Origin of the sequence: uncultured Intestinimonas sp., assembly GCF_944387725.1 — a bacterium.
In the GTDB taxonomy this organism is placed as follows: domain Bacteria; phylum Bacillota; class Clostridia; order Oscillospirales; family Oscillospiraceae; genus Intestinimonas.
The window spans coordinates 1-57,671 of record NZ_CALXGA010000003.1 but is presented as its reverse complement, the minus strand read 5'-3'; the positions used below and the strand labels follow the sequence as shown (position 1 = coordinate 57,671).

Here is a 57,671-nt window from a genome sequence, read left to right as displayed (position 1 = left end):
TCCACCCTCCGCCACCGCAGCACGGGGCTACTCCGACGCCAGGGTGGCAATGTAGTAGAGGGGGTTCACCAGAATGCCGTCCACCCGAATCTCAAAGTGGAGGTGGGCGCCGGTGACCTCGCCGGTGTCCCCCACCAGGGCAATGGCTTCCCCCGCCGCCACCTGCTGTCCCGGCTGGGCCAGGAGCGCACTGCAATGGGCATAAAAGGAGGTGACGCCGCCGCCGTGGTCCACCTGGATATAGAGGCCGTAGGCGGGGCTCTCGCCGATATAGTCCACCACCCCGCCGGCAAAGGAGCCGATCGGGTCCCCGTAGGGGGCGGCCAGGTCCACACCGTTGTGGAATTTCTCCTCCCCTGCAATGGGATGCTCCCGCCAGCCGAAGGGCGAGGAGACCACCGCCATCACCGGGGCGGTGGTCTCCTCCAGGTCTATGGGCAGGTCCTCCAGGGTGGCGTTGTCCGGCGCCGGAAGGCCGGACTCCACAGGCTCCTCCGCCGTGGTCTCCTCCTGAGCCGGTGTCTGGGGCTCCTCCGCCGCCCCTGATTCCGGGACGGGCTCCTGCTGTTCCGCCCGGGCGGACCGCCGCTCCACCGTCTGGAGCAGACTGGGCCCGGAGGCCAGGAAGGCCCGTTCCGACTGATAGAGGGGGGTGCCTTCCTCCGGGAGGACATAGGCCGTCCCCTCCTCCGCCGGGGCGAAGACGTCGGCCCAGAGGTTCGACAGGGCCTCCCCTGCCGGCACCCCTGCCTCTACCGCCTGGCCCAGGTGGGAAAAGGCGGTCTCAAAATCCGTGTCGGAGCGGATGACCGCCAGCAGCTCCCCCCGCACCGCCTCCATCTGATCCGGGAAGACCCCCCGGCCCACGAAGACCGTCAGAAACAGCGCCATACAGACCCCGAGCTGGAGGAGCCGCCGCCGCTCCCGGGGGGCCAGGGTCACCCCCCTTCCCCGGCTCCGGCCGGCGTGGGCGCTCCTGGCCCGCCGCCGGATGTGTCCTCTTGCCGATACGCGCTCCATGCCGCCGCCTCCCGTCCGCTGTCTTCATGGCAGTATATTCGGACGGGCCGTGGGATATGCAGGGCCCTATTTTTTCTTCCGGGGTTTGGCCTGGTCCATGGCATGTTGGAGGGACCTTGCCCGGTCCCGGCGGTTGTTCCGGGCCAGGATTCCGGAAATTTCCCCCTCCACCTGCTCCACCTCAGCCCGGAAAGCTGTGGCTGAGAGCCGCAGGGCCCCATGACCCAGGATAATAAGCTGTTCAGCGCCGTCGGAGGTGGCCACCTTCACCCGGTGCTTTTTCCCGATTTCAAAGGTAGCCTTCTCGATATAGGCGTCGGCTGTCTCGGCCTCTCTGGTGTAGACCACATAGATGTTGTGGTAACGGGCGACCTCCTCCCGCCCCCTGGGGACCTTGTAGGCGTCGAAGACCAGGATGACCACGCACTTTTTAAAGCCCTGGTAGTTACACAAAATGTCCATCAAAAGCTGCCGGGCGGCGTCCAGGTTGTCCCGGGCCACGGCCTGGAGCTCCTCCCAGGCGAAGATGATATTGTAGCCGTCTACCAGCAGATACTCCGGCCCCTCCTGCCGGGGCGGGATGGTCCGCCGCGCCTCCGGCTCCGAAGAGCGGGAACGCTCCGGCTTGGGGGCGGGCCGGAAGAGGTCCCGGCGCTTGACCGGGCCATAGGTCCGCTCGTAAATGGCCTGGAGCTCCTGGTCCAGGGCCTGGGCCCCGGAGTAGGTGGCGGGGGCTGGGGCGCTGGGGGAAGGACGCGCCTCCTCTTCCGGCTGATTCAGCCGGAGGCCGCTGTCCACATGCATGTGGGCCTTGACCTGGTCCCACTTCACCGTGTAGCCCGCGCCGTGGGCGCAGAAGACCGAGTCAGCCGGCTGCTCCAGGTCCCGCTCCGGGTCGTAGCCTATGGCGGCCACCACCGCCTCCTGGTCGTGGCAGGGGGCGTAGCCTCCCAGGGTGCAGAAAAGCCGCCCCCGGCCCCGGGTGTAGGCCGCCACCTCCCGGCCGTAGTCCCGGAGGCAGGCCACCGGCCCACGGCCGGTGAGCACCGCCTCCTCCCCCGCCAGCTCCGGCGCTTCTATCTCCCCGTCCATACGCTGGAGGTCGGAGAGGGCCCGGCCCACACTCTCGGCGGGGATCTCCAGCCGGAAGTCGTACCAGGGCTCCAGGAGGATGCTCTCGGCCTCCATAAGGCCCTGGCGCACCGCCCGGTAGGTAGCCTGGCGGAAGTCGCCCCCCTCAGTGTGCTTTAAGTGGGCCCGGCCAGCCACCAGGGTGATTCTCATGTCCGTGATGGGAGATCCGGTAAGCACCCCCAGGTGCTCCCGCTCCTCCAGGTGCGTGAGCACCAGCCGCTGCCAGTGGCCGTCCAGCATATCCTCGGGACAGGCCGCAGCAAATTGGAGGCCGCTCCCCCGCTCACCGGGCTCCAGCAGCAGATGGACCTCGGCGTAGTGGCGCAGGGGCTCGTAGTGCCCCACCCCCTCCACCGGGGCGGCGATGGTCTCCCGGTAGAGGATACCCCCGGCGTCAAAGGACACCTCCAGGCCGAAGCGCTCCACCAGCAGGCTCTTGAGAATGTCCAGCTGGACCTCTCCCATAAGCTGGACGTGGATTTCCCGGAGCCGCTCCCGCCAGACCACATGGAGCTGGGGGTCCTCCTCCTCCAGCAGGCGGAGCTTGGCCAGGGCGGCGTGGGGATCGGCTCCCTCCGGCAGCAGCACCCGGTAGGTGAGCACCGGCTCCAGGCTGGGCTGCGCCCCCAGCGGCTCAAACCCCAGACCCTGGCCGGGGAACGTCCGGCTCAGGCCGGTGACGGCGCACACCGTGCCCGCCGGGGCCTCCTCCACCGTCTGGTACTTGCGGCCGGAGTAGACGCGGATCTGGTCCGCCTTCTCCTCCCAGATCTGCTCCGGCTCCAGGCCCTCCCGGCGGTTGGTCAGGAGCTGCTTGACCCGCAGGCTGCCGCCGGTGATCTTCAGATAGGTCAGCCGGGTCCCCTGGCCGTCCCGGGCGATCTTATACACCCTAGCCCCGAAAGCTTCCGGCCACTGGGGGCGGGGGGCGTAGCGCTCCAGGCCGTCCAAAAGGGCGTCCACGCCCTCCAGCTTCAGGGCAGAACCAAACCAACAGGGGAAGAGCTTCCGCTGGGCCACCATTCCGGCCAGCTCCTCCTCCGGTACGCTGCCCTCCGCCAGGTAGTGCTCCAGGGCGGCTTCATCGCACATGGCGGCGTTCTCATAAAAGGCATCCAGGTCCTGGTCCGGAGAGAAGTCCACACAGCCGTCGTCCAGGCCCCTTCGAAGCTGATCCAGGAGGGCGGCCCGGTCCGCGCCGGGCAGGTCCATCTTGTTGACAAAGAGAAAAGTAGGCACATGGTAGCGCTCCAGCAGACGCCAGAGGGTCCGGGTATGGGCCTGGACCCCGTCGGTACCGCTGATGACCAGCACCGCGCAGTCCAGGACCTGAAGGGTCCGCTCCATCTCGCTGGAGAAGTCGGCGTGGCCCGGGGTGTCCAGCAGCATGACCTCTCGGTCCCCCAGGGCAAAGACGGCCTGCTTGGAGAAAATGGTGATGCCCCGCTCCCGCTCCAGGGGCTCTGTGTCCAGGAACGCATCCCGGTGGTCCACCCGCCCCAGCCGCCGCAGGCGGCCGCTTCGGTAGAGGATGGCCTCAGAGAGGGTGGTCTTTCCCGCGTCCACATGGGCCAACAGACCAGCACAAATCGGTTCCCTGGGCCTCTTTTCCATGGCCTGTCCGCCCATAAAAAATGCCTCCTCTTGTAAAGACATACTGTTGTTTAGTATATCACAAGAGGAGGACCTCGTCGAGACGCTGATTTGAAATAGAATGGCAGCCGAATCAATGGTAAATCTTAGCCGCTCAGGATATCACGCTGATCCGAATGGACACCTGATATAAATTCAGCCGTCCGGTCCCTTGACCTCCTCCCAGTAGCGCCGGGCGGCCTGTTCGGTCTTGTTGTCACCGTACTGATAGTAGCGCCGACCCATAAGCTCGGTGGGAAGGTACTGCTGCCGGACCCAGTGGCGGGGGAAGTCGTGAGGATAGAGATAGCCCTGTTCCCGCTCCATGCCCGCCGAATCGGCGTGGACGTTCTGGAGCTCCCGGGGGATGGAGCCGGTGCGGCCGGCCCGGACGTCGGCCAGCGCGGCGTCGATGGCCAGGCAGGCCGAGTTGGACTTGGGCCAGGTGGCCAGCAGGATGGCCGCCTCGGAGAGCGGGAGCTTGGCCTCCGGCAGGCCAAGCTGGAGGGCGCTGTCCACACATGCCTTGACAATGGGCACCGCCATGGGATAGGCCAGGCCGATGTCCTCGCTGGCGGAGCAAAGAAGCCGGCGAATGGCCGTGATGAGGTCTCCGGCCTCCAGCAGCCGGGCCAGGTAGTGGACTGCCGCGTCCGGGTCGGATCCCCGGAGAGACTTCATCAGGGCGGAGGCGATATCGTAGTGGTCGTCCCCCTCCCGGTCGTAGCGCATCGCCGATTTCTGGGCCGCAGCCTGGGCGTCGGAGCGGGTGAGGAAGAGAGTCCCTTCCTCCCGTCTGGCGGAGTTCATCAGCAGCTCCACCGCGTTCAGGGCCTTGCGGACATCCCCCCCGCAGGCCGAGGCAATGGACTCCCGCACCCCGTCCTCGCAGGAGAACACCGCCCCCAGCCGCTCGGCCATCCGCGCCAGGCCCCGGTCAATGACCGGCAGCACATCGGCGGCCTCCACCGGCTTGAACTCAAAGACGGTGGAGCGGCTGAGGACGGCGTTGTAGACGTAGAAATAGGGGTTCTCCGTGGTGGAGGCGATGAGGGTCACGTCCCCCTTCTCGATGACCTCCAGGAGAGACTGCTGCTGCTTTTTGTTGAAGTATTGGATCTCATCCAGGTAGAGCAGGATGCCGTTGGGGGCCATGAGGGTGCCAACCTCGGCGAGGACGTCCTTCACATCGGAGAGCGCGCCGGTGGTGGCGTTGATACGCCGGAGGGCCCGGTTGGTCCGGGCGGCGATGAGGTTGGCCACTGTGGTCTTTCCCGTTCCGGAGGGTCCGTAAAAGACCAGGTTGGGGATGCTCCCGCTCTCGATGATCCGGCGGAGCAGCCCGTCTGGGCCTAGAATGTGCCGCTGGCCCACCACCTGGTCCAGACTGGTGGGCCGGATCTCATCTGCCAGGGGACGGTATGCCATAACAATCACCCTGCCGGCCGCGCTGTACCGCCAGTCCCCTGGGAATGGGGGCCTACCGGCGGACGGCCGCCTTTCTTGAATCAGTGTAGAGCGGAGGCGGAAGTACGCCGCCGCTCCCGGTATCTGTACGCATCAGATACAGTCTCGTGCTCCATCCGGTCAGAATCCTGCATTCACTCTCCAGGCTGTTTACTCCGCCGTCCGCAGCAGCTCAATGGCCGCCTGGAGCTGGGGGTCCTCCGCCGGGTCCAGGGTCCCGGCGGACAGGGCCGCCGCCTGGGCCTCGGTGAGGGCGATCTCCCGGTCCAGGGTCAGGCCGGCGCCAATGAGGGAGACCCCCTCCCCGGTAAAATACCGGGCGGTGGAGAGGTTGACGGCTCCGCCGCTGGACAGGGCGAAGGTCTGCTGGGAAAAACCCTTCCCAAAGGTGGGCTCCCCCACGATGCCCCCCCAATCCATCTCCTGGAGCTGGGCGGCAAAAAACTCCGCCGCCGAATAGGTGTTTCCGTTCACCAGCACCGCCATGGGCAGCTCCACACACTGGGCATCGGAGTCCACAATGGTCTCCCAGCCAAAGTTGGTGCGCTGCCGGAAGATGGTCCCCTCCGGCAGCAGGTGGTCCAGCAGCTCGGTGAGCTCACTGACATAGCCGCCGCCGTTGTTTCGCACGTCGAAGACCAGCCGCTCCGCCCCCTGCTCCAGCAGATTGTCCACAGCGGCAATGGCGTCCTGGGCACAGCGGCTGTTGAAGTTGCGGATGGTCACCAGGCCTGTGCCGCCGGAGAGAAGCTCCCCCTCCACCGGAGACTCCTCCACCCGTCCCCGGGTGACGGCCGCCTCCCGCTCCACCCCGTCCAGACCCCGGACAGTGAGGACCACCTGGGTGCCCTCCTCCCCCTGGATGAGGGCGGTGGCCTCGCTAACGTTCTCCACCGTCAGGGGACGGCCGTCTACCGCTGTGATGTCCTCTCCGGCCTGGAGGCCCGCCGCCTCTGCCGGCCCCCCGGCGGCCACGGCCTCGATGTGGAGGACGCCCTCCTCCGGGTAGGTAACGGTGACGCCAATGCCCACATAGGAGTTGCTGCGGCGCACCTGCGTTTGTTGGTAGCTCTCCGCGTCCATGTAATAGGACCAGCGGTCCCCCAGCCCGGCGATGAGGCTGTTCAGCGCCTGGTCTGCGGCCTCCCCAATGTTGTCATGCTCCCCCACAAAAAGGGTGTTGATGAGTACCATCGTCTCCACCATGCTCATTCCCGCCCTGCCCAGAAGCAGCCAGGCCGCCCCCAGAAGGACGCCGGCGGTGAGCGCCACCGCCAACACCGCCGTCAACAGGAGGGTCAAGAGAGAAAAGCGCTTGGTTTTCACAGGCATCGTCCTTTCCCGGAAAAAATCGGAACTGGGCGGAGACAGAGTGCGTCTCCGTCTCCGCCCAGGGGCTTGGGACGCCGCCCCTTTCGGGGTCAGCGGTAAGTAAAGCTCAGGTTGGGATAATAGTCCAGGGCATCCACCCGGCTCCCGTTGATTCGGAATTCCAGATGGAGATGATTGCCTGTAGAGCTGCCGGTAGTGCCCACATAGCCCAGGACATCCCCCTGATCCACCACATCTCCCTCAGATACCGCCCGGGAGCGCATGTGGGCATAGAGTGTGGAAACGCCGTTGTCGTGCTGGACCACCACATAGTTGCCATAGGAGCTGTTATAGGTGGAGATGCTCACCACACCGCCCCGGGCCGACAGGATGGGGGTACCGCCGGAGGCGGCGATATCGGTGCCGGTGTGGTTGTTGGGCCGGCCGGTAATGGGGTGGATGCGGTTGCCGAACAGAGAGGTGATGGTGTAGTATCCTGGCACCGGCCACTGCCAGCCGCTGCCCGGGTCGAAGCTGATCTGCCCGGCGGAAATCAGGGCCTGGAGCTCCCGCTGCTTCCGGGCCACCTCGGCGTCGATCTCCGCCGCGGCGGCCTCCAGGCCGTCCTTAGCGGCCTCAACCTGGGACTCGTTGGCAATGATCTCCGCCAGAAGCCGGTCCACCTCGGCCTCCTTGGCCTCCAGGTCCGCCCGGCGGGCCTCCAGGTCCTCCTTTTCGGCCTCCTGCTCCGCCCGGGTGTCCTCCAGGGCGGACTGCTGCTCCTGGAGCGCCTTGCGGGTGGCGGCCAGTTCGTCCATGATCTCATTGTCATACCCCATGATCTCGCTGACCATGGTGGCCCGGTCCAGCAGGTCGGAGAAGCTGGAGGCGCCGAAGAGAATGTCCCAGTAGGACACCGTCCCCGCCTTCTCCATCACCTTCACCCGCTGGCAGAAGAGGGCGTACTGCTCCTCCTCCCTGGCCTGGGTCTCGGCTACCTCGGCCTCCTTTTCCGCAATCAGGCTGTCATACTGGGCAATGGTAGTCTCCACCGCGCGGATGGCCTCATTCTGGGCATTGATCTGCTGCTCCAGCAGGCTCTTCTGCTCCATGACCTGGGACTTGTCGTCCTGGATGGCGTTCAACTGGTCCTCCAGGGCGTCAATCCGGCTGTTGAGCTCGTTGGCCTCGGCCTTGCCGGCGTTGATCTGGGCCTGGAGCTCATCCTGGGTGGCGGCCAGTGCTGTCTGGACCACCATAGTGAGCATGGGGAGAATCATCAGCAGGGCCAACAGCAGGGCCAGCAGGGCCGCCGCCCGCTTGCGGGGATTCCGCTTGGGCCGGGCGGACTTTTGGGTTTGCTTTGGATGGGACACACAATTCCTCCTTTTCCGGGACCTGTTGGGTCAGACCTGAAGAAACTTTCGGATGGCCAGCAGACTGCCTCCGGCGCCGATGAGGAGCCCGGCGGCCACAAAGATGACCGCCACCTGGGGGGCCAGTGTCTGGAAGGGCACAATGGCGATGAGCTGGAGCCCGCCATACTCTGTGATCGCGGTGACCATCAGGCTGTAGATGCCCCACTGGAGGAAGAAGGCCACCACGGCCCCCAGAAAGCCCAGGATCATGCCCTCAAAGATAAAGGGCCAGCGGACAAACCAGTTGGTGGCGCCGCACATCTTCATGATGGCGATCTCCTCCCGGCGGTGGAAGGTGGCCAGCTTGATGGTGTTGGCAATGATGAAGAGAGAGATGATGAGCAGCAGCAAAATGAGAATCCAGGCCACAGCCCCCGCCACATTTCGGACGGTGACAAAGCCGCGGGCCACGTCCAGGGCCGCCTGGGTGTCCGAGATGCCGTCCACCGCCTCCACCGCCTCCACGGTTTGGGCCAGCTGCTCAATGTCCACCACGCGAATTCGGAAGCGATGCTGGAGCAGGTCCTCCGGCAGGTCCTCGAAGAGGACGGCGTTCTCGCTGTCCACATACCGCTCCCGGTAGTCCTCCAGGGCCTGCTGTCCATTGACGAAGGTGGCAGAGGCCACGTTGGGAATCTGGAGGATCTGACTCTCCAGGGCCCGGGCGCCGGCCTCGTCCATGCCCTCCTCCACATAGGCGGTGAACTCATTTTGGGCCTCCAGGTCCCCCAGGGTGTTGTCCAGGCTGACCGCCACCAGGGAGAAGGAGCCCATGATAATCAGGCACGCCACAATCATACACACGGCGGCAAAAGACATAAGCCCGTGGGTGAAGATGCTGTGGAAGCCCTCTTTCAGGTGATAACCCATATTATACTGACTCATTGTTATAATACCCACCTGTCCCGTCGCTGATGATCCTGCCGCTCTCAATGGCTACCACCCGCTTGGCAAAGCGGTTGACCAGCTCCTTTTCGTGTGTCACCACCAGCACGGTGGTGCCCAGCTCGTTGATCTTCTCCAACAGCATCATGATCTCCAGGGAGCGCTGGGGGTCCAGATTGCCGGTGGGCTCGTCGGCCACAATGACCTGGGGGTTGTTCACCAGGGCCCGGGCGATGGCCACCCGCTGCTGCTCTCCGCCGGAGAGCTCAGAGGGGAGCCGGTCCCCCTTGTGGTCCAGGCCCACCAGCTGGAGGACATAGGCCACCCGCTTGCGGATTTCCCGGGGAGAGGCCCCCACCAGGCGCATAACGAAGGTCAGATTCTCCACCACTGTCTTCTTCTCAATGAGGCGGAAGTCCTGAAAGATCACCCCAAGGGTGCGGCGGAGGTAGGGAATCTGCCGGGGACGGATGTTGTTGAGGTTGTAGCCGTTGACCATCAGCCGGCCCTCGCTGCACAGCACCTCTCCGGTAATGAGCTTCAAAATGGTGGACTTTCCAGAGCCGGAGGGGCCCACCAGGAAGACAAACTCCCCATCCTCAATGCGCAGGGAAATTCCCTTGAGGGCCCGGGTGCCGTTGTCGTATGTCTTTTTTACTTCAATCAGTCGTATCATAAGCAGGTCCCTCATGAAACCATGATAAGGCGGCATAAGGCGGCGGCGGGGAGGCAGCCCCCCGCCGCGCTTTCCAAAAGCCGGACACCTCTCAGGACTCAATGCCCCGGGAGACTAAGTATTTCTTGACCATCAGGGCCACCTTGAAGGTGATGGCGTCGTCGAACTCCCGCAGGTCCAGGCCTGTGAGCTTCTTGATCTTCTCCAGGCGGTAGACCAGGGTATTTCGATGGACGAAAAGTTTTCGGGCGGTTTCAGAGACGTTCAGATTGTTCTCAAAGAACTTGTTGATGGTGAACAGGGTCTCCTGGTCCAGGGAGTCGATGGGGTTTTTCTTGAAGACCTCCTGAAGAAACATCTCGCACAGGGTCGTGGGCAGCTGGTAAATGAGCCGTCCAATGCCCAGGTTTTCGTAGTTGATGATGGACTTTTCGGTATCAAAGACCTTGCCCACGTCGATGGCCACCTGGGCCTCCTTGTAGGCCCGGGCCAGCTCCCGGATGTGCCCTACGATGGTGCCCACGCCCACCACTACCTTTAGGCCCAGCTCGTTCTTCAGCGCGTTTTCCACCTGCTCGGCGATCTTGTAGAGCTCCTTGCTCTCCGTCCCCTCCGGGAGCTGCTTGATGAGCGCGATGTCCGTCTCGTTGATGGAAAGGACAAAGTCGGACTGCTTATCCGGGAACAGGGACTGGACCACGTCGATGGCGGCCATGTCAGTGCTGCCCAGCTGGCGGATGAGGAAGACGGCCCGGGGCGCCTCGGAGACGAAGTGGAGCTCCTTGGCCCGGACATAGATGTCCCCCAGCAGGATGTTGTCGGAGATGATGCTCTTGACAAAGGTTGCCTTGTCGTGTTTCTCCTCGTAGTAGGCCTTGGCCCCGTTCAGGGCCACCACAGCCATGGCGCAGACCATGCGGGCAGTCTCGTCCTCCCCGCAGGCAAAGGCCGCGTAGTCAAACTGGGCACTCCAGCCAGCCAGCTGCTTAAAGGTGTTGCCCTCAAAGGACACCAGCTCCGTCTCAGCGTCATGCACCACCTTTGCCGCTTCCGTCCACTTCTCGCCAATACAGGTCAGCTCGTTGCAGGCTACTACCGTTCCCTCGGAATCGATGACGCCGATGGCGCGGTCCGTGCTGTCCTTCATCTGCAAGACCACGCTCTGGAAAATCCGGCTGGACATTGCTTTGCCCCCTTCTCTCCTCGCCCTATGGCGCAAAATTGCTCCGCACCGCGGAGCCCTGAAATATCTCTGGATTCGACTTTCCTATTATACTGGTTTTTTTCTCTCTTTTCAATAGGGAAAATGGTTTTTTTTGTGAAAAACGCCGAAGGAGAATCTCGAAAATTTCGGAAACTCGCCCTTTTTCTTCCAAAATAAATAGAGATTCTATCCAAAAAAGATCCCTACTGCCGTTTTTGTTAAATACGACCAAAATTTCCAACGGCTATAGGCAGATGATCAGATGGATTGACCAGCTGCCCCCCACCCTCCAATGGAACACGCGCTCCCTGCGCCTGCGCGGCGCCCTACTCCAGCGCCTCCAGGGCGGAGCGCTCCTCCACGGTCAGAGGCCGCCACTCCCCCGGCTCCAGGGCCGGGTCCAGCGTCAGGGGGCCCATGGACAGCCGTTTGAGGAAGCGCACCGGCTTGCCCCGAGCGGCGAGCATCCGCTTGACCTGGTGGTATTTTCCCTCCCGGAGGGTCACCAGGCCAGCAGAGGGGTCCTCCAGCACCTCCAGCTCCGCCGGGAGGCATTGGAGTCCGTCCTCCAGGGTCATCCCCGCCCGAAAGGCGGCGGCGTCGCTCTGGTCCAGCCGCCCCTCCACCTGGGCGAGGTAGACCTTGTCCACATGCCGGCCCGGTGCGAGGAGCCGGTGGCCCAGGGGGCCGTTGTTGGTCAGAAGCAGGAGCCCCTCGGTGTCCTTGTCCAGCCGCCCCACCGGGAAGAGTCCCACCCGGCACAGATGGGGGGGCAGCAGGCTCATCACGGTGGGCTGCCGGGGGTCCTCCGTCACCGACAGCAATCCGCCGGGCTTGTGCAGCATTAGATAGTAGTAGGGCTCTGGGGAGACAGGCTCCCCGTCCACCCGGACCTCTATGGCCGTTCGGTCGAACTTGTCATCGGGCCGGCGGACCACCTGGCCGTTGACCGCTACGCGGCCCAGCTTGGCCAGCTCCCGGACCTCCTTCCGGGACCACCGCCCGGTGCCCGCCAGAATCTTATCCAGCCGCTCCATTGCCATGTGCCGGCCCTCCTTGTCCCTTTTCTGTTCTATCATATTCTTTCTGCCCGGTGCATACAAGTGATTGTGAAAGAGTTCCAGCAAGGGAAGGAGCGTTGCGCTGTGTTTATCTGGACTGCCAGGCTGCGACGTGGGAAGCTGGCCTTGGGGGCTGCGGCCGTGCTGCTGCTCTGCGGAGCGGCGGCGGTGGTGGGCGGCTTTCTGAGCGGCGATGTGGACGCCGCTTCCACCGGCCCGGCCAGCCCCAAGGGCGTCAAAACCAATGAAGACCGGGTGGCCTATCTGGAGAGCTATGGCTGGCAGGTCTCCCCGGAACCTGTGTCCGTGGAAGAGCTCCTCATCCCCGAGGAGTTCGACGAGACCTATGACCAGTATCTGGCCCTCCAGTCCGGCCAGGGCTTTGACCTCACCAAGTACCGGGGAAAGCGGGTCAAGCGCTACACCTATGAGATCACCAACTACCCCACTGGTGAGACCGGCATCCAGGCGGGACTCCTCATCTATAAAAACAATGTCATCGGCGGGGAGGTTCTCTCCAGCGACCTGGGAGGATTCATCCAGGGGCTGGCCATGCCCAGCTAACAGATTGCGGGAGAGAAAGGATGTCCTTCTGGGCGTGCTTTTCCGCCAGCTACCTGTTGATCAGGTCCAGGAAAAGCCAAGAGCCCCCAATGAAAACCGCTGTTCTCTTAATGAGGCCCTGGAGAGGACAGCGGTTTTCTTACAAGGTCCCGCTGACGGCGTCCTTGGGCGGGATCACATGGACGTTCAGATGGTTGTAGGTGAGCTCAACCCCCTCCCGATCAAAGCTGGAGCGGACCTGTTCCAGCAAATCGTAGTAGAGGTCCCAGTAGTCCCCCACAGCGCACCACACCCGCAGGGTGTAGCTCACACTGCTCTCCCCCAGGGCGGTGGTGCGGACAAAAGGCTCCGGCGTAAAGAGGGCCTTTGGGTGGGCGCCAATCACTTCCCGCATGATGGACTTTACCCGCTCCGGGTCATCGTCATAGGACACGGTGAAGGTCAGGTCCACCCGGCGCTTGTCCTGACCGTTGTAGTTGGTAATTTTCTCGGTGGAAATCTCACCGTTGGGGACGAATATGAGCTTGTTATCCACGGTTTTCAGTTTGGTGTAGACCAGTCCAATCTCCGTCACGGTTCCGGAAACCCCTCCGGCCTCTACATAGTCCCCCACGGCAAAGGGCCGGGTGACCATAACGGTGATGCCGCCCGCCAGGTTGGACAGGCTCCCCTGGAGGGAGAGGGACAGGGCCACGCCCACGATGCCCAGGATGGCCACCAGGGAGTTGACCGGCAGACCCAGGTAGGCCGCCACCACCATCAACGTCACCAGCCACAGCAGCACCTTCAAGCAGGAGCGGGTGAACTTGTGGACGGTGGGCTCCACCTTGAACCGGGTCATAGCCCGATCGATGAGGGTGATCACCACCTTCATTATGACCAGGCAGGCCAAAAACAGGAGCACGCTGTAGAGTATGGTGGGAAGGCTGAGGTGCTGGGCCATCTGCTCCATCATCTGGACAGCCTCCTCCGGCGTGGCGGACTCTATCGGCAGGGCTGTGGCGGCCATTGGGGTCTCCTCCCTTCCAAACAGTTCTGGCCTCAAGTATACCACATCTGGCGCCGGAAGGGAAGCCCGCCCTTTCTTATGGAAAAATCTGAAACATCCAATCAAGATGAATGCAAAAGCCGGCTCGAAGCTGAAATTGTGTGCAAAAACTTTAGAGTAGCTCCCTCAAATCGCATCAACATGGCAGTTCAAAAGTGATATAAATATAGAGAAGTGGAAAGCGCATACGCCAAATCTTTCATCTAAACATCTTGTTTTTCTGGATGAGAGCGGCATAAACATCGGCATGGTGAGACACTATGATGATAGCTTTGCAGAAGGCTTTTCTCTGTGTCGCTGCCTCAGACTGTAAGAACCGGTCCGCCTGTGCTGGATATTGCTGATAATTTATGGGATTACTCTATGGCAATGAAGGTTCCATCCTCACATAATCTCAGCTTTTTCCCGTCGAAAAAATAATGAAATTCGTGCCTTTTCTCATCATAGATCGCTTTTTGGTGATATTGAAATATCAGACGTGCCAGCTTCCTCTCTTTGCTGGGTGTGTGAAAGGATAAAGAACACTTTTCAGGAAAAGGAGGCGTCTCTTGATTTTGTAATGTAATCTGCCGGTCTTCTCGAATGTCATCTATACTGCCCTTGATACGAGTATCTATGCTAAGGCAAACCATATGGCAAAGCAGCGCAACAAGGAAAGCTGCGACGAGTTTATTATTTTTGATGTCCTCCGGATCAAAAAAACAGAAAGATTTCTCTGTAATCCATATGTATATTGCAAATGGGACCAAAACGACATACGCAATCATTCCCCACAGGCCCATTTTCTTCCTATCATTTTTAAGATCTGCTTTTTGAAACGGCAAATGTGAACTGATGAAAACTATGGCGAGAAAACGATTTTTTATCGGGATGCCAAAATGATTGCTGAGAATGGTTGGCATAGGCGCCGAAGCCATCCTACAGTATAGCAGCAAAATGACAAAACTCAGCATGGATAAGCAAAGCTGTAACATATTCCACTCCCAGATGCGAATACCCGCAATTTTTACCTCATATAAATGAAAAAGCCCAGCTGAAACTGGACTTCTCCGATAGGCTGAGCGCCGCTCCCCGGAGGGAGCGGCGCTTTCAGAAAGCACTCAGACAGCGCGGGTGACCTTACCCGAACGGAGGCAGCGGGTGCAGACGTACACATGCTTGGGAGTGCCGTTCACGATTGCCTTGACGCGCTTCACATTGGGCTTCCAGGGGCGGTTGGTGCGGCGGTGAGAGTGGGACACCTGAATACCGAACGTAACGCCCTTGTCGCAAAACTCGCATTTGGCCATAGTTCCTTCAACCTCCTCGCTGGTTAAAGTGTCAGCTCATCACAAAGCATCGACCAATATAATACCAGAGTGCGGGGAAAAATGCAAGTGTTATTTTGAGGAATTTCCGCTTTTCGGCGAGAACCGCCGGACCGTCTCCCTTTCCCCGGACAAAATTGCGGGCGCCCCCTTTCCTTTTTCCCTGAAATCGGGTATAGTAAAGGAAGCCCATTTCGAAGGAGTGATTTGAACCATGCGGGAACCTGATTTTTACCGCGAAGAACGCTTCCGGGAGCAGTATGGCCAGACGGAGTCCCTGGGCAGCTACACCGCCAGGACCTTCCTCTGGATGTTCCTGGGCCTGCTGGTCACCTTCCTGGTGGCCCTGGCCGGGTATCTGACGGGCATTACCATCTATGCCTATGTCTTTGTCCCCGGCTTTTCCATCATCACACTGGTGGCGGAGCTGGCAGTCGTGCTGATCCTCTCCTCCCGAATCCACCGGCTGTCGGTCCCGGCGGCCCGGATGCTCTTCTTCGCCTACGCTGCCCTGACCGGCGTGGTCTTCTCCCTCTATTTTTACCTGTTCCATCTGGGGAGCCTCATTCTGGTCTTTGCCGCCACCGCCGTCTACTTTGCCGGACTGGCCCTCTACGGCTACTTCACCAAAACCGACCTCTTCCGGCTGCGCCCCATTCTGGTGGGAGGGCTGATCCTCCTGCTGATCTTCGGGGTGTTCTCGCTGTTTTTCCCCTTCTCCCAGAGCATCGACCGCATCTACTGCCTGATTGGCATTGCCATCTTCCTGGGCCTCACCGCCTATGACACCCAGAACATCAAGTCCTATTACCTGCTCTACCAGGGAGACCCTGCCATGGCCCAGAAAGCCGCCATCTTCTCCGCCCTTCAGCTCTATCTGGACTTCATCAACCTCTTCCTCTATCTGCTCCGCTTCCTGGGCCGGCGGAGAGACTAGGGCTTGTTTAAAAAATGTCAACATGCCCAACCGGCGGGTCTTTTGCCCCCTGGACGGCGCAATTTTTCCTTGCAATCCGCCAGGATTCCTGCGAAAAAATTGCTTGCCAGAGGCCCAAAATCCCTCGCTGCCGGACATATCGCCAATTTTCAAACAAGCCCTAGCGCCCCCTTATGGGATCGCCGGTTTATCGTCCCCCTTCTGACCGGCAGAACAACCGGAAGTCCGGCGGTGTGTGTACGCACATGCCGCCGGACTTCTGGTTTCTCTTTTTCTGATTTATCCCGCTCCAGCCCTCTGACCGGCGGCGCCGGCCAGCCCCGCCGTGTCTCACATCAGCGGGGCAAAAATCCGCAGCACCGCCCGGAGGGCCCGCCGCCACCAGGGCAGGGCTTCACACTCGGCCAGGGTCACCTGATGGCACTGCTTCAGGGTGGAGAGAAAATCCGCCTTGATCTCCAGGATTGCCGGGTCATCGCACAGCCAGACGCCGTCCTCAAAGTGGAGGAACAGGCTGCGGTAGTCCAGATTGATGGTGCCCACGGTCCCATACCGGTCGTCCACCGCGAAATTCTTGGCGTGGACAAAGCCCGGCGTGTACTCGTAAATCTTCACACCCGCCGCCAGCAGCGGCCGGTAGTGGGCCCGGGTCAGCTCAAAGACCACCTTTTTATCCGGGATGTGGGGGGTCATAATCCGCACATCCACCCCGGATTTGGCCGCGATGCACAGAGCGGTGTTCATGCTGTCATCCACAATGAGGTAGGGGGTGGTGATATAGACATAGCGGCGGGCCTTGCTGATGAGGTTCAGATAGACCGTCTGGCCCACCGCCTCCTCATCCAGGGGGTTATCGGTGTAGGGCTGGACAAAGCCGCCCTCCGCCTCCCGAAAGACGCCCTGGGGGCGAAAGACGTCAAAATCCGTGGCCTCCTCCCGGGTGTAGTCCCAGAGGGTGAGGAACATGACGGCCATGCTCCAGGCCGCCTCCCCCCGGACCTGAATGGCGCTGTCCTTCCAGTGGCCGAAGCGGACCTTCCGGTTGATATACTCGTCGGCCAGGTTGATGCCCCCGGTGAAGGCCACCTTGCCGTCGATGATGAGGAATTTTCGGTGGTCCCGGTTGTTGAGCCGCAGGGAGAGGATGGGCACGAAGGAGTTGAAGACGCAGCAGCGGATGCCGGTGTGCTTCTCCAGCTCCCGGGCGTAGTCCCGGGGCAGGGTGAACATGGAGCCAATGTCGTCGTAGATGACCCGGACGTCCAGTCCGTCCTGCGCCTTCTCCTTCAGAATGTCCAGAATGGTGTCCCACATCACCCCCTCTTCGATGATGAAATACTCCACGAAGATATAGCGCTCCGCCTTCTTCAGCTCCTCCACCATCCGGGCAAAGCAGAGCTCCCCCACCGGGTAGTACTCCGTGGACGTGCCGCCATAGACCGGGCAGTGGGCCATACGCTCCAGATACCGGGCCTGGTGGACGGCGTCCTCCCCCACGCAGGCAAGGCTTTCCGCCTTACAGTCTGGGCCAAGCACCTCCTCCATCCTCCGGTTCATTCCCTCCATCTTACGGCGGGTCCGGCGGCTGAGCTTGTTTCCGCCAAAGAGCAGATAGAAGAGCCCGCCGAAGATGGGAAAGACCAGGATGGGGACAATCCAGGCGATCTTATAAGCCGGCTCGCCGCTGCGCCCGGTGATCCAAAACACGGCGAAGAGGCTCAGGGCAAAACAGATGCCGTAGAAGGGCAGAAACAGGTTGTTGAAATTCAGGAGGATGACCACCAGAATGGCGATCTGGATGAGCAAAAACAGGGCCACCAGCACCACCCGATGAAACAGCAGGGAAACCAGTTTTTTCATATCTTCCTCGTTGTGCCAAGCGATATCACTTTACCACCACATTCTCCGCCCCCAGGAGCTCCGCAAGCTCCTGCTGGAGGGCGGGATGGATGAGGCAGGAGGTCCTCAGCCGCTTCTTGGTATCGGCAAAGTAGAGGTCTGCCTGCTGCTCCCCGGGGAACATGAGAAAGACCCGGCGAATCTTTTCAAACACAGGGCTCTGGGATGTGGAGAGCTTAATATAAAGCCGATCTCCTTTCACCCCTTTTTCCTCCCCGGCGGTGGCGGGGTCCCCCAGGGGGCGGATGGCGTCGGCCAGAAGCTGGGGGGATTTTTCGTCCCGCACCGACAGCCGGCCCTCGGCGCAGACGGCGGCCCCCTCTCTGAGGTAGCTGCCGCAGCGCTCCAGGGTCCTGGCGAAGACCAGCAGCTCCAGGGCCCCGGTGTCATCCTCCAGGGTGACATAGGCCATCAGGGCGTTGTTCTTGGTGGTCTTCGTCTTATAGGCGGCCACGATGCCCGCCAGGGTCAGCCGCTGTTCGTCCCGGTAGGTCTCGGGTCCGCTCTCCTTGGCGAAATCGGCCAGAATGGACCCCATGGGGACGGCCCTGGCCCGCCGGGCTGCCTCCCGGTACTCGTCCATGGGGTGGCCGCTGAGGTAGAGCCCTGTGGTCTCCTTCTCCATGGCCATGAGCTTGTGGCGGTCAAACTCTGGAATATCCGGCAGGGCCACCTCCACCTGGCCGAAGGACTCCTCCCCTTCCCCGCCGCCGAAGAGGTCGAACTGGCCCTCCAGGTTCTTCCGGCGCTGCTGGGCCGCCGCGTCCAGCACCTGGCCGTACACCTCCAGGAGCTGAGAGCGCCTGCCGCCCAGGCTGTCGAAGGCCCCGCACTTGATGAGGCTCTCCACCACCCGCCGGTTGAGGTCGGCCCCGGACATCCGCTGGCAGAAATCCTGGAAGGAGAGAAAGGGCCCGTGGGCCTCCCGCTCGGCCAGGAGACTCTGAATGACCCCCCGGCCCACCCCCTTCACCGCCACCAGGCCGAAGCGGATGTCCTCGCCGGAGACGGTGAAGTCGGCCCCGGACGCGTTGACGTCGGGGGGCAGGAGCCGGATGCCGTTGTCCCGGCACTCCCCGATATACTCGGCCACCTTGGCCTGGGAGTCCAGCACCGAGGTCAGCAGGGCGGCCATGTACGCCCGGAGGTGGTGGTATTTGAACCAGGCTGTCTGATAGCAGACGATGGCGTAGCTGACGGCGTGGGCCTTGTTGAAGGCGTAGTTGGCAAAGTCGTAAATCTCGTCGTAGATGTCCTGGCCGGTCTGCTCCGGGATGCCGTTGGCCACACAGCCGGGGATGTTCCGCTCCGGGTCGCCGCAGATAAAGGCCTGCCGCTCCTTTTCGATCTGAGCCTTTTTCTTCTTGGAGATAGCCCGGCGCACCATGTCGGCCTGTCCCAGGGAATAGCCCCCCAGCTTGCGGAAGATTTCGATAACCTGCTCCTGGTAGACAATGCAGCCGTAGGTCACCGAGAGAATGGGCTCCAGGGCGGGGTGCTTGTAGCGGATGAGGCCGGGGTCGTGCTTGCAGGCGATGAACCGGGGGATGGAGTCCATGGGGCCGGGGCGGTAGAGGGCGATGATGGCGGTGATGTCCTCGATGTTGTGGGGTTTGAGCCCCACGCATACCCCGGTCATGCCCGGGGACTCCATCTGGAACACGCCGGAGGTCCTGCCCTCCGAGAGCATCTGAAAGACCTCCGGGTCATCGTCCGGGATATCGCTGAGCCGAATGTCCGGCTCCTGCCGCCGCACCAGCTTCACCGCATCGTCCAGCACCGTCAGGTTCCGCAGGCCCAGGAAGTCCATCTTCAGCAGGCCCAGCTCCTCTAGGGTGGTCATGGTGTACTGGGTGACCACCGACTCGTCGTTTTTCGCCAGGGGAACGTAGTCGTCCACCGGCAGCCGGGTGATGACCACCCCGGCGGCGTGGGTGGAGGCGTGGCGGGGCATTCCCTCAATGCTCCGGGCGGTGTCGATGAGCTTTCGGATCTCCTCCTCCCACTCGTAGCGCTCCCGCAGGGGCTTGGAGAGCTTCAGGGCCTCTTCCAGGGTGATGTGCTGGCCGTTGGCGCCCATGGGCACCAGCTTGGCGATCTGGTCCACCTCGGCGTAGGGGACGTTCAGGGCCCGGCCCACATCCCGAATGGCCCCCCGGGCCGCCATGGTGCCGAAGGTGACAATCTGGGCCACATGGTCCGCGCCGTATTTCCGGCAGACGTAGTCGATGACCTCCTGCCGGCGGCGGATGCAGAAGTCGATGTCGATGTCCGGCATGGTGACCCGCTCAGGGTTGAGGAACCGCTCGAAGTAGAGGCCGTACTTGGTGGGGTCCACGTCGGTGATGTCCAGGCAGTAGGAGACCATGCTTCCGGCGGCGGAGCCCCGGCCGGGACCCACGGGGATGCCGCAGCCCTTGGCGTAGCCGATGAAGTCGGAGACAATGAGGAAATAGTCCACAAAGCCCATCCGGCGGATCATGTCCATCTCATAGGCAAGCTGCTGCCGGTACGCCGGCGGCTCGTCCGGGTAGCGGCGGCGGAAGCCCTCCAGACAGAGCTTTTCAAAGTAGGCGTCCCCGTCGGTCCAGCCCTCCGGAAGCTTGAACTCCGGCAGGTGGTAGGTGCCGAACTGGAACTCCACCTCGCACAGGTCGGCGATCTTCTGGGTGTTCTCCAGGGCGCCGGGGTACCGGGCGAAGAGAGCCGCCATCTCCTCCTCGGATTTGACGTAGAACTCCTCGGTCTCGAACTTCATCCGCCCCGGGTCATCCACCGTCTTCCCCATCTGGATGCACATGAGGACATCCTGGGTGCGGGCGTCCTCCCGGGTGAGGTAGTGGGCGTCGTTGGTACACACCAGGGGGATGCCGGTGTCCTCGTGGAGGCGCAGGAGACCCTGGAGAATCTGGGGATCCTCCGGCAGGCTGTGGTCCTGGAGCTCCAGGTAGTATCCGTCCTCCCCGAAGAGCTCCCGCATGGCCAGGGCCTCCTGCTTGGCCTCCTCGTACTGGCCGTTTCGGAGCAGCCGGGGAATCGCCCCCGCCAGGCAGGCTGACAGGGCGATGAGGCCGCCGCTGTGCGCCCGCAGCAGTTCCTGATCGACCCGGGGCTTGATGTAGAAGCCCTCGGTGAAGCTCTTGGATACCATATGGCAGAGGTTGCGGTAGCCCTCCTCGTTCCGGCAGAGGAGAATGAGGTGCCGGGCGGAGGCGTCGAACTCGTGCTCCTTCTGGAACCGGGTCCGGGGGGCCACATAGACCTCACAGCCGAGAATGGGCTTGATGCCCTCCGCCTTACAGGCCTTGTAGAAATCCACCGCCCCGTACATGACCCCGTGGTCGGTGATGGCCACGGCGGTCTGCCCCAGCTCCTTGACCTGCTTGACCAGTCCGGGAATCCGGCAGCAGCCGTCCAGAAGGGAGTATTCGGTATGGACGTGGAGATGGACAAAGGACATGTTGGGACCTCTCTTTCTCAATACACAGAAAACTGCCGGGCGCTTTGCGGCGTCAGCCCTCCCCCGCCAGATCCAGGAGCTTTCTCAGCCGGTGGTTCAGGGCCGACTTGGTGATGGGAGGCTGGAAGAGGACGGAGAGCTGGGACAGAGTGAGCTCGGGATGGGCCAGCCGGAGCTCCGCCGTCTCCCGGAGCTTGTCCGGCAGGGAGTCCAGCCCCCGGGTCCGGGCATACCGCTGAATGGCCTCCACCTGCTCCAGGGCGGCGTCTACCGCCTTGTCCAGGTTGGCCGAGTCGCAGTTCACCCGGCGGTTGACGCTCCCCCGCAGGTGCTTTTCCAGCTTGGCGTTCATCAGCTCCATGGAGGCCAGAGGGGCGCCAAGGGCGGTGAGAAAGTCGGCGATGGTCTCGCTGGACTTCATATAGGTCACATAGTTAGATTTCCGGGTGGTCTGCTTGGGCTCAAAGCCCACCTCCCGCAGCAGGGCGGGGAGCTCCCGGCTGACGCTGTAGTGGGAGGTGCACAGCTCCAGATGATAGCTCTTGGCCGGGTCGCTCACCGATCCGCCGGCCAGAAAGGCCCCCCGGAGGAAGGCGGTCCGGCAGGCGTCCTCCTCCAGCAGGGCCAGGTTGATGTGGTGGGCCAGGGTGGCCCCCGGATCGTAGCCCAGGGTCTCCCCGATGGCGGCGCGCTTGCCCTCCTCGGTGATGAGGAAGGTCTCCTTCCCCTGGGCGGCCCCCTCCGGCTTTCGGTCAAAGGTCACCCGAAAGGCCCGCTTGAAGAGCTCCGGCAGCCGTTGGGCAAAGGCCGGACAGCCGGTGACGATCTTGACCTCATTGTCAGTGAAGGAGTGGCAGAACAGGAGCACTCCGTAGGCCTCCGCCCGGGCGCAGGACTTGGGGGAGAGCGCCCAGCGGCACAGCTCGGTCTTTACCTCGTTGGAAAAGGACATGGGGCCCCTCCTCTACTGTCTCTGACAGGGATGCGCTACTCCTCCAGCAGGAAGGCGGTCTCCTCCGCCCCCAGCTCGTGGGCAACGCGGATGGAGCGCTCCGACAGGAGGTCCATGACGGCGGCGGCCAGGCGCTCGGTGGAGTGACGGGCCAGGTCGGAGGTCTCCGAGGCCAGAGGGCGCTCCGCCAGCTCCACCCCCAGGGCCTCAACCCGGGCCCGGTCCACCAGAATGGGGGCGGCGCCCTCCTCCCTGTAGCGCTCCACCAGTCCGGGGCGCACTGGGGCAGAGTTGGCCAGGCACAGGTCCACCAGCCCCGGCCCGCCTCCGTGGGAGAGCAGGGCCGCCACATGGTCGGCGGCGGTGTAGCCCTCGGTCTCCCCGTCCTGGGTCATGATGTTGCAGACATAGATTTTCAGGGCGTCGGAGGTCCGGATGGCCTCCCCCACCCCATCCACCAGCAGATTGGGGATGACGCTGGTGTAGAGGCTCCCCGGTCCCAGGAGGATCAGGTCGGCCTCCCGGATGGCCCGGAGGGTCTCCGGGAGGGCCGGGGGCCGCTCCGGCAGCAGGCGCACCTGGGTGATGCGGCAGTCCTGAGCCTTTTTGAAGGCGCAGATCTTGGACTCCCCCACCACGCTGGCGCCGTTTTCAAAGGTGGCCTCCATCTGGACGTTCTCATTGGTCACCGGCAGGACCCGGCCGGTGATGGCCAGAACCTGGCTCATCCGGGTCACCGCCTGGTCAAAAGATCTGGAGATGCCGTTGAGGGCGGCCAGAAGCAGGTTGCCGAAGGACTGCCCGGTGAGGCTCCCGGACCCGCCGGGAAATCGGTAGGTCAGCAGCTGGGCCATGACCGGCTCCACGTTGGCCAGGGCCTCCATGCAGTTCCGGATGTCCCCCGGCGGAGGCATTCCCAGGTCCTGCCGGAGCATCCCGGAGCCGCCGCCGTCGTCGGCCACAGTGACAATGGCGGTGAGGTTGCGGGTATACTCCTTGAGCCCCCGGAGCATGGTGGAAAGCCCCGTGCCGCCGCCAATGGCGGCAATCCGGGGGCCGTGCTCCCAGCGCGGGTCTGTGCGGCTATATGGTTGTGCCATCATCCATCCCTCGTCATGTCCCGGTGGTTCTCCGAGGCGCTGTAGCCCTTCTGCCGGACAAAGTCCGCCAGGGCCCGGGTAATGGCCACAGAGCGGTGGTGACCGCCGGTACAGCCTACGGCGATGACCAGAGCCGTCTTGCCCTCCTCCACATAGAGGGGCAGGAGGAAGCCCAGCAGGCTCTCCAGATGCCGCATCAGGTCCCTGGTCTGCTGGTAACCGAAGACAAAGTCCCGCACCCCGGCGTCCAGGCCGGTCTGGTGCCGGAGCTCGGCAATATAGTAGGGGTTGGGCAGGCACCGCACGTCAAAGACCAGGTCGGCCTCCAGGGGGATGCCGTACTTGAAGCCGAAGGAGATCACCGATACGCTCATATCCGGGGCGTGCTCCCCCTCCCCAAAGAGGCGGAGCATCTCCCCCCGGAGCTTGGCGGTGGACAGGGCCGTGGTGTCCACGATGTACTCCGCCCGCTGGCGCACCGGCTCCAGGGCGGAGCGCTCCAGCTGCACCGCCTCGGCCAGGGACCGCCCCGCCTTGGCCAGGGGGTGGGACCGGCGGGTCTCCTTATACCGCATGATGATGGTCTCCAGGCTGGCCTCCACAAAAAGAATCTGGTAATCGCACCCCATCTCGTGGAGCTGGTCCAGGGAGGCGAAGAGGCCGTCGAAGGTCTGGCCGCCCCGGATGTCGGTGACCAGCGCCACCCGGTCATAGCGCCCCTGGCCCGCCATGCACAGCTCGGCAAATTTGGGGATCAGGGCCGCGGGCATGTTGTCCACCACATAGTAGCCCATGTCCTCCAGGAAGGAGGCCGTTTTGCTCTTTCCCGCCCCGGACAGGCCGGAGATCAGAATAAATTTCATGCTGCTCACCTCGGTGTCTCTCCCCGCCCGGTGGCCGGGGCCGCAGACCGACTTCAGACGGGGCCCAGGGTACGGACCTCCAGCTCCATCGCCACGCCGGTCTCCCGGAGGACGGTCTCCCGGACCAATTCGGCCAGCTGGAGCACGTCGGCGCAGGTGGCTTTGTCCATGTTGACGATGAAGCCCGCGTGTTTTTTGGAGACCTGGGCCCCGCCCACGGTGGTCCCCTTCAGCCCGCACTCGTCAATGAGGGCGGCGGCGTAATAGCCCTTGGGCCGCTTGAAAATGCTGCCCGCGCTGGGGAGATCCAGGGGCTGCTTATGCCGGCGGCGGCTGCCCAGGTCATCCATCAGGGCCCGGATGTCCCCCTCATTTCCGGGGCGGAGCTCCAGGGTGGCCCCTAAAATCAGCCGCCCGCCGCCGGCGAAAGCGCTGTGGCGGTAGGAAAAGTCCAGCGCCTGGGACGGAAGTACCTGCGTCTCCCCCTCCGCCGTCAGACAGCGCACCTCCCGGACCAGGGCGCTCATGTCGCTGTCGTAGGCCCCGGCGTTCATGGTCACCGCGCCCCCCACCGAGCCGGGAATACCGTGGGCAAACTCCAGGCCGGCGAGGCCCTTGTCCATGGCAAAGCTGGACAGCCGGGAGAGGAGCACCCCGCTGCCGGCGGTGAGGGTGGTCCCGTGGACCTCCAGGGTCCCCAGACCGTCCACCAGCTTGAGAATAAAGCCCTCGTACCCCCGGTCGGAGACCAGCAGATTGCTGCCGTTGCCCAGGTAAAAGGGCTGCACCTCATGGCGCAGGGCCACCTGTACCGCCTTGACCGCCTCCTCTTCGGTTCTGGGCAGGGCCATGACCCGGACGGGTCCACCGATGCGGAAGGTTGTGTGCCGGCTCATGGGTTCGTCCACCCGTACCTCCATGGACGGGCAGGTCCGGGTCAGGTCCCGGAACAGGGTCGCGTATCGGTCCATAGTGTGCCTCCAAAAGACATCATAGTCACGCCGGACCCGACGGTGGAAGTCCCACCGCCGGGCGGCGCCGCTGTATCAACCTTCATTATAGCAGAAAAGTCGGGAGATTAGAAGACCGGCACGGAAAAAAGACCCTACGCCAGACCGAAGCGCCGGAACTCCTCCTCGCTCCCCCGAAAGACGTTGAGGTCAATGTGCCGCTCGTCGCCGAAGTAGCCCTCCAGCTCGGCGCTGTGGGAATACTGCCAGAAGGACCAGTCCTTTCCAAAGGGGGCCACCATGGGGCTGGAGACCCAGAGGGGATGGTCTTCATAGCCCTCCCGGAGATAGAGGTCGTAGGAGCGGTAGGTCACATAGAGGATTGGCTTCACCCCGTAGTGCTCCTCCAGCCGGGCCAGGAGGGGGGCCAGAATGCTGTGGACATGCGCCTGATCCGGCGGGTTTTCCAGGTTGTCCCCATAAAACTCAATATCCACCACTGGAGGCAGGGCGCCGGGCGTCACCGGCACCATGTCGATGAAGTTGTCGGCCTGAGTCTCCCCGGGACTGTCGTAGCTGAAAAAGTGGTAGGCCCCCACCCGGACCCCCGCTGCCTGGGCGTCGGCCCAGTTTGCGGCAAAGCGGACATCCTGAAGTGAGCTGCCCTCCGTGGCCTTGATAAAGGCGAAGTCCACCCCCTGGGCGGCCAGGGCGGGCCAGTCCACCTCCCCCTGGTAGACCGACACGTCCACCCCGAAGACCTCCCACTGCCGGGGGGCGGCCTCCTGGGGCAGGAGGAAATACCCCTGCCAGCGCAGAAAGTAGAACAGGGCCGCCGCCAGGAAGGCCAGGACCAGGGCCAGCAGCAGGAGCCGCCCCAGGACCCGCAATACTTTCCTCACAAAAATCACCATGTATCATCATAAGGCACTTTGGCCAAGAAGGCAACTATAAATTGTAAACATTTGCCCCATCCGGGCTTCTCCCGTGGTCGCAGACCATGCTTGGCAGCCTTTCCCCCTTCATGCGCTCTCCCGGTGTGTCTCCGGACGTTTTGCCCCGTTCTAAAAACTGATGCAGGCCGGACCGCCTGGGCGGTCCGGCCTGCATCAGTTTTGCTACTCCAGATTGGTGTAGCCCATGAGGAACTCGTCTACTTCCCGGGCGGCGGCCCGGCCCTCCTGGATGGCCCACACCACCAGGGACTGGCCCCGGTGCATATCGCCGGCGGTAAAAACCTTGGGTACGCTGGAGGCGTACCACCCCGGCTGGGTCTGAACACAGGTCCGGGGGGTGCGCTCCACCCCAAAGGCGGCGGGGACGTACTCCTGGGGCCCCAGGAAGCCCGCGGCGATGAGCAGAAGCTCACAGGGGAGCACCTCCTCAGTGCCCTCCACCGGCTTCAAATTGACGTCCAGCTTCACAGTCTTCACCCCGGTCAGGTCCCCGGCCTCGTTTCGGAGGACCTCGGTCACCGTGGTCTGATAGAGGCGGGGGTCCTGGCCGAAGACGGCGATGGCCTCCTCTTGGCCGTAGTCGGTCTTACAGACCCTGGGCCACTCGGGCCAGGGGTTGTTCTCCCCCCGGCCGTCCGGGGCCTTGGGCATCATCTCCAGCTGCACCACGCTCTTGCAGCCGTGGCGGATGGCGGTGCCCACACAGTCGTTGCCGGTGTCGCCGCCTCCCACGATGACCACATGCTTCCCCTTGGCCGAGACATATTGGCCGTCCTTCAGGCCGGAGTCCAAAAGGCTCTTGGTGGTGGCCCTGAGGAAATCCACTGCAAAGTAGATATCCTTGCCATCTCTGCCGGGGACGGACAAATCCCGGGGCTGGGCCGCCCCGCAGCAGAGGACCACGGCGTCATAGCCCTCCAGCAGCTCCTTGGCGGAGAGGTCCCGGCCCACGTCCACCCCCAGACGGAATGCCACCCCCTCGGCGGCCATAAGTTCCGTCCGACGCTGGACGATGGACTTCTCCAGCTTCATATTGGGGATGCCGTACATCAGCAGGCCGCCGGGCCGGTCGGCCCGCTCGAAGACGGTGACGCTGTGGCCCCGGCTGTTGAGCTGGGCGGCACAGGCCAGGCCGGAGGGGCCGGAGCCCACCACCGCCACCCGCTTCCCGGTGCGGACCTCCGGGGGATGGGGCTGGAGCAGCCCCTTTTCCCAGGCGTCCTCGATGATGCCCAGCTCGTTTTCCTTGATGGTTACCGGGTCCCCGTGGAGGCCGCAGGTACAGGCGGCCTCGCACAGAGCGGGACACACCCGGCCGGTGAACTCCGGGAAGCTGTTGGTCTTCAGCAGCCGCTGGAGGGCCTGGGCGAAGCTGCCGGTGTAAATGAGATCGTTCCACTCCGGGATCAGGTTGTGGAGGGGACAGCCGGAGACCATGCCATTGAGCACCGCCCCGGACTGGCAGAAGGGCACGCCGCACTCCATGCACCGGGCGCCCTGGCGGCGGCGCTCCTCCCGGCCCAGCCTGGGGTGGAACTCGTCAAAGTGCTGGATGCGCTCCCGGGGCCCCTGGGAGGGGTTCCCCTGGCGCTGGTATTCCAAAAATCCGGTGGGCTTTCCCATTACTGCTCCCCTCCTCTGGTGTTGAGATAGAATGCCTCCACCTCGGCCTGCTCCCGCTCCATGCCCCGGCCCTCCAGCTGGGCGATGGTGCGGAGCATCCGGTCAAAGTCCAGCGGCAGGATTTTCTTGAAGAGGGGCAGATAGCGGTCAAAGTCCTCCAGGATGGCCGCCCCCTTGGCCGAGCCGGTGGCGGCCACATGCTCCCGGATCATGGCCTCCAGCTCCTGAGCATCCTGGCGCTCTGTTACCGGGTCCAGGGAGACCAGCGCTTTGTTTAGGCGCAGGTAGAGGTCCTGGCCCTCGTCCAGGACGTAGGCCACCCCGCCGGACATGCCGGCGGCGAAATTCTTCCCGGTGGGGCCCAGGATGACCACCCGGCCGCCGGTCATATACTCACAGCCGTGGTCCCCCACGCCCTCGGCCACCGCCACCGCGCCGGAGTTCCGTACACAGAAGCGCTCCCCGGCCACGCCGCAGACGAAGGCCCGGCCGGAGGTGGCCCCGTAGAGGGCCACATTGCCGATGATGATGTTCTTGTCCGCCGGGAAGGTGCTCCCCTTGGGGGGATAGACGATGAGCCTGCCCCCGGAGAGCCCCTTGCCGAAGTAGTCGTTGGAGTCCCCCTCCAGCTCCAGGGTCAGGCCCTTGGGCAGGAAGGCCCCGAAGGACTGTCCCCCGCCGCCGGTGCACTTTACCGTCAGGGTGTCGTCGGGGAGGTCTCCGCCGTGGAGCCGGGTGATGTCGGAGCCCAGGATGGTCCCCAGGGTCCGGTCGGTGGAGGAGACGTCCAGGGAGACGCTGGCCTTCTCCCCCTTCTCCAGGGCCTTGGAGAGCTTGCGCTCCAGGACCTTCAGGTCTACAGTCTCCTCCAGCTTGAAGTCGTAGATGTCGGCGGGGTCATAGTGCTGCTTGGCCCCGGTGCTCAGCCAGGGGTTCTCCAGCAGGGCGGAGAGGTCCAGGGTCCCGGCGTAGCCGCCGGTGGGATGCTCCCGGACCCCCAGCAGGTCGGTGCGGCCCACCAGCTCGTCGATGCTGCGGACTCCCAGACGGGCCATGTGCTCCCGGAGCTCCTGGGCGATGAAGCGCATGAAGTTCACCACATACTCCGGCTTGCCCTGGAAGCGCCGGCGCAGCTCGGGGTTCTGGGTGGCCACTCCCACGGGGCAGGTGTCCAGGTTGCACACCCGCATCATGACGCAGCCCATGGTCACCAGGGGGGCGGTGGCAAAGCCAAACTCCTCGGCCCCCAGCATACAGGCGATGGCCACGTCCCGGCCGGACATGAGCTTACCATCGGTCTCCACCACCACCCGGGAGCGCAGGCCGTTGGAGAGCAGGGTCTGGTGGGTCTCGGCCAGCCCCAGCTCCCAGGGCAGGCCGGCGTTGTGGATGGAGGTCCGGGGGGCGGCGCCGGTTCCGCCGTCGTGGCCGGAGATCAGCACCACCTGGGCCCCGGCCTTGGCCACGCCGGCGGCGATGGTGCCCACCCCCGCCTCGCTGACCAGCTTCACCGAGATACGGGCCTGGCGGTTGGCGTTTTTCAGGTCATAGATGAGCTGGGCCAGGTCCTCAATGGAGTAGATGTCGTGGTGGGGCGGCGGAGAAATGAGGGAGACGCCGGGGGTGGAGTGGCGGCACTTGGCGATCCAGGGGTAGACCTTCTTGCCCGGCAGATGGCCGCCCTCCCCGGGCTTGGCCCCCTGAGCCAGCTTGATCTGGAGCTCCTGGGCCGAGACCAGGTACTCGCTGGTGACCCCGAAGCGGCCGGAGGCCACCTGTTTGATGGCCGAGTTCTTGTCGGTGCCCAGGCGCTCAGGCCGCTCCCCCCCCTCGCCGGAGTTGGACTTGCCCCCCAGCAGGTTCATGGCCTGGGCCATGCACTCGTGAGCCTCCTGGGAGATGGAGCCGTAGCTCATGGCCCCGGTCTTGAAGCGCTTGACGATGGACTCCACCGGCTCCACCTCCTCCAAGGGGATGGGGGTGTCGGCGTACTTCATCTCCAGCAGGCCCCGGAGGGTGTGGGGCCGCGTCTCGTCATCCACCAGGGCGGTATACTGCTGGAAAAGGCCGTAATCCCCCCGGCGGGTGGACTCCTGGAGCAGGTGGATGGTCTGGGGATTGTAGAGGTGGTCCTCCCGGCCGGCCCGGGCCTTGTGGGCCCCCAGGGAGTCCAGCTCCAGGCTGACCCCCAGGCCCAGAGGATCGAAGGCCCGGGTGTGGTTGCGGTCTACCAGATCCCCGATCTCCCTGAGGCCGATGCCCCCCACCCGGGAGACCGTGTTGGTGAAATACTTGTCAATGACCTCTTTGGAGATGCCCACCGCCTCAAAAATCTGGGCGGACTGGTAGGACTGGAGGGTAGAGATGCCCATTTTGGAGGCGATCTTCACAATGCCGTGGAGAATGGCGGCGTTATAGTCGTCCACGGCGGCGTGGAAGTCCTTGTCCAGCTGGCCGTCCTCGATGAGGGAAACGATGGTCTCCTGGGCCAGGTAGGGGTTGATGGCCCGGGCGCCGTAGCCCAGGAGGGTGGCGAAGTGGTGGACGTCCCGGGGCTCAGCCGACTCCAGGACGATGGAAACCGCCGTGCGCTTTTTGGTGCGGACCAGGTAGTGCTCGATGGCGGAGACCGCCAGCAGGGATGGGATAGCCACATGGTTTTCATCCACCCCCCGGTCGGAGAGGATGACCACGTTGGCCCCGTTGCGGTAGGCCCGGTCCACCGCCACAAAGAGCCGCTCCAGGGCACGGTCCAGGGGGGTGTTTTTATAATAGAGAATGGATACCGTCTCCACGTGGAAGCCCGGCTTCTTCATGTGGCGGATCTTCATCAGATCCGTGGAGGTGAGGATGGGGTTGTGGACCTGGAGGACCCGGCAGTTCTCCGCCTTCTCCTCCAGGAGGTTGCCGTCGTCTCCGAGATAGACGGTGGTGTCGGTGACTACCTCCTCCCGGATGGCGTCTATGGGCGGGTTGGTAACCTGAGCGAAGAGCTGCTTGAAGTAGTTGAAGAGGGGTTGTCCCTGGTCGTCCAGCACCGCCAGGGGGATGTCGATGCCCATGGCGGCGGTGGGCTCCGCCCCAGTGCGAGCCATGGGGAGGATGGTGCTGCGGACGTCCTCGTAGGTGTAGCCGAATGCCTTTTGCAGCCGGGCCAGCTCCTCCCGGCTCCGGGTCTCCACCCGGTGGTTGGGAATGGGCAGACCGGAGAGGTTGACCAGGTTCCGGTCCAGCCACTCGCCGTAGGGCTGCCGGGCGGCGTAGGCACCCTTGAGCTCGCTGTCCCCGATGACCCGGCCCTGGCGGGTGTCCACCAGCAGCATCCGGCCGGGCTGGAGCCGGGACTTCTCCACCACCTGCTCCGGCGGGATGTCCAGCACCCCTACCTCAGAGGAGAGGATGAGGCGGCCGTCCGACGTCACATAGTACCGGGAGGGGCGCAGGCCGTTGCGGTCCAGCACCGCCCCCACCACGTCGCCGTCCGAGAAGAGGATAGAGGCCGGGCCGTCCCAGGGCTCCATGAGGATGGCGTAGTACTGGTAGAGGTCGTGCCGGGCCCGGGAGAGGGCCTTGTCCCCCTGCCAGGGCTCGGGAATGGTAATCATCACCGCCAGGGGCAGCTCCATGCCGGACATCATCAAAAACTCCAGGGTGTTGTCCAGCATGGCCGAGTCGGAGCCCTCCCCGTTGATCACCGGGTAGACCTTGTCCAGCTCGGCGTCCAGGCCCGGGGCGGACATGGTCTCCTCCCGGGCCAGCATCCGGTCGGCGTTGCCCCGGATGGTGTTGATCTCCCCGTTGTGGGCCAGCAGGCGGTTGGGGTGGGCCCGCTCCCAGGAGGGGTTGGTATTGGTGGAGAACCGGGAGTGGACAATGGCGATGGCCGACTGGTAGTCCCGGTCCTGGAGGTCCCGGTAGAACCGCCGGAGCTGGCCCACCAGGAACATGCCCTTGTAGACGATGGTACGGCTGGACAGGGAGCAGACATAGGTGGTGTCCGCCGACTGCTCAAAGACCCGCCGGGCCACATAGAGCTTCCGGTCGAAGTCCAGGCCCCGGGCCACCCCCTCCGGGCGCTTCACAAAGGCCTGCTGGATGCAGGGCATTTTGGCCAGGGCCTTGGCCCCCAGGATGTCCGGGTCCACCGGCACCGTCCGCCAGCCCAAAAACTCCATGCCCTCCTTCTCCACGATGATCTCGAACATCTTCCGGGCCTGGTTGCGCTTGAGCACGTCCTGGGGGAAGAAGAACATACCCACGCCGTAGTCCCGCTCTTCCCCGACGGTAAAGCCGCACTCCTTGACCGCCTTTTGAAAGAATTTGTGGGAGATCTGGAGCAGGATGCCCACGCCGTCGCCGGTTTCGCCCTCGGCGTCCTTGCCGGCCCGGTGCTCCAGCTTCTCCACGATTTTCAGGGCGTCGTCCACGGTCTGGTGGCTCTTGCGCCCCTTGATGTCCACCACGGCGCCAATGCCGCAGGCGTCGTGCTCAAAGGACGGGTGGTAGAGCCCCCGCTGGGGATAGCCCTCCATTCTGCTCTTTTCCATTTGCATGACCCCTTTCCGGGTTGATTGAAGAAAAAGCGGCGCGCACCGCCGGCGCCGTCCGGCCGTTTTACAGGATGCTCCGCACCCGCTCCACCGCCTGCCGGGTGGCCTCCGCCCCGCCGAAGCCGGTGAGCCGGATGTAGCCCTCCCCGCTGGGGCCAAAGCCGGCGCCGGGGGTGGTGACCACATTGGCCTGCCGGAGCAGCCGGTCGAAGAAGCCCCAGGAGCCGGTCCCCTCCGGGGTCCGCACCCAGACGTAGGGGGCGTTGACCCCGCCGTAGACGGTGAGCCCGGCGGCGGTCAGGCCCTCCCGGATGGTCCTGGCATTCCCCAGGTAATAGGCGATGTGCTCCATTATCTGCCGGCGGCCCTCCTGGCTGTAGGTGGCCTCCGCCCCCCGCTGGACAATGTAGGATACGCCGTTAAATTTGGTGGACTGCCGCCGGTACCACAGCTCGTTGAGGGAGATCCCCTCCCGCCGGAGCTCCTTGGGGATGACGGTGTAGGCGCAGCGGGTGCCGGTGAAGCCGGCGGTCTTGGAGAAGGAGCGGAACTCGATGGCGCAGGTCTTGGCCCCCGGAATCTCGAAGATGGAGTGGGGGATGTCCGCCTCGGTGATGAATGCCTCATAGGCGCTGTCGAAGAGAATGAGACTGTCGTTGGCGTTGGCATAGTCCACCCAGTCCTGGAGCTGCCGCCGGGTGGCCGCTGTGCCGGTGGGGTTGTTGGGGAAGCAGAGGTAAACCATATCCACTTTACGCTCTGGAATGGAGGGCGCAAAGCCGTTCTCCGCCGTACAGGGCATATAGACCAGCCGCTCCCAGCGCTCCGTCTGCTTGTCGCAGCTTCCCAGGCGGCCAGCGATGGCGTTGGAATCCACGTAGACAGGGTAGACCGGGTCGCACACTGCCACCAGGTTGTCGGCGCCCAGGATGTCCCCGATGCCGCTGCAATCGCTCTTGGCCCCGTCGGAGACAAAAATTTCCTCCGGGGAGAGCTCCACACCCCGGGTCCGGTAGTCGTGCTCCAGAATGGCCTGGAGCAGGAAATCATAGCCCCGATAGGGCGGATAGCCCTGGAAGGTCTCCTTCTTCCCCATCTCGTCCACCGCCTGGTGCATGGCTTGGGTAACCGCAGGGACCAGGGGCAGGGTCACATCCCCGATGCCCAGGCGGATGAGTTCCCGCTCCGGGTGCTCCTGGCTGTAGGCCGCCACCCGGCGGTCAATCTCCGCAAAGAGGTAGCTGCCCGGCAGCTTCAAAAAGTTGTCATTGATACGCACACGAAAACCTCCTTGTTTTGTGCTTCTGTCAATCCGGCCACTGGCCCTCGAAGACGGTCACCGCCGGCCCCGTCAGGTAGATATGGCCGTCCGCCCGGTCCCAGCGGATGGTGAGGACGCCCCCCGGCAGCACCACGGCGGCCGCCGGACCGGCATAGCCGTTGAGGACCGCCGCCGCCAAGGCGGCGCAGGCCCCGGTGCCGCAGGCCAGGGTCTCCCCGCTCCCCCGCTCCCACACCCGCATACGGAGGGTGTTCTGGTTCTCCACCTGGACAAACTCCGTATTGATTCGCTGGGGAAAGCTGGGGTGGCCCTCAAAGGCGGGCCCCAGCTCAGCCAGCGGCAGACGGGACACGTCGGGGACAAAGACCACGGCATGAGGGTTGCCCATGGAGAGACAGGTGACCTTCCACGCCCGGCCTCCTACCACCATGGGCCGGGCGATGAAGTCCCGGCCGGCGTCCTCCACCGGGATGTGCGCCGGGTCCAGGATGGGCGCGCCCATATCCACGGTGACTGCGGCCACTTTTCCCGCCTCGGTCTGGAGCTCCAGGCCCCTGGGGCCCGCCGGGGTCTCGATGGTCAAGTGGGTCTGGTCTGTAAGGCCCTTATCGTAAAGGAATTTCCCTACACAACGGATGCCGTTGCCGCACATCTCCCCCTGGGAGCCGTCAGCGTTGAACATGACCATGCGGAAGTCCGCCCGGTCCGACGGACAGATGCAGATGAGCCCGTCAGATCCCACCCCGAAATGCCGGTCGGAGAGCCGCCGGGCCAGTCCCGGCAGGTCCTCCGGCGTTCTTTGGGTGCAGTCGAGATACACATAGTCGTTGCCCAGCCCCTGCATTTTTGTAAAGCGCAAAGCAGTTCGCCCTCCCCGCCGCCTGTCTCACGGGCCCCCGCCCGCCCCAGGGGACGCGGACGGCGGCAGCCGTGTTGGGTTGGGCTGCCGCCGGGGCGGGGTGAGACATCATCGTCTGACGAACTATATGCTTCTCACTGACCGCCCAATACCAGCTTTGCGGTTTGAACCATCCTGGCTCCAGAATCCATACTCTTTTTCTGCAAAAAACGGTGGGCCTGCTCCTCCGTCATGCCATGCCGGTCCATGAGGAGCTCCTTGGCCGTCTGGATGATGCTCCGCTCCTCCTCGGTCCGCTGGGGCCGGACGAATTTCTCCAGCCGGTGCCCGATCTGAATGAGCATCCGCACTGAGGCGATGAGATCCCCCCGGCTCACCGGCGAGGCCAGACGGAAGATGTCCTCGTTCTGGCACAGGTCCAGAAGCCCCTGGACCGCCACCATCAGCATGGCGCAGGAGGTGGGCAGGTCCTCGAAGAGGTCCTGGGCCGTCTGGTCCGGGAGCTTGAAGCCGCAGATCACGGTAGTAATCCGTTGGTGGCTCACGGTCCGCTTGACCTCGGCGGCGGAGCGGCAGATGACGCAGTCGGCGGTGCCGCTGCTCTCCAGGATCTCCCGGATGCGCTCGCAGCTCTTTTCGCTCTCAAAGGCCACAATGACACTCTCCAGCTTCAACTTCCCTCCACTCCTCTCTGCCGGGCCGGCGCGGGCCCGGCGCTATTCCACAGGGGCGGGGGCTTAATAGTTGATGATGTACTTCTCCCGCTCCCAGGAGCTCACGCGGGTGCGGTACTCATCCCACTCCTTCTTCTTGCCCTCGATAAAGTTGGTGGCCACGTGATCGCCCAGGGTGTCCAGGATGAGCTGGTCGGCCTCCAGGGCCTTAATGGCCTCCTCCAGGGAGCCGGGCAGGCTGTCGATGCCGTGGGCCTGCCGGGTGGCCTGGTCCATGGCGAAGATGTTCTCGGTGATCTCCGCCGGGGGGACCATGCCCTTCTCAATGCCGTCCAGGCCGGCGGCCAGGCAGACCGCCAGAGCCAGATAGGGGTTGCAGGAGGGGTCGGGGCTGCGGAGCTCCACCCGGGTGGACTGGCCCCGGGCGGCGGGGATGCGGATGAGGGCGGATCGGTTGGAGGCGGACCAGGCAAGGTAACAGGGGGCCTCATAGCCGGGTACCAGCCTCTTGTAGGAGTTGACCAGGGGATTGGTGACGGCGGCGAAGCCCTTCACATGGGCCAGCAGGCCGGCAATAAAGCTATAGGCATCCTTGGACAGGCCCTTCTCCCCATTGGGATCGTAGAAGACGTTCTTGCCGTCCCGGAAGAGGGACATGTTGGTGTGCATCCCGGAGCCGTTGATGCCGAAGATGGGCTTGGGCATGAAAGTGGCGTGGAGGCCGTTCTTCTGGGCCAGGGTCTTCACCGCCAGCTTGAAGGTCATGATGTTGTCGGCGGTGTGGAGGGCCTCCTCATACTTAAAGTCAATCTCGTGCTGGCCCTCGGCCACCTCATGGTGGCTGGCCTCAATCTCAAAGCCCATCTGCTCCAGGGCCAGGCAGATCTCCCGGCGGGTGCCCTCGCCGTGGTCCAGGGGGCCCAGATCGAAATAGCCGGCCTCGTCGTTGGTCTTGGTGGTGGGCTTGCCCTCGTCATCGGTCTGGAAGAGGAAGAACTCAGCCTCGAGGCCCACGTTGAAGGCGTCGAAGCCCATATCCCTGGCCTTCTGAATCACCCGCTTGAGCACATACCGGGGGTCGCCCATAAAGGGGCTGCCGTCGGGGTTGTGGACGTCGCAGATCAGCCGGGCCACCTTGCCGTGGCTGGGCCGCCAGGGAAAGACCCGGAAGGATTTCAGGTCGGGATAGAGGTACTGGTCGGACTCGTCGATGCGGACGAAGCCCTCGATAGAGGAGCCGTCGAACATGATCTTGTTGTCAACCGCCTTTTCGATCTGGGAGGCGGTGATGGCCACGTTTTTGAGCTGGCCGAAGATGTCGGTGAACTGGAGGCGGACAAACTCGATGTCCTCTTCCTTGACTCTGCGGATGATGTCTTCCTTGGTGTGTGCCATTGCGGATTTCCCCTTTCGATTTCTCAAAATCGCTGTGGCTGCCATGCGGTGATAATAAAGAAGGCGCTCCGCCCGCCCGGGTGGAACGCCTTCGTTCGCAACTGTTGTCTTGAAGTATAATCACTTTCCGGCCCTCTGTCAAGAGAAAATCGCACCATTTTCCGCTTTTTGTGGCAAACGGCAGGAATCTCCCCGAGGGAGGTCCCTCTTTTATCTATTTCCTGCAGGGTCCTGTCTCCCGCTCCATGGATTTGCCGTAAATTTCTGAGTAAATTGGAATATTCTCACGCGGAGCGTCAAGAATAAGAGCACAGCCTGACCCATGTTGATGTCGATAAGGAGGTCTTACTTTTGAAACACTCCCGCCCTCTGCGCCGGGCCGCCTTGCTGGCCCTGATGGCCGCCCTCGCCGTGACCATGGCCCTGCCCGCCTCGGCCCAGCTCACCGCCGGGGATCCGGAGGCCCCCGCCGTGGCCACCTTCGCCAAAAACGGCACGGTGGCCGACGTGTTCTCCTTCTCCCCCGCTGACTTTCTGGTGGAGTCCGGGGAGACAGCCCTGGACTCCATCGTGCTCACCTCTCTGCCGGACTCCAACGCCGGCGTGCTCACCCTGAACGGCGTGGATGTGGCCGTGGGAGACGCGGTGGCCCTGGGGGATGTGTCCGGCCTGCGGTTCTATCCCAACGCCGCCCCCACCGTGGCCAGCACACGCTTCACCTTCACCCCCGTCTTCGCCGACGGCAGCGCCGGGGAGGATGTGGCGGTGGGGCTCTACCTGCTCACCGCGTCCAACAGCACCCCCATCGCGGAGAACCTGGAGATTTCCACCTATAAAAACGTGGCCGTCACCGGGCAGTTCGCCGCCGTGGACCCGGAGGGGGACCTCCTCACCTTCCGGCTGGTGGATAAGCCCGCCCGGGGGGCTGTCACCCTCTCTGAGGACGGCTCGGCCCAGTTCGTCTACACCCCCTATGAGAACAAGACCGGCAAGGACTCCTTCACCTATGTGGCGGTGGACGCCGTGGGCAACACCTCCGAGCCCGCCACTGTGAAGGTGAAGATCGAGAAGGCCGCCACCAGCGTCACCTACGCCGACATGGAGGGCGTGAGCGCCTACCGCTCCGCCCTGCGCCTGGCGGAGGAGGGCATCCTCATCGGCGAACAGGTGGGGGGTGTCTACTACTTCCAGCCCAATGCGCTGGTGAGCCGGGACCAGTTTGTGGCCCTGGCCATGCACACCGTGGGCCTGGAGGCCCTGGAGGGGGTCACCGTCACCGGCTTCGCCGACGACGCGGCCATTCCCACCTGGGCCAAGGGCTACGTCTCCTCCGCCCTGAAGTCCGGCCTGGTCCAGGGCACTGTCAGCGAGGCCGGCGTGGTCTTTGAGGGAGAACGGCCCATCACCAAGGCCGAGGCCAGCGTGCTCCTGGACCGGATGCTCCAGGTCACCGACGCCTCGGTGACCACCCTCTTCCCAGACCTGGACGCCACTCCCGCCTGGGCCTATCAGGCGGCGGTGAATCTGGAGACCGTGGGGGTCCTCCAGACCGCCGCCGACGGAAGCCTGGGCCTCAGCGACACCCTCACCCGGGCCGAGGCCGCCGACATGCTCTGCGGCGCCCTGGAAGTCCTGGAGGCCAGGGAGCCCAGCGGCTGGCTCCTCTGGTAAAAGCCTGCGGCGCAAGGCCGCCGGACAAGTCTCCCGCATCTGACGCGGGGACTGTCCGGCGGCCTTGCACCGCTATCCCCGCAGACCCATGACATCCAGGCTGTGGAGCATGTGAACGGCCATGGCGTGCTCCGCCCCCTCCCCGTCCCGCCGCCGAAGGAAGTCCAGGAGGAGGGCGTGGTCCCGGAGGGTGTCCTCCGCCAGCTCGGCGCCGTGGCCGCCGCTGGTAATGGCCGCCTCCACCGCCTGGCGGATGATGGGCATCAGCCGGGTGAAAAATTCGTTGTGGGCCCCCCGGACAATGGCGGTGTGAAACGCCCAGTCGGCCTGGGTGCGGTCCTCCCCGGCCCGGATGCGCCGCTCCACCTCCTCCCCCCTGGCCAGGATGTCCCGGAGCTCCTCCTCGGTGGCCCGTCGGCAGGCCAGCCGGGCCGCCGGGGGCTCGAAGATGCTCCGCAGCTCAAAGAGGTCCCGGAGCCGCACCCGAATCCGGTCCAGTGCCCCAAAGCCGAAGGGGTCCAGGGCCTCCGGCCCCCGGGCCACAAAGGTACCCTTCCCCCGACGGACCTCCAGCGCCCCCTGGGCCGCCAGAGTGCGGATTGCCTCCCGGAGGGTGGCCCGGCTGACCCCCAGCTCCCGGGAGAGCGCCAGCTCGTTGGGCAGCTTCTCCCCCGGGGCGAAGCGCCCCTCTGCCGCAATGATGCTGTAGAGCCGCTCCGCCGTCTGCTGGGCCAGGCTCTTTTTTTCCATTCGATTCGCCCCCCGCCGCTTGACATTGCTGTCTCTATCCTATAATATATCGTCATACATTGCAAGAGTTATCAGACAACATACAGAAAAAAGGAGGACCCCGCTGTGCGAAGCGACAATGTGACAAAGGGCGTGGAGCGCGCCCCCAACCGCTCCCTCTTCTATGCCCTGGGCTACACCAGGGAGGAGCTGGATCGGCCCCTCATCGGAGTGGTCTGCTCCCAGAACGAGATCGTCCCCGGCCATATGAACCTGGACAAAATCGCCGAGGCGGTGAAAGCCGGCGTCCGCATGGCGGGAGGCACCCCCATCGAGTTCCCGGCCATCGCCGTGTGCGACGGCATCGCCATGGGCCACACCGGCATGAAATACTCCCTGGTGACCCGGGAGCTCATCGCCGACTCCACCGAGGCCATGGTCATGGCCCACCAGTTCGACGGCCTGGTGATGATCCCCAACTGCGACAAAAACGTGCCGGGACTGCTGATGGCCGCCGCCCGGCTGAACATCCCCACCATCTTCTGCTCCGGCGGGCCCATGATGGCCGGCCGGCTCCGGGACGGCCGCCGCTCCTGCCTGAGCCACATGTTTGAGGCCGTGGGGGCCTACAAGGCCGGCAAGCTGGACGAGGCCGGGGTGGAGGACTACGAGCACAACGCCTGCCCCACCTGCGGCTCCTGTTCCGGCATGTATACCGCCAACTCCATGAACTGCCTCACCGAGGGCATCGGCATGGCCCTTCGGGGCAACGGCACCATCCCCGCCGTGATGTCGGCCCGGCTCCGGCTGGCCAAGCACACCGGGATGCAGATTATGGAGCTGGTGAAGCGGGACATCAAGCCCCGGGACATCATGACCCAGGCCGCCTTCCACAACGCCGAGGCCCTGGACATGGCCCTGGGCTGCTCCACCAACTCCATGCTCCACCTGCCCGCCATCGCCCACGAGTGCGGCATCGAGCTCTCCTTCGACACGGCCAACGAGATCAGCCGCAAAACCCCCAACCTGTGCCACCTAGCCCCCGCCGGGGACACCTACATCGAGGACCTGGACCGGGCCGGCGGCGTCTACGCCGTCATGAAGGAGCTCACCAGGAAGGGCCTGCTGGACACCTCCAGCCTCACCGTCACCGGGAAGACGTTGGCCGAGAACCTGGAGGGCGTGGAGAACCTGGACCCCGACATCATCCGGCCCATTGAGAACCCTTACTCTCCCTACGGCGGCATCGCCGTCCTCAAGGGCTCCCTGGCCCCTGAGGGCTGCGTGGTGAAGCAGTCCGCCGTGGCTGAGGAGATGATGGTCCACACCGGCCCCGCCCGGGTCTTCAACTCCGAGGAGGAGGCCATTCAGGCCATCTACCAGGGGAAGATTGCCGCCGGGGACGTGGTGGTCATCCGCTACGAGGGCCCCAAGGGCGGGCCCGGTATGCGGGAGATGCTCAACCCCACCTCGGCCATCGCCGGCATGGGCCTGGACAAGGAGGTGGCCCTCATCACCGACGGCCGCTTCTCCGGCGCCACCCGGGGGGCCTCCATCGGCCATGTCTCCCCGGAGGCCGCTCTGGGCGGGCCCATCGCCTTTGTGAAGGAGGGGGACACCATCTCCATCGACATCCCCAACTGTAAGATTGAGCTCCTGGTGGACGAGGACACCCTGGCCGCCCGGAAGGCCGGGTGGGTCTGCCCCGAGCCCAAGGTCCAGACGGGCTACCTCCGCCGGTACGCCAAGCAGGTCACCAGCGCGGCCCGGGGCGCGGTGCTGGAATAAGACGGCAGCCATTTTCAAACTGGGCGCAGCAATGCTGCGCCCAGTTTCAGCCTGTACGCGAAAGGGGGGCTCTCCGCCCCCCTTTCACACCATCTGCCGGCGCATCCGGCGCACCATCTATGTGCGGCGCTGTCCCAAGAAAAAGCCGCGCCGTTCAGCGGACAAAAGATTCGCCGGCTGGGTATGCTGACATGGTTCCAACAGGCTCTACAAACCGCTCAAAAAGTCCCTCAGAAATACAATATATAGGACAATGGCTATGGCATATAGGATGATGGCTACAAGGGCGCCCTTTCCCGAGGCTCCGGCCGTTCTCGGCTTTTTCTTGTGCCGCACAAGGAACAGGATCAGGCCCAGCGGCGGGAGCAGGAAGCCCAAAAGCCCCCACAAGAACCCCCCTCTGTCGTTCTCTGCGCCGTAATCCAATTCATACGCGCCGCCCTGTCCTGACTGCGGCTGACCTTTCGGCCCCCCCACCAATCTTGCCGTCAAAAAGTGATCCGGGAATTCGAGCCTGGCCTTGCACACAGGGCATATGTACTCTTCCATCGGACTTCCCTTTAACAGTTTTCCACAATTCGGGCACAGTGCATCCATTTTATCCGCTCCTTTTTAAAAAATGACCATATGCGGCCTTCAAACCATCGTATTTTCGGGCGTCTCCAGTCATGGCTGAGCCTGAGCGCTCTCCATGCCTGGCGTGTGCTTCCATTATAACACCTTTTTCAGAGAAACACTAGGGTTTGTTTGAAAATCATCCACATGCCCAACCGGCGGGCCTTTTATTTGCTGGGCGTCGCAATGCTCCCTTGAAATCCGTCAGGATTCCTGCGGTCTCATTGCTTGCCAGCGGACAAAATCCCTCCCCGCTGGGCACATTGCTGTTTTTAAACAAGCCCTTAGCCTAATTGTTCTTACTTAAAATGGAAACGGTCTCTTCATGGCCGGAAACAGCGCATGGCAGACGGAAAAGCGCCCGGAAAGACCATGCCTCCATGTGATGCACATTTTGTGAGACAGGCATGTGGGGGTTGCCGCTTTTGGGTTTGTGTGGTACACTGTCCCAAATTGGGCGTGCTGATGATTTTCAAACAAGCCCTGACCGGATGGAGCGCCAGAGTCCGCCGGCGTGCGCGAACAGGAGGGAGATATGATGCCGGATAAAGGCCGCTTTGCCCCCAGCCCCAGCGGGCGGATGCACCTGGGGAACGCCTTTTCCTTCCTGCTCTCCTGGCTGGATGCCCGTTCTGCCGGGGCCGGTTTGGTTTTGCGGATGGAGGACCTGGACCCGGACCGGACCGGACCGCCCTGGACCGGCCTTCTGGTGGAGGACCTGCGGTGGCTGGGTCTGGACTGGGATGAGGGCTATGGCGTGGGTGGGCCCCTCGGCCCCTACTGCCAGAGGGAGCGGACCGCCCTCTATGAGGCGGCCTTCCGGCGGCTCCAGGCCCAGGAGGATATCTATCCCTGCTGGTGCAGCCGCCACCAGCGGCTGGCCGCCTCGGCCCCTCATCCGGGAGAGGTCCGGGACCTGGGCCGCTGTCCCTGCCGGAAGCTCTCCCACGCGGAGCGGGAGCGGCGGACGCTGGTGAAGGCGCCGGCCTGGAAGGCGGCGGTATCCCATCAGTTGATCGCCTTCCAGGACCTCCTCCAGGGGCCCCAGTCCTTTGATCTGTCCCGAGACTGCGGGGACTTTGTGGTCCGCCGGGCCGATGGCGTCTACGGCTATCAGCTGGCGGTGACTGTGGACGACGCCCTCATGGGGGTCACCCGGGTGGTCCGGGGTCGGGACCTGCTGGATTCCGCCGCCCGGCAGCTCTGGCTGATGGAGCGGCTGGGGTACGCTGCCCCGGTCTACGCCCATGTCCCTCTGCTGCTGGCCGGGGACGGCCGCCGCCTGGCCAAACGGGAGCGGGACCTGGACTTTGGGGAACTCCGGGCGCGGCGGACCCCGGAGGAGGTGCTGGGCCTCCTGGCCGCCCTGGCGGGGCTGCTGGAGAGGCCGGAGCCTGTGAAGGCGGCGGAGCTCTCCTTCTCCTGGGACCGGGTGGTTCGGGAGGACTGTATCGTGGATGCGGACCAACCATCTGAAAGCCGTCCCCTTAGAATTGGGGAGGGTCAAACAGACCCTCAGCACCCTTCAAAGCATATTCAAACCTCCACACCCAGTTGCTCCAGCGCGGAGGGAACCATATGAGCCGGTTTGATTGCCTGGAAAGAGAAAACGGCATGATCCCAAACGGATCATGCCGTACCGATGCCTTATGCCTCCTGCTGAGCGGAGGGTTTTTCCAGGCGCATATGGTCGATGTTCTCCACAATGTCCTCAATGATGCCGGAGGAGGCGAAGGCGGCGGCCTGCCGGATGGCGTTTTTGATGGCGTAGTCGTTGGAGGAGCCATGGGCCTTGATGACAGGCTTGGAGATGCCCAGCAGGGCGGTCCCCCCCACCTCGCCGGGGTCCATGCGCTTCTTGAAGCCCATCAGCCCGTCCTTGACGCACAGGGCCCCCAGCTTGGTCACCAGGCTCTTTTTGAACATGGCCTTGAGCTCCTGGGCCAAAAAACCCCCCACACCCTCCATGGTCTTGAGGAAGATGTTGCCGGCGTAGCCGTCGGCCACGATGACATCCACCTCCCCATAGACGGCCTCCCGGGCCTCCACGTTGCCGGTGAAGTGGATGCGCCCCTCCTCTCCGGCCTTTTGCAGCAGGTCGTAGGCCTCCCGCTGGAGGTCGGTGCCCTTGGAGGGCTCGGCGCCGATGTTCAGCAGCCCCACCCGGGGCTCCGGGCGGCCTAAGATGCGTTCGGCGTAGTAGGATCCCATGTAGGCGAACTGGAGCAGGTATTCCGGGGTGCACTCGGCGGTGGCGCCAGCATCGATGAGGATGGACCCCCCCTTGCCCGTGGGGACCACCGGGGCCAGGGCCGCCCGGCGAATGCCCTTGACCCGCTTAATCATCAGCGTGGCGGCGGAGAGCAGGGCCCCGGTGCTGCCGGCGGAGACGAAGGCCTCCCCCCTCCCCTCCCTGAGGAGGTTGAGGCCCACGGTGAGGGACGAGTCCTTCTTCTCCTTGAAGGCGGTGGCGGGGTTGTCGCACATCTCCACCACCTGATCGGCGTGGGCGATCTCCAGCCCAGCGGGGAGGGTCTCCATGCCATCCTCCTTCAGACAGCAGAGAATCTCCTCTCCCCGTCCCACCAGGATCACCTCCACCCCCTGCTCCCGGACGGCGGCCAGGGCCCCCCGGACGTTGCTCTGGGGGGCGTTGTCGCCGCCCATGGCGTCTACGATGATCTTCATGTCAGTTCCTCTTTTCTCTCAGTTTTCCTCGTCCTTGAGGCCCAATAGATAGTCGGCGGAGACGCCGAAATAAACACACAGATGATACAGCCTGGGCATTGTTGTAGCGGAGTTGCCCCTCTCCATATCACCAATCTGTGTACTGGAAACCCCCAGCACCTTTGCCAAAGCGGTGGCACTGATGCCCTTTTCCTTTCTCAGCTTCTCCAGTCTGGAACCAAAAATTTTATAATCAAACATGGCTTCCCCCTTGATATTTCAGATTTAATCTGATATTATATTTTCAGATAAACTCTGAAGGCGAGGTCTTTCCCTGATGGACTATCTAAAATTGCTATTCTTTCAGGCTTTGGAGTCCGGAGAGATTAACTTTTCCAAAATGGAGGGCTATGAAGGCGCGTTTCGCGCCCTACAGTCCCGGCTGGACCAGGAGGAAGCTCTGGGGGAACTGGTTTTCCGCCGGGCCATTCTGGAAAATAAATGCTGTTCTCGAAGCGGGTTTCTGGCTGCCGTCCGGCTGTTCCTTCAAGAGGTTTAGGGCTTGTTTGAAAATTGGCGATGTGTCCGGCAGCGAGGGATTTTGGGCCGCTGGCAAGCAATTTTTTCGCAGGAATCCTGGCGGATTTCAAGGAAAAATTGCGCCGTCCAGGGGGCAAAAGACCCGCTGATTGGGCATGTTGACATTTTTCAAACAAGCCCTAGGGCCTGACGCACCTCAGATTTCCAGCTCCGCCAGGGCCTCCAGGGCCCGGCGGGAGAGTTCGGCGTTCTTGTTCCGCTTGCCCTTGACCTTATAGCCCAGGGGCGGGAGGATGCCGAAATTGATGTTCATGGGCTGGAACTGCTCCACACTCTCATTGGAGACATAGAGGGCCAGGGCCCCCAGGGCGGTCTCCTGAGGAAAGTCCACAGGGGGCTGTCTCAGCAGGCGGCGGGCCAGCTCCACCGCCGCCGCGAAGCCGCTGGCGGTGGACTCCACATAGCCCTCCACGCCGGTGATCTGCCCGGCGAAGCTCACCCGGGGAAGGGCCTTCAGCCGGTAATAGCGGTCCAGCAGCCGGGGGGAATCCAGGTAGGTGTTCCGGTGCATGACCCCGTAGCGGACAAACTCCGCGTGGGCCAGGGCGGGAATCAGGGAGAACACCCGCCTCTGCTCCGGCCACTTCAAATGGGTCTGGAAGCCCACCAGATTGTAGATGGAGCCCTGGGCGTTGTCCTTGCGAAGCTGGACCACGGCGTAGGGCTCCTCCCCTGTCCGGGGGTCCCGGAGGCCCTTGGGCTTCAGGGGCCCGTACCGCAGGGTGTCCACCCCCCGCCGGGCCATGACCTCCACGGGCATACAGCCCTCGAAGACCTTCTGGTCCTCAAAGCCGCGGACCTCCGCCTCCTGGGCGGTGGTCAGGGCCTTCCAAAAGGCGGCGTACTCCTCCTGGTCCAGGGCGCAGTTGATGTAGTCCGCCGTCCCCTTGTCATACCGGGAGGCGAACCAGGCCCGGTCCATGTCCAGGCTCTCGAAGGTCACCAGGGGGGCCGCCGCGTCAAAGAAGCTGAGATAGTCGGCGTGGACCAGCTCCCGGATGGCTCCGGCCAGGGCGTCGGCGGTCAGGGGGCCGGAGGCCACGATGACCTCCCCCTCCCCCGGAATCCGGGTGACCTCCCCCTCTGTCACGGTGATGAGGGGATGGGCCCTGACCCGCTCCGTGACGGCCCGGCTGAACCCCTGCCGGTCCACGGCCAGGGCGCCACCGGCCTCCACCCGGTGGGCGTCGGCGCAGGAGAGGATCAGGGAGCCGCAGCGGCGCAGCTCCTCCTTCAAGAGCCCCACGGCGTTCTCCAGCTGGTCGGACCGCAGAGAGTTGGAGCAAACCAGCTCCCCGAAATCGGGGCTGTGGTGGGCCGGGGTCATTTTGTGGGGCTTCATCTCCCGGAGCTCCACCGGGATGCCCCGCCGGGCCAGCTGCCAGGCCGCCTCGCAGCCTGCCAGGCCCGCCCCGATGACGATGACCGGTTCCATGGGCGTCTCCCTCAGGGCCTCAGCGGATGAAGTGGGTCCACTGGCGGGCCTCCTGCTCCGGCAGGCCGAACTGCTCCCTGCCCAGGGCAATGCTCTTCACCAGGAAGGACATATTCCGGGCCAGGGTCCGCATGGTCTGGAGGCCCTCGGCGTCCTGGAGGGCCTCCCCGGCCTCCCGTCCGTGGATGCTGTTCCAGTACTGGCCGGAGGCCACCGGCATCCCGCTGATGGTGAAAAACTTGTTGAGCTCGTCGAAGGCGGCCGAGAGCCCGCCCCGCCGGGCGGCCACCACGCAGGCCCCCACCTTCATGGTTTTGTCAAAGTGGGTGCTGTAAAAGAGCCGGGTGAGGAGGGCCACCAGGGTGGCGTTGGCCGAGGCGTAATAGACTGGGCTGCCCACCACCAGCCCGTCGCAGGCGGCGAACTTGGGGGCAATCTCGTTGACCACATCGTCAAAGACGCACCGGTCCAGCTCGGCGCACCGGCCGCAGGCGATGCAGCCCCGGATGTCCCGCTGGCCCACCTGCATGGTCTCCGTGGAGATCCCCTGGGCGGCAAACACCATCTCCATCTCCCGCAGAGCCGCCGCCGTGTTGCCGTTGGCCCGGGGGCTTCCGTTGAGCATCAAAATTTTCATGTCGTTTTCCTCTCCTCATGCCTCGTCCGCGCCCTTGGCGGCCGGCTTCCTGGCCGCTGTGGCCTTCTTGGCTGCGGCGGTCTTCTTCGTCCCCGGGGACTTCTTGGCCGCGGCGGTCTTGGCGGCGGTCTTTTTCTCCGCCCGCTTCTTGGCCTCCTCCGCTGGAGCCGCCTCCTCCCCCTCGGTTTTAGCCTTTTTCCGATAGCCGCCCCGCTTCTCCTCCGGGGTGAAGTTGGGGCAGTCTGGATTGATGCAGAAGGGCTTCTTAAAGCCCCGGCCCGACTTCTTAAAGAGAGTCCAGCCGCAGGAGGGACAGGTCTCCTTTACAGGCACGTCCCAGGTCATGAAGTCACAGCGCTTGGACTCGTCCTTGTTGGTGTTGTTCTCACAGCCGTAGTAGGCGTAGCCCCGCTTGGAGGTCTTTTTCAGGATTTTGCCCCCGCACTTGGGGCACTTGCCCGGCATCTCCACCACAATGGGCTGGGTGTGGTCGCACTCCGGCCAGCCGGGGCAGGCCAGAAACCGCCCAAACCGCCCGGACTTGTAGACCAGGTTCCGGCCGCACTTGGGGCAGATGATGTCGGAGACCTCGTCGGGGACCTTGATGCGCTCCCCGTCCAGGTCCTGCTCGGCCTGCTGGAGCTCCTTCTCAAAGCCGCCGTAAAAGCCGTTGAGGAGGTCCCGCCAGTTCTCTTTGCCCTCCTCCACCTCGTCCAGCTGCTCCTCCATCTTGGCGGTGAAGGTGGTATCCACGATGTCGGGAAACTTGTCCTTCATCAGGCCGGTGACCACCTCCCCCAGGGGGGTGGGGCGCAGGTTCTTGCCCTCCTTCACCACATACTCCCGGTCCAGGATGGTGGAGATGGTGGGGGCGTAGGTGGAGGGACGGCCGATGCCCTTCTCCTCCAGGGCCTTGATGAGGCTGGCCTCGGTGTAGCGGCTGGGGGGCTGGGTGAAGTGCTGCTCCGGCTTGACGCCGGTGAGGGCCAGGCCCTCCCCTTCTTTCAAGTCGGGCAGAGGGGACTGGCGCACCTCGTCCTCCTCGTCCTTGCCCTCCACATAGACGGCGGTAAAACCGGCGAACTTCAGGGCGGAGTGGGTGGCCCGGAACCGGCAGCCGGCGGATGCCACCTCGATGGAGACGCTGTCAAAGACGGCGTTGGCCATTTGGCAGGCCAGGAACCGGCTCCAGATGAGCTTGTAGAGCCGGTACTGCTCGCTGGTCAGGTCCTTTTTGATGTCCTCCGGGGTCAGACGCACATCGGATGGGCGGATGGCCTCGTGGGCGTCCTGGGCCCCGCTCTTGGTCTTGAAGCGGCGGGTCTTCTCCGGGTAGTAGTCCTTGCCATAGCGGCTGACAATCATCTCCCTGGCCGCCGCCAGGGCCTCCTCGGACAGCCGCAGGGAGTCGGTCCGCATATAGGTGATGAGGCCCACAGTGCCCTCCCCCTGGATGTCCACGCCCTCATAGAGCTGCTGGGCCACCGCCATGGTCCGCCGGGGGGTCATGTTCAGCTTCCGGCTGGCCTCCTGCTGGAGGGTGGAGGTGATAAAGGGAGGGGCCGGGGAGCGGGTCTTGTCCTGGCGCTTGACGCCAGACACTGTAAAGGGAGATGCCTTCACAGTGTCTATCACCGCCTGAACCTCGGCCTCGCTGTGGAGCTCCTCCTTTTTCTCCCGCCCGTGGAAGGAGGCGGTAAAATACCCCTGATTGGGGGCGATGCGGGCGAGGTCCACATCCAGGGACCAGTACTCCTGGGGCTGGAAAGCCTTGATCTCGGCCTCCCGCTCACACACCAGCCGGGTGGCCACCGACTGGACCCGGCCGGCGGAGAGCCCCCGGCGGATCTTCTTCCACAGCAGCGGAGAGAGCTGGTAGCCCACGATGCGGTCCAGAATGCGCCGGGCCTGCTGGGCGTCCACCAGGTCCTGGTCGATGGCCCGTGGGGCGGCAATGGCGTCGTTGACCACCTTCTTGGTGATCTCGTTGAAGGTCACCCGATAGGTCTTGTCATCCGGAATGTTCAGAAGCTCCTTCAGGTGCCAGGAGATGGCCTCCCCCTCCCGGTCGGGGTCGGTGGCCAGGAAGACCTTGTCGCTGCCCTTGGCCGCCTTCCGCAGGTCGGCGATGACCTCCTCCTTCCCCTTGATGGGCTGGTAGTCCGGCGTAAAGCCGTGCTCCACGTCCACCCCCAGCTTGCTCTTGGGCAGGTCCCGGACATGCCCCATGGACGCCTTGACCTCATAGCCGGGGCCCAGATATTTTCCAATGGTCTTGGCCTTGGCCGGAGACTCTACGATTACCAAATTTGTCTTTGCCACAATATACCTCCAATGGAGCCCTCCCCAAGCCGTGGGTAGAGGGAGGCTCCGTTTTGCGCGTCAATCCATCCTAAGCCGCGCCAGGGCCTGGAACCGCTTGCCGGGGTGCTCCGCCACATAACCCTGCACCTGGAGCAGGGTCAGGGCTGTGAGGACCCGCTTGGCCGGGAGACGGGTGGCCTCGATGAGGTCCTCGGCCAGGAGGCTCCTGTCCTCCAGGGCCAGCAGGATATCCACCTGATCGTCGGTGAGGGCGCTTTTGTCAATATATGCCTGTTCCGGCCTCTTGTCAACCGGGATTTTTTCGGGAGGCGCCTGTTTTTTTGCCGCCGGACGCCGCCCCAGCCGAGCGGCCTCCGCCTCGGGGCTCAGAGTCCGCGCCCGCCGGGCCGCCCTGGGAAAGCGGCCCTCATACTCCCGGAAGATGTCCCGGGCGCTGAGCACCAGCTTGGCCCCCTGCTGAATCAGGCGGTTGGGCCCCTCACTGAGGGGCGTGTCGGCGTTGCCCGGCACGGCGAAGACATCCCGGTCCTGGTCCAGGGCCTGGTTGACCGTGGACATGGTTCCGCTCCTCAGGGTGCACTCCACCGCCACCACCCCCAGGCTCAGGCCGCTGAGGATGCGGTTGCGCACCGGGAAATGCCAACCCTCTGGCTCGGTGCCCGGGGGATACTCGCTTATCAGGGCTCCGGCGGCGGCCACGTCATCGTAGAGGTGGCGGTTCTGCCAGGGGTAGTGGACGTCCACCCCGCAGCCCAGCACCGACACCACCGCGCCGCCGCCCTTGAGGGCGCCCTTCAGTGCCTCGGTGTCCAGACCCTGGGCAATGCCGGAGACCACCAGGGCGCCGCCCTGGGCCAGCCCCAGGCCGAGGCGGGCCGCCATCCGGCGGCCGTACTCCGAGGGCTTGCGGCTGCCCACCACCGAGATGGCCAGCTCCTCGTCAAAGGCGGGGAGCCGCCCCTTCACATAGAGGACGGCGGGCGGGTCAAAAATGTTTTTCAGCCGGTCTGGATAGTCGGCGTCCCCGCAGGTGAGAATCCGCACCCCCAGCCGATCGCAGTCGGCCAGAATGGCCTCGGCCCTGGCCAGGTCCTTGTCCAGCAGGACCTCCCCCGCCCCCTGGGGCAGTTCCTCCAGAAGTTCGTACTCGCCGGGGTCGGCAAAATAGGCCGCCTCTGGGGTGCCGAAGTGCTCCAGCAGGCGGTTGATGTGCTCTGATCGCAGCCCTTTCCGGGTGCTCAGCCAAAGCCAGTATTTCAGTGTCGCCACAAGCTCCCGCCCTCCCTTTTATTCGCTTCCCCGGGCCATCTCCCAGAGGACCACCGCCGCCGCCACGGCGGCGTTCAGGGACTCGCACCGGGCCCGCATGGGAATTTTCAGGGCCCCGCCGCACAAGGCCAGGGTCTCGGGAGAGACCCCCCTCCCCTCGCTGCCGATGACCACGGCGCAGCGGGAGAGGTCCATCCGGCGCACGTCTCCGGCATCCTCCCGGAGGGCGGCGGCGTAGAGGGGCACGCCCGCCCGGCCCAGAGCGGCGGAAAGGGCCTCCCGCTCCATCTCCCACACCGGGAGGCGGAAGCATGCCCCCATGGAGGCCCGGACGGTCTTGGGGGAAAAGGGGTCGGCGCAGCCCGGCAGGAGAACGAGCCCGTCGGCCCCAAAGGCGTCGGCGGTGCGCCAGATGGTCCCCACGTTGCCCGGGTCCTGGACCCCGTCCAGCACCAGGTAGCGGCCCCCGGCCAGCTCCTCCGGCGGCCGGAGGTCCGGCAGACGGCACAGGAAAAGAACCCCCTGGGGGGTCTCGGTGGCGGAGAGGCTTTTCAGCAGGTTCTCCGGCGCCTCCACCCTCCGGGCCCCAGGCACAGTCTCCGGGGCGTGGCCCGGGGTGGAGAGCACTGCGGCCACCTCCGCCCCCCAGGCCAGGGCCTCCCCCAGGAGCTTGGGCCCCTCGCAGAGGAACAGCCTCTCCTCCCGGCGGGCGGACTTGGAGGCGCTCAGCCTGCGAATCTGGAGGGCCAGGGGATTTTTTCGGCTGGTGATGACCTCCACGGGTCTCTCTCCCTCCCCGCCCACGGTCAAGCGCGTCCGGCTCACAGCTCGTGGAGCAGGTCGATGTCCTCGTAACGGCCCAGGGTCACCACCACGTCCCCGGGTGCGATGACGTAGTCCGCGACAGGGGTCAGCTGGAGGTCGGCGTCCTCCCCGTTCCGGCGGATGGCGATGATATTGACCTTATACTTGGCCCGGACGTTCAGATCCCGGATGGAGTGGCCCTGCCAGGACTTGGGGGCGGCCAGCTCCACAATACCGTAGTCCTCGGAGAGCTCGATAAAGTTGAGGATGTTGGAGCTGGACAGGTTCTGGGCCAGCTTCATCCCCATCTCATACTCCGGGAAGACCACCATGTCGGCCCCGATTTTCTCCAGGACCTTCCAGTGGACCATGCTCTGGGCCTTGCAGATCACCTTTTGGACCCCCATCTCCTTGAGGTTCATGGTAACCAGGGCGCTGCTGCCCACATCGTCGGCGGCGGCCACAATGGCGCAGTCGTAATTCCGCACCCCCAGGGCCCGCAGAACGGCAGGGTCCCGGGCGTCCCCGGCCACGGCGTGGGTCACCTGGTCGGCGATGTTCTGGATGCGGTCCTCCGATTCGTCGATGGCCAACACCTCATGGCCCAGCCGGCACAGCTCGGTGGCCACGGCGGTGCCGAAGCGCCCCAGGCCGATGACAACGTAGGTTTTCATTTCTCTTCGCTCCTTTTCCGTCGGTTCGGCGGGTCAGCCCACCATGAATTCCACTGTAGGGTACTTGAGCTTGGCGGCCCGGCTCCGGGCCAGGAAGGCCACAGAGAAGGACATAATGCCCACCCGGCCCAGGAACATCATGCAGATCAGGAAGATATGGGAGAATCCGCTCAAGCCCGGCGTGATGCCGGTGGTCACCCCCACCGTCCCCATGGCAGAAGCCGTCTCATAGGCCGCTGGCAGGAATGCCTCCCCGTCCGCCACCGAGATCACCATGGACCCGGCCAGGAAGAGGATCAGCACGATCATGGTGAGGGTCATGGCGTCCATCACCCGGCTCTGGGAGATGGCGCGGCCCCGGAGTGTGACCGCGCTCCGTCCGGCCAGGCTGGCCCGGATGGTCAGCAGGAGAATGCCCACCGTGGCGGTCTTGAGGCCGCCGGCGGTGGAGCCGCTGGAGCCGCCGATGAGCATCAGGATGCAGGACATGGCCAGGGAGCTGTCCCGGAGGCCCCCCTGCCCAATGCTGTCAAAGCCGGCGGTGCGGAGGGTCACAGACTGGAAAAAGCCGTTGAGGACCTTCTTCCATACGGGCATCTCCCCCAGGGTGGCGGGGTTGTTCCACTCCACCGCCAGGAAGAAGAGGGCGCCCCCCACAATCAGGGCCCCGGTGAGCAGCATCACCATCTTTGTGTAGAGGGACAGGGCCCGGGGCCGCCGCCAATTTTGGAAGAGATCCTCCCAGACAAAGAAGCCCAGGCCGCCGACGATAATGAGGCACATGATGGTCAGCAGGACCACCGGGTTGCCGTTATAGGAGAGCAGGCTGGTGAAGGCCCCATTGCTCCCCAGCAGGTCGAAGCCCGCGTTGCAGAAGGCGGAAATCGAGTGAAAGATGCCCCGCCAGATGCCGCCTAGGGCCCCGTACTGGGGGATGAAGCAGGGGGCCAGGATCAGGGCCCCCACGGCCTCAAAGAGGAAGGTGCCCATCAGGGCGTGGCGGACCACCCGGACCACGCCGTCCATGTCGTTGAGGTTCAGGGCTGAGACCATAATCAGCCGCTCAGACAGGCCGATCCGCCGCCGGAGGGCAAAGGAGGCCAGGGTGATGACGGTCATAAAGCCCAGGCCGCCCAGCTGGATCATGAGGATAATGACGATCTGCCCAAAGAGGGTCCAATGGGTCCAGGTGTCCACCAGAATCAGGCCGGTGACACAGGTGGCGGAGGTGGCGGTGAACAGACAGGTGAGCCAGTCGGTGGACTGGCCGTCCCTGCTGGCGATGGGAAGCATGAGGAGCAGAGTTCCGGTGAGGATGACTGCGGCGAAGGAGATCACCACAATTCGGGCCGGGTTCAGGTTCTGCATACTCCGAAGCCGGTTATACAGCCTCTGGTGGAGTTGAAAAGGCATAAAACTGCCCCCTTCATTCTACATTTTGCCCTTCGGCAATTCAGCATCTATGCGCCAGTCCCGACGCGCACAGCAGCATACCGGGCCGGGAGTTCTCCCGGTACGGTATGCTGCTGCTGTTTTCTCTCTTTGGGGGTTTGCCGCGGGGCGGGCAGCCAGGTCATCTCCGTCTGCTTCCTCATGCCGCATCCTCCTCCCCGGCCCTTAACCGCTCAGGGTCCGCGCTTCCCGTCCCCTGCGCCGTCCTGTCGGAGGCGGCCTTGTCCCCAGGCCCCTCCTCCGAAGCGTCATCTATTATACTGATAAGGGTGTGCGGTGTCAAACCTTTCTTTGCCTGTTTTTCCCTCGCCCTCCCAGCCGGACCGGCGCAAATCCGCGCCGCCGCCGGTCCTGGAAGCCGGCCCTCAGAAGCGCGCTTTCCCTCACTTGTTCCAGTTGAGGACGTCCCGGTTCTTGACGAAGTACTCCACCCCGGAGTAGAGGGTGGTGGCCACAATCAGGACCACACAGACTATGTCTGCCTCCCGGGGGATGGGCAGGAGCATCAGGCAGATGCACACCATGGTAGTGGCCGTCTTGACCTTACCGGACCAGCCGGCGGCAATGACCCGGCCGTTGTCCACCGCCACCAGCCGGAGTCCGGTGACGGCAAACTCCCGGGCCACCACAAGGAGCACCGCCCAGGCTGGCATCCGGCCGCTCTCCACGAACCACAGCATGGCCGACACCACCAGCAGCTTGTCGGCCAGGGGGTCCATGAACTTGCCGAAGTCGGTGATCTGGTTGTAGTGCCGGGCCACATAGCCGTCGATGAAGTCGGTGATGCTGGCCAGGATGAAGATCGCCAGGGCGATGTAGTTCCGATAGGGCGGAATCACCAGGTAGAGCACCAGGAGGAAAATGGGAATCATAACCACCCGTGCCATGGTGAGCTTATTGGCGGTATTCATGGGCGGTCACTCCTCAATCTCCCCAGTCAGGTCGCCGTCCGACGTGCCGGTGATGCGTACGTTGACAAAGCTCCCCGCTGGGACAGTGCCGGCGGCGGTGAAATAGACGTGGCCGTCGATGTCCGGGGAGTCGGCGTAAGTCCGGCCCACCCAGCAGCCCTCATCGGGGTCAAAGCCCTCGCAGAGAACCTCCATCACGGCGCCCAGGCGGCTCTCGTTCCAGCGATCCATAACCCGGGACTGGAGCTCCGCCAAGAGCTCGGCCCGGTGCCGGGCCGCCTCGGCGGGAACCGGATCCGGCATCCTGGCGGCGGGGGTCCCCTCCTCACAGGAGAAGGGGAAGACGCCCGCCCGCTGGAAGTTCAGCGGCGGAAGGGCCTGGCAGAGGTTTTCAAACTGGGCCTCTCCCTCCCCGGGAAAGCCCACAATGATGGAGGTCCGCAGCACCAGGTCCGGGATGGCCGCCCGGAGGTCGGCCACCACCTTCTGAATCAGGGCGCTGTCCCCTCGGCGGTGCATGGCCTTCAAAATGCCGTCGTCCAGGTGCTGGATGGGAATGTCCAGGTATTTGACAATCTTGGGCTCCCGGGCGATGACGTCGATGAGCTCCTGGTCAATCTCGTCGGGATAGAGGTAGTGGAGGCGAATCCAGCGGAAGGGCAGCCGGCACAGCTCCGTCAGGAGCTCCCCCAGGCGCCGGCGGCCATAGAGGTCGGCGCCGTAGCGGGTGATGTCCTGGGCGATGACGATAAGCTCCCGGACGCCCCGGTCCGCCAGAACCCGGGCCTCCTCCAGCAGGGACTCGAAGGTCCGGCTGCGGTAGCGGCCCCGGAGGGTGGGAATGACGCAGTAGGCACAGCGGTTGTCACAGCCCTCTGCGATCTTGAGGTAGGCGGTGTAGGGCGGCGTGGAGACCAGCCGCTCCCCGTCCTCCACGGTATGGTCAATGTCCCCGAAGTAGGTGGGGCTGTCCCCCTCCAGCACCGCCTCGATGGCGGGCACGATGTCGGTATAGCTGCCGGTGCCCAGGATGCCGTCCACCTCGGGCAGCTCCTCCAGAATCTGCTCCTGGTAGCGCTGGGAGAGGCAGCCCGCCACCAGCAGCTTCTGAAGTTTGCCCTCCTCCTTCAGGGGGGCGATGGAGAGAATGGTGTCAATGGCCTCACTCTTGGCGGAATCAATGAACCCGCAGGTGTTCACCACCGCCACATCGGCCCCCTCAGGCTCCCCGGTGACGATATAACCGGCCTCCCGGCACAGAGCCATCATCTGCTCGGTGTTCACCAGGTTCTTGGCACAGCCTAGGGAGAGAAACGCGACTTTCAATCGGATAACTCCTTTTTCCTTCAAATTTGGCCGGCGAAGCCGGGCCTATAAAAAGACGCAGCGGCCTGTCTTGCGCTTGGGCATCCTGGGCGTCTGGTCCGGGTAGCCCAGGGACACAGCGGCCACCAGCTCCCCCTTGCCGGGGGCGAAGCGGTCCCGGAGGACGGGGCCAAAGCCGGCACTCACCGGGGCGGTCATCCAGCAGGAGCCAATGCCCTTGGCCCAGGCCGCCAGCAGCAGGTTCTCCACAGCGGCGGAGGCGCTCTGGAGCACGTTGTCCCGGTCCGGATAGTCCTCCTTTAGAAGGAAGACCAGCACACAGGCCGGGGCCCCGCCCAGGCTCACCAGGAAGCTCTCGGTCTCCCGGATGACCTGGGGGTGGTTGGGAAAGCGCTCCTCCAGCTCAGGCCGGGTCTTCACCGCCACCTGGCGCATGGTGTCCCGGAACGCCGCCATGCCATCCGGGCTGCAAATGGCCGCCAGGTACCAGGGCTGCAAGTTCACCGCCGAAGGGGCGCAGGCCGCGGCGGCCAGAATCTCCTCCAGCTCCTGCCGGGGAATGGGGTCTGGCTTGTACATTCGGACGCTTCGCCGGGTCAGCAGGCATTCCAGCGTATCCATGTCTATTCCTCCTCAATCTCCGCGCCACAGCGGCGCAGGGCGGCGTGAATCTCGCCCCAGCTGTAGCCCCTGCGGGCCAGGGCGTCGGAGGCCCGCTTGAGGGCCTGGGGGTCCGGGGCGGCGCCCCGGAGCTTCTTTTGCAGGAAGGCGTCCAGACCCTCCTGCCAGTCCTCCACTGCCCGGAGGGCGTCCTCCCAGTGCTCCCGGGGCACCCCCCTGCGGTAGAGCTCGTCCCGGACCCTCCGGGGACCATAGCCCCGGGCGGCGTAGTGCCGGGCCACCTCGGCGGCGTACCGCCCCTCGTCCAGAAGCCCCAGCTCCACCATTCTCCCGGCAATGGCCTGGGCCTCCTCCTCGGGGCACTCCTGCCGGCGCAGATGCTCCACCAGCTTCCGCCGGGACATGGGCGTGTCCATCAGGACCCGAAGGGCGTAGGACTGGAAGCGGTCGTGCCGCTCCGCCCGGCGCAGGGCCTCCAGCTCCTCCTCCGTGAGCTCCCGGCCGTCGTACAGGGCAAAGTCTGCCATCTGGTTTTTCCCCACCTGGAGGAAGCTGCCGTCCTCCATCTGGACCGTCCAGCGGTCCCGGACGCGCCGGGAAGGGGTCAGCTTACTGATCCGCATCCTCGAAGTCCTCGGCAGACACGTCCACCGCCTTGCCGGCGGCCTTGGCCGCCGGTTTGGGCTGGGCGGGCAGCAGCTTGTAGGAGTTGGCCCGGATATCGGCCTCCAGCTGCCCGGCGGCCTCCGGGTTATCCAGCAGATACTGCCTGGCGGCGTCCTTGCCCTGGCCCATGCGGGTCTCCCCCAGGGCAAACCAGGATCCGGACTTCTGCACCAGCCCCAGCTGGACCCCCAGGTCAATGAGCTCTCCTGTCTTGGCGATACCCTGGCCGAACATGATGTCGAACTCCGCCTGCCGAAAGGGCGGCGCCACCTTATTCTTGACCACCTTCACCCGGATGTGGTTGCCCACCAACTCACTGCCGTTTTTGATGGTCTCCACCTTCCGCACGTCCATGCGGACGGAGGCGTAGAACTTCAGGGCCCGGCCTCCGGTGGTGACCTCAGGATTGCCGTACATGACCCCCACCTTTTCCCGAAGCTGGTTGATGAAGATGACGATGCAGTTTGTCTTGGCGATGGATCCCGCCAGCTTCCGCAGTGCCTGGCTCATCAGCCGGGCCAGCAGGCCCACATGGGAGTCCCCCATGTCCCCCTCGATCTCGGCCCGTGGGGTCAGGGCGGCCACCGAGTCCACCACCACCACGTCGATGGCCCCGGAGCGGACCAGGGCCTCGCAGATCTCCAGGCCCTGCTCGCCGGTGTCCGGCTGGGCGATGAGCATGGAGTCGATGTCCACCCCCAGGGCCTGGGCATAGGAGGGGTCCAGAGCGTGCTCCGCGTCAATGAAGGCCACCTCGCCCCCCCGCTTCTGGGCCTCGGCCACGATGTGGAGGGCCAGTGTGGTCTTGCCGGAGGACTCCGGCCCGTAGATCTCAATGATACGGCCCCGGGGAACGCCGCCGATGCCCAGGGCCAGGTCCAGGGAGAGGGACCCGGTGGGAATGGCCTCCACCACCACGCCGGTGTTCTCCCCCAGGCGCATGATGGAGCCCTTGCCATAGGTCTTCTCAATCTGGGCCATACAGGTCTCCAGGGCCTTTTTCTTGTCTGAGGCCGGTGCGGCGCTCTCAATCACGGTTTTTTTGGTTGCCATCTGCTCATTTCTCCTTTGTACACGGCCCCTCACGCGGCAGGACCGGCTCGCTTCTATCTCATCATCCTACACGTTTTAACGTCCCACCAAACGGACTTCTGTGGACGCCTCCCGGTTTTTTAGAGCTTGTTTGAAAATTGGCGATGTGTCCGGCAGCGAGGGATTTTGGGCCGCTGGCAAGCAATTTTTTCGCAGGAATCC

The 57,671-nt window shown here is 64.1% G+C and carries 48 protein-coding genes (1 of these 48 running past the window's edge); 6 read left to right on the top strand and 42 right to left on the bottom strand.

The features are described 5' to 3' along the window. The 10 genes from Q0K09_RS01020 to Q0K09_RS00975 all read right to left on the bottom strand — a co-directional run. Nucleotides 1–23: the beginning of a site-2 protease family protein gene (locus tag Q0K09_RS01020; protein ID WP_294471767.1), read on the bottom strand. It extends 580 nt beyond the left edge of the window; the window shows 23 of its 603 coding nt (coding positions 1–23); the start codon lies at nt 21–23; its stop codon lies off the left edge, out of view. Nucleotides 24–27: 4 nt separating this feature from the next. Continuing rightward, nucleotides 28–1,020, bottom strand: a complete 993-nt coding sequence (locus tag Q0K09_RS01015) for a M23 family metallopeptidase (RefSeq protein WP_294471766.1) — start codon at nt 1,018–1,020, stop codon at nt 28–30. Between the two features lie 66 nt (nt 1,021–1,086). Further along, a complete protein-coding gene (locus Q0K09_RS01010) occupies nt 1,087–3,783 on the bottom strand; it encodes a TetM/TetW/TetO/TetS family tetracycline resistance ribosomal protection protein (RefSeq protein ID WP_294471764.1) in 2,697 nt (898 codons plus the stop codon). 159 nt (nt 3,784–3,942) lie between these two features. After that, nucleotides 3,943–5,214, bottom strand: a complete 1,272-nt coding sequence (locus tag Q0K09_RS01005; RefSeq protein ID WP_294471763.1) for a replication-associated recombination protein A — start codon at nt 5,212–5,214, stop codon at nt 3,943–3,945. Nucleotides 5,215–5,403: 189 nt separating this feature from the next. After that, nucleotides 5,404–6,585, bottom strand: a complete 1,182-nt coding sequence (locus Q0K09_RS01000; protein WP_294471761.1) for a S41 family peptidase — start codon at nt 6,583–6,585, stop codon at nt 5,404–5,406. A gap of 89 nt (nt 6,586–6,674) precedes the next feature. Further along, the gene (locus Q0K09_RS00995; protein WP_294471759.1) at nt 6,675–7,940 is read right to left on the bottom strand and encodes a peptidoglycan DD-metalloendopeptidase family protein; all 1,266 of its coding nucleotides are present in this window, start codon (nt 7,938–7,940) and stop codon (nt 6,675–6,677) included. A 30-nt stretch (nt 7,941–7,970) separates the two neighbouring features. Then, complete coding sequence (gene ftsX / locus Q0K09_RS00990; RefSeq protein WP_294471757.1) at nt 7,971–8,867, bottom strand: permease-like cell division protein FtsX; 897 nt, start codon at nt 8,865–8,867, stop codon at nt 7,971–7,973. Beyond that, nucleotides 8,854–9,543, bottom strand: a complete 690-nt coding sequence (gene ftsE, locus Q0K09_RS00985) for a cell division ATP-binding protein FtsE (RefSeq protein ID WP_294471755.1) — start codon at nt 9,541–9,543, stop codon at nt 8,854–8,856. The genes ftsX and ftsE overlap by 14 nt, the downstream gene beginning before the upstream one ends. A gap of 91 nt (nt 9,544–9,634) precedes the next feature. After that, nucleotides 9,635–10,726 (bottom strand): helix-turn-helix domain-containing protein, encoded by a 1,092-nt coding sequence (locus tag Q0K09_RS00980; protein ID WP_294471751.1) that lies wholly within the window; start codon nt 10,724–10,726, stop codon nt 9,635–9,637. 347 nt (nt 10,727–11,073) lie between these two features. Next, nucleotides 11,074–11,790, bottom strand: coding sequence for a pseudouridine synthase (locus Q0K09_RS00975; RefSeq protein ID WP_365931091.1), 717 nt, complete (start codon nt 11,788–11,790; stop codon nt 11,074–11,076). A 102-nt stretch (nt 11,791–11,892) separates the two neighbouring features. Between Q0K09_RS00975 and Q0K09_RS00970 the strand changes: the two genes are divergently transcribed. Then, nucleotides 11,893–12,372: a DUF4830 domain-containing protein gene (locus tag Q0K09_RS00970; RefSeq protein ID WP_294471749.1), complete on the top strand. Its 480-nt coding sequence runs from the start codon at nt 11,893–11,895 to the stop codon at nt 12,370–12,372. Nucleotides 12,373–12,511: 139 nt separating this feature from the next. On the opposite strand, the gene Q0K09_RS00965 is transcribed toward Q0K09_RS00970, so the two are convergent. From Q0K09_RS00965 to rpmB, 3 genes are all read right to left on the bottom strand, one after another. Beyond that, entirely contained in the window at nt 12,512–13,381 is an 870-nt protein-coding gene (locus tag Q0K09_RS00965; RefSeq protein WP_294471747.1) for a mechanosensitive ion channel family protein, read from the bottom strand. 395 nt (nt 13,382–13,776) lie between these two features. Continuing rightward, complete coding sequence (locus tag Q0K09_RS00960; RefSeq protein WP_294471743.1) at nt 13,777–14,322, bottom strand: hypothetical protein; 546 nt, start codon at nt 14,320–14,322, stop codon at nt 13,777–13,779. A gap of 198 nt (nt 14,323–14,520) precedes the next feature. Continuing rightward, nucleotides 14,521–14,709, bottom strand: coding sequence for a 50S ribosomal protein L28 (rpmB, locus tag Q0K09_RS00955; protein ID WP_294471740.1), 189 nt, complete (start codon nt 14,707–14,709; stop codon nt 14,521–14,523). 232 nt (nt 14,710–14,941) lie between these two features. Here rpmB and Q0K09_RS00950 point away from each other — a divergent pair, with 232 nt between their 5' ends. Further along, nucleotides 14,942–15,664: a Bax inhibitor-1/YccA family protein gene (locus Q0K09_RS00950; RefSeq protein ID WP_294471738.1), complete on the top strand. Its 723-nt coding sequence runs from the start codon at nt 14,942–14,944 to the stop codon at nt 15,662–15,664. Between the two features lie 330 nt (nt 15,665–15,994). On the opposite strand, the gene cls is transcribed toward Q0K09_RS00950, so the two are convergent. The 13 genes from cls to glnA form a co-directional block, all read right to left on the bottom strand. Beyond that, the gene (gene cls / locus Q0K09_RS00945) at nt 15,995–17,524 is read right to left on the bottom strand and encodes a cardiolipin synthase (protein WP_294471736.1); all 1,530 of its coding nucleotides are present in this window, start codon (nt 17,522–17,524) and stop codon (nt 15,995–15,997) included. 25 nt (nt 17,525–17,549) lie between these two features. After that, nucleotides 17,550–21,023: a DNA polymerase III subunit alpha gene (locus Q0K09_RS00940; protein ID WP_294471734.1), complete on the bottom strand. Its 3,474-nt coding sequence runs from the start codon at nt 21,021–21,023 to the stop codon at nt 17,550–17,552. Nucleotides 21,024–21,075: 52 nt separating this feature from the next. Further along, nucleotides 21,076–21,975 (bottom strand): DNA-binding protein WhiA, encoded by a 900-nt coding sequence (gene whiA / locus Q0K09_RS00935; RefSeq protein ID WP_294471732.1) that lies wholly within the window; start codon nt 21,973–21,975, stop codon nt 21,076–21,078. A 35-nt stretch (nt 21,976–22,010) separates the two neighbouring features. After that, entirely contained in the window at nt 22,011–23,075 is a 1,065-nt protein-coding gene (locus Q0K09_RS00930) for a gluconeogenesis factor YvcK family protein (protein WP_294471731.1), read from the bottom strand. Then, nucleotides 23,075–23,938, bottom strand: a complete 864-nt coding sequence (gene rapZ, locus Q0K09_RS00925) for an RNase adapter RapZ (protein ID WP_294471729.1) — start codon at nt 23,936–23,938, stop codon at nt 23,075–23,077. The genes Q0K09_RS00930 and rapZ overlap by 1 nt, the downstream gene beginning before the upstream one ends. Nucleotides 23,939–23,991: 53 nt before the next feature. Further along, nucleotides 23,992–24,909, bottom strand: coding sequence for a UDP-N-acetylmuramate dehydrogenase (murB, locus tag Q0K09_RS00920; RefSeq protein WP_294471727.1), 918 nt, complete (start codon nt 24,907–24,909; stop codon nt 23,992–23,994). Between the two features lie 134 nt (nt 24,910–25,043). Further along, nucleotides 25,044–25,790, bottom strand: a complete 747-nt coding sequence (locus tag Q0K09_RS00915) for a GH25 family lysozyme (RefSeq protein WP_294471725.1) — start codon at nt 25,788–25,790, stop codon at nt 25,044–25,046. A gap of 216 nt (nt 25,791–26,006) precedes the next feature. After that, complete coding sequence (locus tag Q0K09_RS00910) at nt 26,007–27,467, bottom strand: glutamate synthase subunit beta (protein ID WP_294471722.1); 1,461 nt, start codon at nt 27,465–27,467, stop codon at nt 26,007–26,009. Then, nucleotides 27,467–32,014 (bottom strand): glutamate synthase large subunit, encoded by a 4,548-nt coding sequence (gene gltB / locus Q0K09_RS00905; RefSeq protein WP_294471720.1) that lies wholly within the window; start codon nt 32,012–32,014, stop codon nt 27,467–27,469. Before gltB ends, Q0K09_RS00910 begins: the two co-directional genes overlap by 1 nt. A gap of 67 nt (nt 32,015–32,081) precedes the next feature. Then, entirely contained in the window at nt 32,082–33,296 is a 1,215-nt protein-coding gene (locus tag Q0K09_RS00900) for an LL-diaminopimelate aminotransferase (RefSeq protein WP_294471718.1), read from the bottom strand. Nucleotides 33,297–33,324: 28 nt separating this feature from the next. Beyond that, nucleotides 33,325–34,158 (bottom strand): diaminopimelate epimerase, encoded by an 834-nt coding sequence (gene dapF, locus Q0K09_RS00895; protein WP_294471717.1) that lies wholly within the window; start codon nt 34,156–34,158, stop codon nt 33,325–33,327. A 134-nt stretch (nt 34,159–34,292) separates the two neighbouring features. After that, nucleotides 34,293–34,832: an ANTAR domain-containing protein gene (locus Q0K09_RS00890; protein ID WP_294471715.1), complete on the bottom strand. Its 540-nt coding sequence runs from the start codon at nt 34,830–34,832 to the stop codon at nt 34,293–34,295. Nucleotides 34,833–34,895: 63 nt separating this feature from the next. Next, nucleotides 34,896–36,227, bottom strand: coding sequence for a type I glutamate--ammonia ligase (gene glnA / locus Q0K09_RS00885; RefSeq protein WP_294471713.1), 1,332 nt, complete (start codon nt 36,225–36,227; stop codon nt 34,896–34,898). A gap of 351 nt (nt 36,228–36,578) precedes the next feature. Here glnA and Q0K09_RS00880 point away from each other — a divergent pair, with 351 nt between their 5' ends. Next, on the top strand, nt 36,579–37,898 hold the full coding sequence (locus tag Q0K09_RS00880) for an Ig-like domain-containing protein (RefSeq protein ID WP_294471712.1): 1,320 nt from the start codon (nt 36,579–36,581) through the stop codon (nt 37,896–37,898). A gap of 72 nt (nt 37,899–37,970) precedes the next feature. Here Q0K09_RS00880 and Q0K09_RS00875 read toward each other — a convergent pair whose 3' ends face one another. Further along, nucleotides 37,971–38,648 carry a FadR/GntR family transcriptional regulator gene (locus Q0K09_RS00875; protein ID WP_294471710.1) on the bottom strand — a complete coding sequence of 226 codons (678 nt, stop codon included), beginning with the start codon at nt 38,646–38,648 and terminating at the stop codon, nt 37,971–37,973. A 105-nt stretch (nt 38,649–38,753) separates the two neighbouring features. Between Q0K09_RS00875 and ilvD the strand changes: the two genes are divergently transcribed. Then, a complete protein-coding gene (gene ilvD, locus Q0K09_RS00870) occupies nt 38,754–40,415 on the top strand; it encodes a dihydroxy-acid dehydratase (RefSeq protein WP_294471708.1) in 1,662 nt (553 codons plus the stop codon). Nucleotides 40,416–40,622: 207 nt separating this feature from the next. Here ilvD and Q0K09_RS00865 read toward each other — a convergent pair whose 3' ends face one another. Then, entirely contained in the window at nt 40,623–41,012 is a 390-nt protein-coding gene (locus tag Q0K09_RS00865) for a hypothetical protein (protein WP_294471707.1), read from the bottom strand. 556 nt (nt 41,013–41,568) lie between these two features. Here Q0K09_RS00865 and Q0K09_RS00860 point away from each other — a divergent pair. Then, nucleotides 41,569–42,612 (top strand): glutamate--tRNA ligase family protein, encoded by a 1,044-nt coding sequence (locus Q0K09_RS00860; protein ID WP_365931075.1) that lies wholly within the window; start codon nt 41,569–41,571, stop codon nt 42,610–42,612. Between the two features lie 65 nt (nt 42,613–42,677). On the opposite strand, the gene plsX is transcribed toward Q0K09_RS00860, so the two are convergent. Then, complete coding sequence (gene plsX, locus Q0K09_RS00855; RefSeq protein WP_294471704.1) at nt 42,678–43,718, bottom strand: phosphate acyltransferase PlsX; 1,041 nt, start codon at nt 43,716–43,718, stop codon at nt 42,678–42,680. Between the two features lie 18 nt (nt 43,719–43,736). After that, nucleotides 43,737–43,958 (bottom strand): helix-turn-helix transcriptional regulator, encoded by a 222-nt coding sequence (locus Q0K09_RS00850; protein ID WP_294471702.1) that lies wholly within the window; start codon nt 43,956–43,958, stop codon nt 43,737–43,739. A gap of 76 nt (nt 43,959–44,034) precedes the next feature. Between Q0K09_RS00850 and Q0K09_RS00845 the strand changes: the two genes are divergently transcribed. Next, nucleotides 44,035–44,256, top strand: a complete 222-nt coding sequence (locus Q0K09_RS00845) for a hypothetical protein (protein WP_294471700.1) — start codon at nt 44,035–44,037, stop codon at nt 44,254–44,256. Nucleotides 44,257–44,433: 177 nt separating this feature from the next. Here the strand turns inward: Q0K09_RS00845 and trmFO are convergent, their stop codons facing one another. From trmFO to recA, 12 genes are all read right to left on the bottom strand, one after another. After that, nucleotides 44,434–45,732 (bottom strand): methylenetetrahydrofolate--tRNA-(uracil(54)-C(5))-methyltransferase (FADH(2)-oxidizing) TrmFO, encoded by a 1,299-nt coding sequence (gene trmFO / locus Q0K09_RS00840; protein ID WP_294471697.1) that lies wholly within the window; start codon nt 45,730–45,732, stop codon nt 44,434–44,436. A 19-nt stretch (nt 45,733–45,751) separates the two neighbouring features. Next, on the bottom strand, nt 45,752–46,369 hold the full coding sequence (locus Q0K09_RS00835; RefSeq protein WP_294471693.1) for a flavodoxin family protein: 618 nt from the start codon (nt 46,367–46,369) through the stop codon (nt 45,752–45,754). Between the two features lie 15 nt (nt 46,370–46,384). Continuing rightward, nucleotides 46,385–48,691, bottom strand: a complete 2,307-nt coding sequence (gene topA, locus Q0K09_RS00830; protein WP_294471691.1) for a type I DNA topoisomerase — start codon at nt 48,689–48,691, stop codon at nt 46,385–46,387. Between the two features lie 60 nt (nt 48,692–48,751). Further along, nucleotides 48,752–49,963 carry a DNA-processing protein DprA gene (gene dprA, locus Q0K09_RS00825; RefSeq protein WP_294471687.1) on the bottom strand — a complete coding sequence of 404 codons (1,212 nt, stop codon included), beginning with the start codon at nt 49,961–49,963 and terminating at the stop codon, nt 48,752–48,754. Nucleotides 49,964–49,981: 18 nt separating this feature from the next. Next, nucleotides 49,982–50,743 (bottom strand): RNA methyltransferase, encoded by a 762-nt coding sequence (locus Q0K09_RS00820; protein WP_294471685.1) that lies wholly within the window; start codon nt 50,741–50,743, stop codon nt 49,982–49,984. 41 nt (nt 50,744–50,784) lie between these two features. Next, complete coding sequence (locus Q0K09_RS00815; RefSeq protein ID WP_294471682.1) at nt 50,785–51,441, bottom strand: TrkA family potassium uptake protein; 657 nt, start codon at nt 51,439–51,441, stop codon at nt 50,785–50,787. Nucleotides 51,442–51,474: 33 nt separating this feature from the next. Further along, entirely contained in the window at nt 51,475–52,854 is a 1,380-nt protein-coding gene (locus tag Q0K09_RS00810; protein WP_294471679.1) for a potassium transporter TrkG, read from the bottom strand. Nucleotides 52,855–53,276: 422 nt separating this feature from the next. After that, nucleotides 53,277–53,804, bottom strand: a complete 528-nt coding sequence (gene pgsA, locus Q0K09_RS00805) for a CDP-diacylglycerol--glycerol-3-phosphate 3-phosphatidyltransferase (RefSeq protein WP_294471675.1) — start codon at nt 53,802–53,804, stop codon at nt 53,277–53,279. A gap of 6 nt (nt 53,805–53,810) precedes the next feature. Continuing rightward, complete coding sequence (rimO, locus tag Q0K09_RS00800; RefSeq protein WP_294471672.1) at nt 53,811–55,130, bottom strand: 30S ribosomal protein S12 methylthiotransferase RimO; 1,320 nt, start codon at nt 55,128–55,130, stop codon at nt 53,811–53,813. A 45-nt stretch (nt 55,131–55,175) separates the two neighbouring features. Continuing rightward, nucleotides 55,176–55,751, bottom strand: a complete 576-nt coding sequence (locus tag Q0K09_RS00795) for a nitroreductase family protein (RefSeq protein ID WP_294471670.1) — start codon at nt 55,749–55,751, stop codon at nt 55,176–55,178. 2 nt (nt 55,752–55,753) lie between these two features. Continuing rightward, the gene (locus Q0K09_RS00790; RefSeq protein WP_294471665.1) at nt 55,754–56,374 is read right to left on the bottom strand and encodes a regulatory protein RecX; all 621 of its coding nucleotides are present in this window, start codon (nt 56,372–56,374) and stop codon (nt 55,754–55,756) included. After that, nucleotides 56,361–57,470, bottom strand: a complete 1,110-nt coding sequence (gene recA, locus Q0K09_RS00785) for a recombinase RecA (protein ID WP_294471662.1) — start codon at nt 57,468–57,470, stop codon at nt 56,361–56,363. Before recA ends, Q0K09_RS00790 begins: the two co-directional genes overlap by 14 nt. Between the last annotated feature and the right edge of the window lie 201 nt (nt 57,471–57,671).

Coding starts and splice junctions, on each gene's coding strand:
- Q0K09_RS00980 (WP_294471751.1), bottom strand. CDS start 10,726: ATGTCCAGCCGGATTTTCCAGAGCGTGGTCTTGCAGATGAAGGACAGC.
- Q0K09_RS00950 (WP_294471738.1), top strand. CDS start 14,942: ATGCGGGAACCTGATTTTTACCGCGAAGAACGCTTCCGGGAGCAGTAT.
- Q0K09_RS01010 (WP_294471764.1), bottom strand. CDS start 3,783: ATGGGCGGACAGGCCATGGAAAAGAGGCCCAGGGAACCGATTTGTGCT.
- murB (WP_294471727.1), bottom strand. CDS start 24,909: ATGGACCGATACGCGACCCTGTTCCGGGACCTGACCCGGACCTGCCCG.
- Q0K09_RS00850 (WP_294471702.1), bottom strand. CDS start 43,958: ATGTTTGATTATAAAATTTTTGGTTCCAGACTGGAGAAGCTGAGAAAG.
- Q0K09_RS01000 (WP_294471761.1), bottom strand. CDS start 6,585: ATGCCTGTGAAAACCAAGCGCTTTTCTCTCTTGACCCTCCTGTTGACG.
- Q0K09_RS00790 (WP_294471665.1), bottom strand. CDS start 56,374: ATGCGGATCAGTAAGCTGACCCCTTCCCGGCGCGTCCGGGACCGCTGG.
- ftsE (WP_294471755.1), bottom strand. CDS start 9,543: ATGATACGACTGATTGAAGTAAAAAAGACATACGACAACGGCACCCGG.
- trmFO (WP_294471697.1), bottom strand. CDS start 45,732: ATGGAACCGGTCATCGTCATCGGGGCGGGCCTGGCAGGCTGCGAGGCG.
- gltB (WP_294471720.1), bottom strand. CDS start 32,014: ATGGAAAAGAGCAGAATGGAGGGCTATCCCCAGCGGGGGCTCTACCAC.
- Q0K09_RS00910 (WP_294471722.1), bottom strand. CDS start 27,467: ATGGGAAAGCCCACCGGATTTTTGGAATACCAGCGCCAGGGGAACCCC.
- ftsX (WP_294471757.1), bottom strand. CDS start 8,867: ATGAGTCAGTATAATATGGGTTATCACCTGAAAGAGGGCTTCCACAGC.
- Q0K09_RS00875 (WP_294471710.1), bottom strand. CDS start 38,648: ATGGAAAAAAAGAGCCTGGCCCAGCAGACGGCGGAGCGGCTCTACAGC.
- cls (WP_294471736.1), bottom strand. CDS start 17,524: ATGAAAAAACTGGTTTCCCTGCTGTTTCATCGGGTGGTGCTGGTGGCC.
- Q0K09_RS00795 (WP_294471670.1), bottom strand. CDS start 55,751: ATGGATACGCTGGAATGCCTGCTGACCCGGCGAAGCGTCCGAATGTAC.
- Q0K09_RS00975 (WP_365931091.1), bottom strand. CDS start 11,790: ATGGCAATGGAGCGGCTGGATAAGATTCTGGCGGGCACCGGGCGGTGG.
- Q0K09_RS00835 (WP_294471693.1), bottom strand. CDS start 46,369: ATGAAAATTTTGATGCTCAACGGAAGCCCCCGGGCCAACGGCAACACG.
- Q0K09_RS00810 (WP_294471679.1), bottom strand. CDS start 52,854: ATGCCTTTTCAACTCCACCAGAGGCTGTATAACCGGCTTCGGAGTATG.
- Q0K09_RS01005 (WP_294471763.1), bottom strand. CDS start 5,214: ATGGCATACCGTCCCCTGGCAGATGAGATCCGGCCCACCAGTCTGGAC.
- Q0K09_RS00960 (WP_294471743.1), bottom strand. CDS start 14,322: ATGCCAACCATTCTCAGCAATCATTTTGGCATCCCGATAAAAAATCGT.
- glnA (WP_294471713.1), bottom strand. CDS start 36,227: ATGGCACACACCAAGGAAGACATCATCCGCAGAGTCAAGGAAGAGGAC.
- Q0K09_RS01015 (WP_294471766.1), bottom strand. CDS start 1,020: ATGGAGCGCGTATCGGCAAGAGGACACATCCGGCGGCGGGCCAGGAGC.
- Q0K09_RS00930 (WP_294471731.1), bottom strand. CDS start 23,075: ATGGCACAACCATATAGCCGCACAGACCCGCGCTGGGAGCACGGCCCC.
- Q0K09_RS00865 (WP_294471707.1), bottom strand. CDS start 41,012: ATGGATGCACTGTGCCCGAATTGTGGAAAACTGTTAAAGGGAAGTCCG.
- Q0K09_RS00940 (WP_294471734.1), bottom strand. CDS start 21,023: ATGTCCTTTGTCCATCTCCACGTCCATACCGAATACTCCCTTCTGGAC.
- Q0K09_RS00815 (WP_294471682.1), bottom strand. CDS start 51,441: ATGAAAACCTACGTTGTCATCGGCCTGGGGCGCTTCGGCACCGCCGTG.
- pgsA (WP_294471675.1), bottom strand. CDS start 53,804: ATGAATACCGCCAATAAGCTCACCATGGCACGGGTGGTTATGATTCCC.
- Q0K09_RS00965 (WP_294471747.1), bottom strand. CDS start 13,381: ATGGCCGCCACAGCCCTGCCGATAGAGTCCGCCACGCCGGAGGAGGCT.
- rpmB (WP_294471740.1), bottom strand. CDS start 14,709: ATGGCCAAATGCGAGTTTTGCGACAAGGGCGTTACGTTCGGTATTCAG.
- Q0K09_RS00860 (WP_365931075.1), top strand. CDS start 41,569: ATGCCGGATAAAGGCCGCTTTGCCCCCAGCCCCAGCGGGCGGATGCAC.
- Q0K09_RS00845 (WP_294471700.1), top strand. CDS start 44,035: ATGGACTATCTAAAATTGCTATTCTTTCAGGCTTTGGAGTCCGGAGAG.
- rapZ (WP_294471729.1), bottom strand. CDS start 23,938: ATGAAATTTATTCTGATCTCCGGCCTGTCCGGGGCGGGAAAGAGCAAA.
- recA (WP_294471662.1), bottom strand. CDS start 57,470: ATGGCAACCAAAAAAACCGTGATTGAGAGCGCCGCACCGGCCTCAGAC.
- whiA (WP_294471732.1), bottom strand. CDS start 21,975: ATGTCCTTTTCCAACGAGGTAAAGACCGAGCTGTGCCGCTGGGCGCTC.
- plsX (WP_294471704.1), bottom strand. CDS start 43,718: ATGAAGATCATCGTAGACGCCATGGGCGGCGACAACGCCCCCCAGAGC.